The sequence below is a fragment of the Haloarcula japonica DSM 6131 genome, assembly GCF_000336635.1.
Taxonomy (GTDB): Archaea; Halobacteriota; Halobacteria; order Halobacteriales; family Haloarculaceae; genus Haloarcula; species Haloarcula japonica.
In genome coordinates this window covers 447,132-489,988 of sequence record NZ_AOLY01000039.1, presented here as the reverse complement: position 1 = coordinate 489,988, position 42,857 = coordinate 447,132, and the positions used below count along the sequence as shown (strand labels likewise).

Here is a 42,857-nt window from a genome sequence, read left to right as displayed (position 1 = left end):
TACAGACGCTGTTTGACGCGGGGATTCCGGTGCGCGGGGTAAGCCTGTGTACCAGGAGGGGAACAACCCAGAGATAGGTTAAGGTCCCCAAGTGTGGATTAAGTGTAATCCTCTGAAGGTGGTCTCGAGCCCTAGACAGCCGGGAGGTGAGCTTAGAAGCAGCTACCCTCTAAGAAAAGCGTAACAGCTTACCGGCCGAGGTTTGAGGCGCCCAAAATGATCGGGACTCAAATCCACCACCGAGACCTGTCCGTGCCCGTTACAGGGCAATCGAGTAGATTGGCGCTCTAATTGGATGGAAGCGGGGGCGAGAGCTCCTGTGGACCGATTAGTGACGAAAATCCTGGCCATAGTAGCAGCGATAGTCGGGTGAGAACCCCGACGGCCTAATGGATAAGGGTTCCTCAGCACTGCTGATCAGCTGAGGGTTAGCCGGTCCTAAGTCATACCGCAACTCGACTATGACGAAATGGGAAACGGGTTAATATTCCCGTGCCACTATGCAGTGAAAGTTGACGCCCTGGGGTCGATCACGCCGGGCATTCGCCCGGTCGAACCGTCCAACTCCGTGGAAGCCGTAATGGCAGGAAGCGGACGAACGGCGGTATAGGGAAACGTGATTCAACCTGGGGCCCATGAAAAGACGAGCATAGTGTCCGTACCGAGAACCGACACAGGTGTCCATGGCGGCGAAAGCCAAGGCCTGTCGGGAGCAACCAACGTTAGGGAATTCGGCAAGTTAGTCCCGTACCTTCGGAAGAAGGGATGCCTGCTCCGGAACGGAGCAGGTCGCAGTGACTCGGAAGCTCGGACTGTCTAGTAACAACATAGGTGACCGCAAATCCGCAAGGACTCGTACGGTCACTGAATCCTGCCCAGTGCAGGTATCTGAACACCTCGTACAAGAGGACGAAGGACCTGTCAACGGCGGGGGTAACTATGACCCTCTTAAGGTAGCGTAGTACCTTGCCGCATCAGTAGCGGCTTGCATGAATGGATTAACCAGAGCTTCACTGTCCCAACGTTGGGCCCGGTGAACTGTACATTCCAGTGCGGAGTCTGGAGACACCCAGGGGGAAGCGAAGACCCTATGGAGCTTTACTGCAGGCTGTCGCTGAGACGTGGTCGCCGATGTGCAGCATAGGTAGGAGACATTACACAGGTACCCGCGCTAGCGGGCCACCGAGTCAACAGTGAAATACTACCCGTCGGTGACTGCGACTCTCACTCCGGGAGGAGGACACCGATAGCCGGGCAGTTTGACTGGGGCGGTACGCGCTCGAAAAGATATCGAGCGCGCCCTATGGCTATCTCAGCCGGGACAGAGACCCGGCGAAGAGTGCAAGAGCAAAAGATAGCTTGACAGTGTTCTTCCCAACGAGGAACGCTGACGCGAAAGCGTGGTCTAGCGAACCAATTAGCCTGCTTGATGCGGGCAATTGATGACAGAAAAGCTACCCTAGGGATAACAGAGTCGTCACTCGCAAGAGCACATATCGACCGAGTGGCTTGCTACCTCGATGTCGGTTCCCTCCATCCTGCCCGTGCAGAAGCGGGCAAGGGTGAGGTTGTTCGCCTATTAAAGGAGGTCGTGAGCTGGGTTTAGACCGTCGTGAGACAGGTCGGCTGCTATCTACTGGGTGTGTAATGGTGTCTGACAAGAACGACCGTATAGTACGAGAGGAACTACGGTTGGTGGCCACTGGTGTACCGGTTGTTCGAGAGAGCACGTGCCGGGTAGCCACGCCACACGGGGTAAGAGCTGAACGCATCTAAGCTCGAAACCCACTTGGAAAAGAGACACCGCTGAGGTCCCGCGTACAAGACGCGGTCGATAGACTCGGGGTGTGCGCGTCGAGGTAACGAGACGTTAAGCCCACGAGCACTAACAGACCAAAGCCATCATTCATACGCACTGTGACTCATTCACCGACGATTTAACTCGTCGCTGAACGAGTCCAGGCGCAAACTGGATCGCACGTAATGACACGGTGGAGACCAATCGAGACTGGTATCCTCGTGGTTCGATTCCACGACTCGACGTTAGGCGGCCACAGCGGTGGGGTTGCCTCCCGTACCCATCCCGAACACGGAAGATAAGCCCACCAGCGTTCCGGGGAGTACTGGAGTGCGCGAGCCTCTGGGAAATCCGGTTCGCCGCCACCATTCATACCTTTCACAGCCCACTCAGGAGAGACTTCTCTCCCAAGTGGGCTTTCTCTATTTATACAAATCGAGAGCTACGCGGCTGGATCGAGAGCTCGTATGACTCGTAAAGTCGAATTGGACGCATTCACAGCACTTCTTGACGATAACGCACCTGTGTCTCTCAAGATAGTCCGAGCGGAGCTCGACGATGTAGGTTCCTGTATGCAGTTGCTTCCGAACCGTGGGTTGCACTACTTGCTAACGCGAGTCGTTTGGTTCTTCGGACGAGCACAACCGTCAACCTACAGCACTACCTCAGTCGACGGAGCGATGAACTGGACCAGTCAGAGAGTGGTGGCTAATCGAATTCGCTACGCTTAAACGACCGAGTTGACTACCTCTATTCGCGCCAAGGTGGCAGAGTCTGGCCTAACGCAGCGGCCTGCAGAGCCGCCCATCGCCGGTTCAAATCCGGCCCTTGGCTCTAACACTAAACCCTAAAGCCCAATACGACTATCCCTTGGGCGATCTGGATTTTCACCAGTACCTCTATAGTATCTGATAAACTTCATCGGTAACATCAGGACAATCGTCAACGTGCACTAAACCCGGGGTTTTGTCGGAGCGTGATCTTTAGCTAGGCTTCGTCGAGTACCTGCTCCCATAGCCCGGGCAGATTATCGATCCGCTGCCATCCGACAGTCTCGTCTACGTCTTCCTCGACGACGGTGATCTCCTCGAAGTAGTCGTCGAGTACTTCCGTGCGTTCCATTGCAAGCGGGGGAGAGCAGTAGTCCTCTTCAATCCAGACGGCTTCCCCCGTCTCTGGGTCGAATCGAGCTTTCTCAAGCGCGCGCGTCATTGCGCGACCGAACGGATTCATTGCTTCAATCTCGCCACTGTCGAGCCGTTTGCGGAGTTCTGCCAGACGATTCCCCGGACGGGCGCGCACGAACCGTTTCGCCATAGGTGGAGTTTGGCAGTCCTCACTAATCAACCCTCAGCTCTACTCTACTGTTAGTCGAGGTTAAGCAGGAGTTCGTCGTTCTAAAGGGCGGTAGTGCGGTGATTCGAGTCTTACTCTTCGAATCCAGGGCCGACAGTGAACGAGTCCGAAGCACAGGGAAGCTGATTATGCTGACACCATTGGCAGTGGTCATCAGCGATATACTGGGTGAACGAAAACTCTGTGATCTGATTCATTGCTCCTACCACCTCGTCTTCGACACCTTCCAGCTCGTCCTCACTGAACGCTCGTGACTCCACTTTCGGTCCGATACCCCCCACATACGCGTATCCAGCGCGTCTGATTGGTTCTTCATAGAGATCTCGACAGGCTAATAGATAGATGGGGAGCTGCTTGTCATCCTGTAGGTCTCGGTGCCGTTCGGTCGCCTTGTAATCGATGACCATCAGCTCGTCATCCGGCGTCCGATAGACTGCATCGATAAACCCGGTGAGTTCGTGTCCGTCGATGTTGAGTTCGAACTCTCGCTCTGCGTCAACGACCTCGTACTCGGAGAGATCTAACTCGAAGTACCGATCAATACACTCTTTCGCAACTGGAAGGGCATCTTCGTCTCGACGTTGACTGGCGAGCCGTTCGCAGATTTCGTACCACTCCTCACGGCGTTGTATTTCCTTGCTGGCTGCCTGCTCCGCAGTGTCGTGGAAGAGCAATCCGATCGCGCGCTGGGACACACCACTCCCGCTACTACTCGTCGATTCTCGATAGTCCTGGAATGCGTTGACGACGTAGTCGAGGTAGTGACTGCGTGGACATTCCTCATAGGCTGCCAAGGATGTATAGCTGTGAGTCAGCGACGGAGACGGGGTAGATGGCCCGGTCAGTGACTCGATCTGAAGCCGTGAGCGTTCTCCCTCTGTTGTAAGGTGACTGTTGAGCGATGCTGTTGCGAGTTCCAGCATCCGGCTGCGTGCGGTTTCTACTGCAAGCGTGTCACCGTCGTGGACAATGGTCCCGCCGACCTCACCGACGGTCTCCCGCGCGAGCGTGTCGGTCCAGTCCGCTGACCCATCTGGTAAGCATTCCCGTGCATCACTCCAGATGGGAAGCTGCCCACGTTGTGGTTGCCACGGGATCCGTGGTGGCAATATCTCGTCGACTACGCTCGGAATCGGGTGAATGCCGTCGTCAGTATCGTCGTCTCCCTCGTGACCACCTTGTAAGACGAGAATATCTTCAGCGCGTGTGATTCCGACGTGGAACACGCGTCTGGTTTCTCGGGCATCGCGTGCGACGTAATCTTCAGCAAACACTGTAGTCGGGCCGTCCGATAGCCCTGTTTCGAGAGCATCGTACGCGCGTGAACTCGGAGCCCACTCATCGGCGGTGACCTGCGGGATGAGAACGACTGGGAAATCGAGTCCTTTGCTCTTGTGGACGGTCATCACGTTGACCGCATCATCGGCAATGTCCGGCTGGCTTGTCGGCGTGGATCCACTCTCATCGAACAGCGAGTCATAGTGTTCGAGCGACTCGATAAACTCAGGTGTGAGTGGGGGTTGGACGGCGCTGTCGCCGTACTGTTCGATGACATTGTCGAGTTGTGCGAGGTCGCGTCGTTCTTGCTCGCTGAGGTACCATTCGATATTCGTACAGCTCTTCAGTTCACGGTACAGGTGGCTGAGGGATGCAGATTCTTTGATGTCGAGGAGCTTGTTGACGTGTTCGCGGGCTTCTGCAACGCGATCTGGCTCCTCAAACTCACCGGGCGGGGTTTCACGGAGAGCGTCGACGAGTGGCGTGTCGCCCTCGTTGAGTGTGCGGAGATCCGCATCGCAGAGTCGGTACCGCATCAGCAGGACACGATTCCAGCTCACCTCGTCTTCGGGTCGAGCGAGAGCCTTGAGGTAGGCCGTCACCGTGCCGACGCCAATTGATTCTGTGGCAAGATCACCGGCGACCTGGTATGGAATCCCAGCGTCTTCGAACTCGTCGATGACGGGGGTAGCGTGTTTGTTTTTCCGAACAAGGAGTGCAATGTCTCCTGGGTCGTATGCGTTGTCAAGGCTATCTACCGCGCCGGTTAACAGATTCTGGACGACGGTCCGAAGCTGGGTTGCTCCGTCTCTGTCGTCGTCTTCGTCAGGTAACTCAACGGTAGCAACCGTGTCGCCATCATAATTCGGTTCGTCAACGCGGGTGAGCGTCTTATGCTGTTCACGGTGGTCAAGCTTCGTGATGGCTTCATTCGCCAAATCGAGGATCGGCTGTCGTGAGCGGAAGTTCTCTTCTAGGGGTTTGTCTGTGAGTGCCGCAAACGCGTTGTCGAGTTCCTCTGTGATGTTGGCGACGTGTGCGCCCCGCCACTCGTATATCGCTTGATCGTCGTCACCGACGACGAACAGGTTGTCGTCAGTGACAAGTGACGTGACGAGATCGAACTGCAGGCGATCCGTGTCTTGGAACTCGTCGCAGAATACGTAGTCCCACCGGGCGGCAATCTCGTCACCGACTGGCGAGTCCATCAACTCCGCAGTCTTCACGACTAACCCATCGAAGTCGATGAGGTTTCGCTCGTCGAGCTCACGCTCGTACGCGGCGTAGCCTGCAGCCAGGTCACGGGCCGTGAGGCAATCTGAGACAAACGAGTCGAGATGGTCTGTGAGTTCGAGATCAAGATCGTTCGGGATGCCTTTCGGTGCGCTACTGTATCCGCCGAGTAGGTATTTCGGCAGTTTGTACGCGTTATCTGGAAGGTCTCGTTCCCCCGCCTCATATGCTTCGAACGCGTCTTCAAGCGCGTCGCAGAGCTCAATGAGACGATCAAGGAAGTCGCGTGTGCTGGCTTCGATGCCGGCCGTCCCTAACGCATCCCGTTCCTCGACGAGCTCTTCCCGTGTCTCTGGAAGCCCACCCAAGACGTTTGAGACAGAGCGACCACCAAGGTGGTCACTGGCAATGTTCTCGATTCGTTCTGGTAGGTCGGCAAGATCGTATATGCGGTCGGCCGGGCCGAGGAACGCGTCGATGTTATCGGGTGTGATGCCGCTGCGTTTCATCGATCCGATGAAGTTGAGAAGCTTCGAGGCAGCGCCCGATGCATACCCGTCGCCACCGTACACATTAGGCTTGACAGACCGGTACTCGATCTCGTCGAGGACATCCAGAACGATGGCGTACTTTTCGGCGTCCGTAGCGATGTCGAAGTCTGGGTCAAGTCCTGCAGTGTAGGCGTAATCGGAGAGAATCTCGTTACAGATCGAGTGGTACGTGTACGCGTCGATGTCGTACCCTGCTGTGCCGAGCTTCGCGTTGAGCTTCTCCCGCATCGAATCTGCCGCGTTATTGGTGAATGTCAACGCGAGAATCCGGTCCGGAGACACATCCTCTTCGTCGATGAGGTGCTCGACCTTCCGAACCATCGTGAACGTCTTTCCCGTCCCTGCCCCGGCAAGCACCCGCATCGGATACTCATCTGCGTCGATGATCTCTCCCTGCTGTGGTTCCGGAGACAACTCGTCTTCCGGAACAGGGAACCACGATGGGTACTCGGTATCGTCGCCGCTCATCGTTTCACCTCGGTGGAGAGCCGGTCAGAACACATTTCCCGATACTCGCAATCCGGGCACGCTTCCTCGCTGATGACAGAGAACGGTTCCGGGTCGTACATCTCGCTCGTGATGCCGTCGTGTGCAGCCTGGATGAGTGCCCAGATCGTCTCGTGGTACTCCTCGTAGATCTCGGTTGTTTCGCGCGGATACCCACGTACGGACACGTTGTATCCTGAAGGGGTGCTCTCGAATGATGTGCTGTTGAGTACTCCGTAGAAACTGAACCGCACTTCCATCCCGTCCTCGTAGAACGGTTCGTTCTTCACGCCCTCAATGTACGTCGCCGTCTGGAAGGCGTTCCGAACACGCTTCGGTTCGTGTGCGTCGCCGTCAAGATGGTCAGCCAAATACTCTGCTGTTCCTGAGGAAATCACCCCGCGTGTATTTCGCTTGTAATCGATGATGTGGAGACCATCATCGGTTCGAATAACGTTATCAGCCTTCCCGTGAAGCCCTCTCCCATCGCGGTCACACTCTACCCAGCACTCCGTTGCGACTGAGCGACGTGCGTGGTCTATCCCATCGCCACCATCCGGAGCGAAGAACGCATCGATAGCTGCCTGATTCTCGACTCGCTGGTACTCGCGGTGCGCAACTGATTCGTAATCGTCCGGGTTACTGTGCTCGTCCCACTTCTCGTCGAAGATACGCATTGCCCGGGCGTGAATCGCCTCTGCGTCCTCACCACGAACGGTCGCATCGCACACGGCCTCGATGGTTTCGTGGTAGATCTTTCCCTGGTTGAGATAAAGCTCGGTTCGATCTGGCGTGTTGATGTCCTGCGGGTAGCTGTACTCGTATTGTCGCGGACACGCTGCATACGTCGCCAAGCGAGACGGCGAAAGCGAATTGTCGCTCATCGCCGCACCTCTCCATTAGCGAATTCGACACGCGCCCGCAACGCTTTCCGCAGTTCTTCGCCTCGCATCCCGCTTTTGTCAAGCAACTCTTGAATCTCACCGAGTTCCGCTTCAACCTCGTCGAGTGAGATTGTCACGTCTTGGCTGTTCGCCCGGCGAACATCCGCGAGTGCGTTATCAACCCGTGACAGCAGGAACTCTTCAGCTGCTTGCTCGCTCGTGATCTGTGAATCAGCGGCGTCCGTCACCCAGGGGAGATCTGCATACGCTGCCGTCAGGAACCGCGACGCCTGAGCACGCTCTTCGAGCGCGGTATCTTCGTACTCGTAGAGACAGCAGTACAAGCGCTCTGTTGCTGCTCCAGCACCTACCGCCAAGCATCGCCGTGCGTGCTCCGCGTGGTACCGTACGAACGGCCTGCTCGACGCTGTCGAGTCCGTTGGGAAGGTCTGGTCAACATCCGTATCGCTGAGATCCGTTACGCCCGGGTAGTCCGGCATCGATGCAACGCGCTCAGTTGGAAAGAGTCGTGTGAGGAAGGGATCTCCAGGGTACTCACTGTCTGTGAGGTTAATCAGGAACACCGCCTTGAACGAGGTGTTCTTGATCGCTTGTAAGTGGTCGACTCTGACGCCGCCATCGAGATCTGTTGCGCTGGTCTGATTCTGCTGGGATGCGTACTCGTGGGCCCGTTCCAGCATCTTTTCGTATGATTTCCACGTCGCATCGAGGAACGCAGTATCATCCAGGAACGCAGCCATTCGAAACGCACGGCGAACGTTCCCGAACTGTGACCGTGCATCGAGCGGTGTCGCCCGCTCCGCGATTCGTTCTTTCAGCCCGGAATCAGTTGCCCACCACCGTACCGCGTCTTCCAATTGATCCATCTCGCCAACACGAGCTAAGCGATCCGTATCGAGTGCTGGTCCGCGATCAGGTATGTCATCGTCCTCGTCAGCGGCCAAGTGGCGAGTAACAGCAAGCAGCTCCCTAATCGCGGGATCGTCGCCAAATCCAGTAATAGTAGCCGACTCTGTTGGGATTCCACTACGTTCGAACGCTTCGATGGTGTCTGTAACGGTACTCCCGCTTTGTTTGGTAGCGACTGCGATGTCAGCGTAGTTCCAGCCCTCTTGCTCGACGAGTTCTTCAATCTCGTTCGCAATTGCAGCAAGTTGGTCGCCACCGGAGTCCGCAGCAAGTACGGAGACTGATCCGGTATCCGGGTCGTTCACGACAGTTTCTTCCGCGAAGTACGCAGCCGTGGCGGCCGGGCGAGTTGATGGCTGGACGCCGGACGCGCGCTGAGATTCACTGAACGAGACATAGTCCGTGACTGGACCTGTCTCCACCCAGGTTCTACGGACACTTGCGTCATCCTCAGCGATACAGACAAGCTCACAGTCCGCTGTGAGCGCGTCAAGATATGCTCGGTCGAGCGGGAAGAATTCCTCAAATTCGACTGCAAGCACCGCGTCAATATCGGCGATGTCGTCGTAGTCATCGCCCGTGAGGACAGCGAGAGCTTCTGATATGAGTTGCCCCCGCTCTATGTGATCGTGTTCAGCGAGCCAATTGTGGAACCCTTCAAGTGCCGTGGTAATTTCCCGGAGTTCAGGCGTCTCGTCGGGAGAAATATCCTGCCACGAAATCGTGCCCATCACTCGATCTACGTCTTCGATGAACGAGGATTGTTCCGACGCCCGCCGTAGGTATTCTGTCTCCCATTCGTAACCGGTGAGGAATCGATGCAGGAGTTCACGTCGCAACGCGTCTGAAAGGATCACTCGATCGTCCGTCTGGTTGAGAACATCCGTCGCGTGTACAACGGGCGATGTCACATACGGTGTTGCTGCACCAGGAAGGACCTCGTCTAACGTGTCACGGAACGCATCCGTACTCGTCGGGGCACCTGTGAAAACGAGTACATCCTCTGAATCGCACTTATCGAGAAGCTTCTCGTATTCGTTTCGAGTCGTTCGTCGGACGTTTCCAGCACCGAACGGCGTTGTGACAACCGTCCCGTCAAGCTCCCGGCGAGATAGATGGCCTGTCATATCTAGTATCCACGTACGAGCTATGTGACCCCGATAAGACACCGCTGCCGTTAGTGACGACATCCTTATCTCGCAGTGTCTTACTGGGATGATCACTCTATTTTTGGAATTGGTTTTCACTTCCAAACCGAAGGGCCGTAAATACTCGCCTGAACGTCACACTCTCACAAATCAGTATGAGGGTACCGTCTGGGTCGAAGACAACGACCTAACCGGCACAATATTTAGTGTCGAACTTCCACTAGATACCGACACAGCATCAGAGACGGCACAATCAGAGATCATCTCTGTGGAAATATTTAACACACATATATTCCTTTTTGTAGACTATGGCCTCGTACCAAGAGTATTCTGGATTTGACGGCAGTCTTGACGAGGGTGCTCTCCTCTCAGATGTCGATGGCGGTGTGACAATTCTCCATATCGAAGACGACGAGAGCTTTGCGAACCTAGTTTCGACGTTTTTAGAGCGCGAGCGCGAGTTCTTCGATGTCCAATCGGAAACGACGCCGGCCAAAGCTGTCGAACTTGCCTGCGAGGAAGACGTAGATTGTATCGTTTGTGATTATGATATGCCTGAAATGAACGGGTTAGATGTCTTGGAAGCTATCCGCGAAGACGCACCAGATCTACCATTTATTCTGTTTACTGGGAAAGGAAGTGAAGAGATCGCCAGCGAAGCAATTTCGGCCGGCGTCACGGAATACCTGCAGAAAGCTGGCGGAACGGAACAATACGAGGTGCTTGCAAACCGCATCGAGCAGGCAGTCGCTCGACGGCGCGCAGAAACACAGGTCACGCGAGGATTTCGTGCCATCGAGACAGCCCATGACGGGATCAGTTTCCTCGATACGAATGGCGAATTTATGTATGCTAATAAGGCATACGCCGAGATCGTCGGTTATGAGCGGACGGAACTGCTCGGACAGCACTGGGGTACACTATATCCGGAAGAGGAACTGGCCCACGTACGCGAGGTGATGTTACCCCAGGCAAAAGATGATGAATGGGTTGGAAAAACAGATTACGTCCGAAAGGATGGTGAGACAGTCACCGTCGATCATCGGTTAGCCTACACTGATGAGGAGACGTTGATCTGTACTGTTTCCGAGATTGATGATGCAGAGGTCGTCCGGAACGAATTATCTCTCAAAGAACGCGCAATGGACCAAACTCCGATCGGGATCACGATTACGGACCCACAGCAACCAGATAACCCGATCGTCTATGTGAACGACAGTTTCACCGAACTGACTGGGTATTCCAGAGAGTCTGTTCTCGGTCGTAACTGTCGATTCCTACAGGGTGAGGCGACACGTGACGAACCGATCGCTGAGCTTGCCAGTGCTATTGAGGCCGAAGAACCGGTGAGTGTAGAGCTGCGGAACTATCGAGAGGAAGGGGAGTTATTCTGGAACCGTGTCACAGTCGCGCCTCTGACTGACGATGATGGTGAGGTAGAACACTTCGTTGGGTTTCAGGAAGACGTGACGGCACGTCGAGAACTGTTAGAAGAGTTCGGATTGCTTGCGGGCGTGCTCTCACACGATATGCAGAATCCCCTACAGACCGTTCGAGGGCGGCTGCAACTAGCGATCGAAACCGACGACGTTGAACATGTTGAAGAAGCACTTCCATCGTTGGATCGGATGGGCCAGTTGATCGATGACGTTGCCGACGCACTGGAATCGGGAACGATCGTCGGCGAACAGCAAGAAATTGACATCGGTTCGTTGGCTCAGGCGACGTGGGAATCACTGGACCGACACAGTGACACGGAATCACTCGAAGTTGACGGGGAACCGACAGTATACGGGAATGAAGAAGCAGTTCGGCGGATGTTCGATAATCTTCTTGGGAACTCGTTAGAACACGGCGAGTCACCAGTGGCGGTCACTGTTGGCTCATTCGATGGTGGAATTTACTTAGAGGATAATGGCCCTGGGATTCCAGAGGAAATCCAAGAGCAAGTATTTGAACAAGGGTTCACCACGAAGGATCACAACGGTGGTACTGGGATGGGGATGGCAAGCGTGCGACAAATAGTCTTAGCCCACGACTGGCGTATCGAAATTAGCGAGAGTGAGAAACTCGGCGGTGTCCGGTTCGAGATTATGACACGAGAATAAGCATTAACAAAAATACCGTATGGAGAACGACGTAGATGACTGGTGAACTCAGCGTCTGTACTCACTGGAGTCCCTCTCCCTGTTGAAGCTAATTCTCACCGTCTGACTTAGATAGAATCGCTGTTCAGTACGAACACCTATCCAACCGGGACACACGCAACTCGCCCGGGGAAGTAACTTCTTGGCGAGAGCTCTATAACACCCACAAGGCAAGCAAATTCAGGCGAACTTTCATACCGACCCGAGGGAATTAGTTGTATAATGGTCAGTCTCTTCTCGTTTTCAAGGTGCTATGACGGATGAGTGAACAGTACGCCACTCACTCAGAACCGGGATACGTTCCCGAGCCAAGCGATCTTCAAGCAGTATTTCAGCGACATTACGATAACTCGGCCGGAATGAGTGGTGACGATGCGTACCGGGATTTGCAGGCCGAGGAATCGATTCGTCGGCAATATACTGCTCGTGTTCTTTTTGAACTCTTACAGAATGCACTCGATCGGGCTGAATCTAACGTTGCAGTCGAAATCCGCGATGTCGATTGGGGGCCGACTGAGCAGGCACTTGTCGTTGCGAACGACGGAGCACCCATCCGAGTAGATCCAGAATACGATTATTCGAATCCCCCTGATGTTCAAGGACGGCGTCGACCAGACTTCAATGCCCTCTGTACGCTACACATATCGAATAAGCGCCCTGAAGAGAGCGTCGGGAACAAAGGCGTCGGATTCCGGTCCGTCTTCTGGTTAGGGGATTTCGCCCGTGTCTGGAGTCGGTTCTCTGAAAGTCCTGGGTGGTGGGGGATGGAGATGCATCTTCCACTGGATCACGACACGTGGCAGCAGCGACTCGAATTCCCAGAGGTACAGAGTGGCCACGCCGAGTTCCTTGATTCGCCGGAGAGCCCTTTGGACAACGACGAACAACGAGCGAGCTTCCATTTCCCACTCCCGTTATGCGGCGATAAGCCACCGACACCCGACGATGTTTCCGACTTTAGCACGGTCGTGGTAGTCCCGATTACCCCTGGGAAAGAGGATGAGCTACGTGAGTCCGTTGAAACGTTTCAACAACGGCATCTCAACTTTATCGGGCTATTCGATGACCGCCGGAAACTCACCGTCTCCTTCGATGCGTGGGGGAACAGATTCCAGAAGTCTACTTGGCCATCGACGAACCCCGAGGAAGCGAAACGGTCGATCGTTTACTGGGCATCCTCAGAACTGCGATCGCTCGCTGAAGAGGCTGAACACGATGTTTCCACGCCCGGTGCAGCCATCGCTTGGCCACGGCTGGAAGCCAGCTCGGCTGACTCAATACCCGGACTGTACGGTTACCTGCCCACGCTAATCGAGACTCCCTTCGGTATCGATCTCCAGGGTGATTTCCAGTTACGAACGGATAGAACAGCCCTTCGGCTTGATGACGAGACGATTGGTCGATACAACAGAGCCCTACTTAGAGCAGCTGCGGAACTGCATCTCCACGCAATCCTCAATCATCTCGGTATTCCGGATGATGACTTTGAGTACACATGGATCGACCCTGAAGCAGTTACTACTGTCCCACAGATCACTTCGGGTGGGACGCCTCGGGATGATTTTTGGCGGTTCCTCGACCCAGGGTCACGGAGTTCAGACGCCGCCAAGATCGTCGTCGACCACATAGAGAATCTACTGTTTTCCAATGCTGGAGTAAAGGAACCGGATCGGTATCGACAGTGGGCGGCACTGGCTGATGCATTTTTCGAGCAGCAAGACCAGTGGCCACTTTCAACGTATGATGACTTCTGGAAAGCGGCAGGTAACTGGCTTGACCGGACGTGCAAATCCTCTCGCAGAACGAAAACCTGGCGGCGACGCGCGATAGCGATGTGTGACGCGATACGAGATGCGGGCACTCGTGTTGCGCCCATCACCGCGACGCGAGATGAGGACCGGACGAGCGACACACCCGCCGTACAACTCCCCGAACGAGGGACAGCTGGCGGGCAGATTCAGGCTGATCGACACACACATCGGCTTTTCATCCGTCGGTCAGAGACAACACAGCTTGATCTCCCGCTTGCGCTCCGTGAGGCCGGGCGTGCTGTGACTTCATACGAGTTCCAGTCCGGTTTCGACCGAGAGCCACCACACCCCCTTGGAGCGAATCAATTCAATCGGTGGGATGTCCTCGCAGAGCTCCGGCAACTCCCGAACGCTCTGACTGACTGGGAGTACAAGCCATTAGATGCTGATCCGGACCGTGCGGAGCGATTACAGTCTGAACTGATTCAGTTCACGATGGATCTCTTCGCACTCAACTCGCAAGGCAGTGCAGCTCCCCCGGCAGAAACGGATACGTATGGTCCCGGATGGCGAGCAATTAGAGACGATGTCTATAGCGATAATGCTCGATCTGCTGGCCGTGCGATCGCAACGCTGTTTCTCCCGACAATAGATGGACAGTGGGAACCAGCACGTCAACTCACACGAGATCGGGTTGCCGTCGAAAAACTCCCCTCACTCCCCGAAAATGCGGATCTGGATTCATTCCTCGGGTTCATTGGAGTAACGCCGGAACCGCCCGATCCAGACGATGGGGTTCGACTCACGTTAGTCGAAGGGGGTGAGGACGGAACGGTTGCGCCCCGCGACGCACCCCCGGTGTTAGTTGCAGCAGGGACGGAGTGGAACCCACTCCGTCTCGGAACAGAACCTGCGACTTCAGACTCGGTTGATCCGGCTGCGTGGCTAACATCGCTTGATGCAGCTTGGGACTCGTGGCTTGCAGACATCATTGAAGCTGAACGGAACGAATTAGACGAGGAAAAGCAAGGGCGGCGGCCAATCGAGATCCTTCCGGCACTTCGGAATCAAGCCTGGTTCCCAGTCGGTGACGCTGAAGGGGAAGCAGAACCACCGCTCCTCGTTGAAGACCCACCAGATCGGATTGCACCGGCAGAGCTCACGCTTGTCTCCCGACAACAGCGCCAGTTCCCGTCCGTACTCTGGAGTGTGTCGAAGGAAGCTCCACTCTCACAGGAGTTGTTGATCGCCCTTGATTCGGTCAGCGGGACCGATATGGATAGTCTCGGACGAGACGCTGCAGAACCAGCTTTCAGACTACTGACTCAGGTACATTCACTAACAGCGGATCGGTTAGACGAGATCGAAGAGAATCCACGTGCACGGCAAGCCTTGACTCGGTTATTTGACCGTCTTCTCAACACGATCTGCCGAGAACACGACCCTGAAGGAGACGACCGGGAGATCCCCATCCTCGGGTATCGACCCGTCGACGAACCACGAGCGCTCGCTGAACGAGGATTAGCGTGGTATGAACCGGACGAAGATGTGTGGATTCCAACGACAAACACCGCCCGAGATCAAATGCGCCGGTTCTTCCCAGCGGTGCCGCTGGCTGCAGCGACGATCGGGACTGAGACTCTTCGAGGATATGAGCCACTGGCCGCACGCGAGATTGATATTTCACGTCAGGTGTACCCAGCCCATCGGGGCAGCGAAGAAGTGGAAGTCGTTCAGAACCTCGAAGAACAACTTCGGCCAATCATCGCGCATCTGCTTGCCCTCGCCAGTACGACAAACCAAGTTGATATTGACCCGGCGACGGCGGCTGATCGATGGCGAAGCAGTACGATTCGCTACGTTGAGAACGCATGGATCGAATTCCAAGCAACTCTCGGCGGGGAAGAGTCACTGACTGCAACGCGGTACAAGAACACTCACAATCACGCGCTCTATCTGCAACCCGACCCACCAACGATTATCTTTGATACGCCAGACGAAACCACAGGTTCACCACCGCTTGACGAATTCGGTGAGCCGTTAGCTAAACTGCTGCTTGAGGACTCCGCTACTGGCGTCGGCCCACTCTTCGGTCAGGCCCTCAGCGGCTACGAGTCAGACGATGTCAGCCGTGTCGAACGACTCTTGGAGAAACGCGACGCAATCTCCTTGGTTGACGCCTACGAGCGACATCTCCGCCAACTTGATGATGAAGAACACGAGGAGCTACGTCGCCGGGTGCGGACGGCGCTATCTGAACTCGATATTCGGGTTCGTGACTCGTGGAACCGACTCTCTCATATCGACCCTGATGATGTGGATGTGACCGCGGTTTCATGGTCTCTTACCGCTGCTGACGTGAATGCTGCGTTACGATCGATAGACTTGACAGACGCTCAGGAGCCGTTCCGGCCACAGTTCTCCTGTGAACAGACACACCGAGCGGAATGGGACGCGTGGTTCACGAAGTGGGAACAACTTATTCCGTTCTTGGAGCACCTCATAGAGGAGCACATCGAGGTAGCGTTCTCTGACGATGAACTCGAAGATCGCTTGCAGGAATACATCACTGAAGATGCGTCTCGACGAGTCGCCTTCGACCCGACACGAGCCGTCATCGAATGGCTACGAGGGGACCCATTCGGCGGATCACTCCCTGAAGCGGCGATACCAGCCCCCGAAGAACTCGAAGATCGGCTAATTGAGTTCTCACCGCAGTACGAACCCGTCGAGAACGTGGCAACCACAAAGGATCTTGGCTGGGGTCGACCAAGGCTGTCCGAAGGTGATCCGAACGAAACTGAAAACGGAATCGTAGAGATCGAAGATCTCGAATCCGAATGGAAGAATACGAAATCAGTTGGTGACGAAGCTGAGCGAGCGGCCGCATCGTGGATTACCACGCAGACTGTAGAACTTCTCGAAGATGCGAAGGCACGAGGAGAGTTTGATGAGGCTCTGGAGAGCCTTCTATCAGTGATTCCATCCTCAGGCCGGACTGCAGAAAATCTGGAACGCGGCCTTCGAGAATGGAACGAAACAGGTAGCGATGAAGCTCTCGAATCGGGGCTCCACATCTCAAGCGTATGGGATGGTGCAGGGTACGATATGCTCGGGCTGGAACGCACCGGTGACGAGATCAAGCCCGTTCGATACGAAATCAAGAGTTTGGGCGATGAAGGCCCATACAAGGTACACTTGACCCAAAACCAGCTCCGGGTCTATCGCAAAGTCTTGCACTCATCTGAGACCGACGATACAGATCAAACCCTGTATCAGGGCTCGTGGCGGCTGTTAGGTGTTCAATCCGGACGACAAGCTGTGGACCTGACCAGGGAGCTTGACGGACTCCCTGAATTAGTCAATAGCTTCCGGAACCAAGGCTACGGCCACGACGGATTAGTCATCTACGTTCAGGATAGCGACGAATCAATCGACATTTGACTCATCAACGGAAGGTGATCTTCACAGGTCAGAGCCTTGTAACTCTGCAACCCGTGGTTCGACCTCATCTTGGAATATATCCATAGCATCCACTCCCCATTCAATCAACTCGGCCTGTTGTTCAGGGGTTAGATCAGTGATTTTCCCTTCGATCGGTTTCGGCCATTTGATCCGACAGGCCTGCTTTTCAGGCAACTGCTGCCACACGAGTTCAACATCCAGATTCGATTCGATCTCCTCACGGTCATCCTGCAGCGTTTCAAAGATCGCCTCATTTCGCTCCTTCTCCGAAGTCGAAATATACAGCTCGATCGAGAACTCGGGGCCTTGATGGAACACCCAGCCAAAACTGACCCCAGTAATCCCTGCACTGAACGTCATATACCCGCGCGGCCCGGGCGTCAGTTTGTACCAACTCGGCCGCCGTTCAGCATACGCCTCAACCAAGTAAGCGAAGAATTCCTTGTAGCCCTTTTCAGTCTCCGTGAGTGACTCCTCATCGCTCAACTCTCGCTCCCAGTCGTTCGGCTCGACGATCACTTCGAATTCGAACCCTCGCTTCTCTGAACCCTCAATACTCACCACACGAGGTTTGATAGCGAAGAATTTCACGTCCTTCGGCCCGCTTTCGTTGAGCCATTCCAGTACACTCCGGTGTTCTGGTCGGAATTCCTCAGCCAGCCACATCGTGAATCCCGCTCTCTTTCCGGCCGAGTACGTCAACAGCTTGCCTAGATGGTCGTGATCTGTTTTGCTATACTGGTTTTCGATGACGATCGTCTCACCAGTGTTCATCTCCCGGGCTACGATGTCTGCTGAGAAATCTCCGATCGCTTCTTCAGCACGTGCGTCCTCGATTTCAATCCCGAGTTCCGCACTTAGTAAGTCAATATTCTCCGTTAGCCATCGAGTGAAATCTCGTTCCTCGTTCTCCCAAACGGATCGGAGTTCATGTTCTTCGATCTCTGCGATACTTCTATCCATACTCTGTCTCTCGGAAACAGCGCGTATATTCTTGGTGTTCAAAAGAACGGTGAGGTAATCCTAGTTAGGAAAGCCATCTTTCGTTGCTGCGGGAGAGGCAGGAGCTTGATGGTGAGCTTCGTGTACTCGAAGCCTTAGTCCTGAGAATATTCTGAACTAATAGACGAAATTTTACATATAATAGTAATACTCCGGTCTAACGTCGTCCATCGACTCTGTAGCTGGTTCAGAAAGAACCTTGCCTACGCTATTAGCTACACCCAAAGTCGCTGGCATTCTAACTGAATACTCCGAAGTGTTCCAGTCTAGCTTGGTAAAGAACAGGATCTCTCGACACACTTGGTCGGCTGGTGTTGGGCACTGTTCAGGATCAGGCACCACCTCTATTGGCCTTGGGACGTTACTGCCCTCATACGTCATCTGTTCGGGGACAAATCCTGTTGTGTACAGGTAGTGGATGTCGTCTTCTGGAACACTAAGTACGGTTCCTCGAACTGCTGGGAAATTGCTGTCAGGATAAAGCCGGACATCAGGCCGATTACGGATTGTGACGAGATCCAGGTTCTCTATTTCAGTTGCAGCTGCCCGGCAACCATCTCGTTCACGGTCCCAGAACTCGGAAGACTTGTGGAGTACAAACCGACGTGGATACATTCCTTTGCGCTGCCGATAGTGCTCAAGGATTTGCGACACAACAGCTTCTGCTCCTTCCTCAGACAGGTGTGGCTGTCCACTATTATCTTCCTCAATATCTTTCAACGGGTCGCTTTGAAGGATGACGTGGTCTTTCCCGCGGAAAACGTGGGCTAGTGCTGCTCGGACTTCAGAGCTTTCTCCCCCCACACGGTAAAACGAGATCCCTGCGTAGCAAACTCCTTCCTCGATTTCTCGCGTCTTCCACGGGTGACCTTCCTGAGACTTGTATAGCATTCCAACTGTGAGGTTCCATGCCCGTTTCGCTCTCTCCCCTGATTTCGAGACATCAAGAGTGGACGGCTTGATGAGTTGTGTCGGAAGCCGTCTTTCCATTCCGATAAGTTTGATTCGATTATGGAGATTGCTCCCCTCTGATTGGATCTGAGAGTGCTCTTCATCGGTAGGGGTGCAGGCATCCATCACCCGTTGTGGGATACAGACGATGACGACGTTTGGAGAGATATTATCCCTGTCAAGGAGATCGATTCTGTCCTCTACAATATCGAGGAAATAGTCCATTCTTTCACGGACGGTGTCCTGCTGCTCCACTCTTTCAATGTAGTTATCCCTAATCGGAAATCGCCAGCCTCGCTTAGTATGTATAGAAATTTTCAACCTAGAGTCTTCCCCGACACCAGGGTAGGGGACTTGTTGAGGTTGGTCTTGATTTCCGGGATGAATCCCGATTTCCATATCCCGAAGCAAGGACTGTAAGTTTCGGATAGTGTCACGATCTCCAATAATCCCAAGTGTAATCGTGTGGTGCTTATCTTCCTCAAGACGAGGTCCGTATTTCACCAATCCCCTCTTCGGCGATGTTTCTAAACCACCCTCAAATTCGATTTCTGGCTCTTCCCAGTGCTGAATACGGAAGGGGGAGTCACTGTTCATTCATCTATCACTCCGTCGATGATTCGAGACTGTTCGTCTCCATCTTTAGGCGGGCGAATTCCAAGTGTGAGGCCTTGAACCTGTTCTGCCTCTATCTTCTGAATAGCCGGCAGTTGATCGCCGTCGATCCATTGGGACAGGCCAGTATTGATAGTCAGCATCAGAATCTTTGGCCATATCCGGATTTGACGTAGCTGTTTACTGTTCTGGCCTTGGAATCGGTTCGGTGAAAATTTGTCCTGAAGTTCGGACTTCCGTTCGCCAGTGACCTTCTCTTCACCGTCCCAAGTGAACTCTTGAGTGGGCGTTAGTACATAGTAGAAATCATCTGCGTATTTTTCTACCCGAATATCTACTGCTCGGTGCCGAATTTCACTTCGATCACTGAGCTCTTGTGCCAGCCATCGGTTTTGGGTGTCAGTCCGCTTTCCGTGGTGCCGATCTTTATCGTAAATCGGATAGATATGTCTCCCTCGGCTACGTTCTACTATACAGTCGTTTTTCTGTGCTGAGACAGAGATGACCCCAAGAAGGAGCTCTCGGACGATGTTTGTTCGTTCAGGGCTGTCTTCCTCGCCAATCCAGGTTTTGAAATCTACAACATCTGGCGAGTCAGATCCGATGTAGTGCCGTGTACTGCCCGGCAACCGGTCTTTCTCAACTAAGGTGTACAGTTTCCCTGCTTCTGGAACGACTGGATAATGCTTGTTATTGTAGTTGTAATACCGAGCTTCTGCGATTCCTTCAGCTGTGTCATAGATATAGAGATCGTCGGGAAATGAGGTCACATGAAACAGATTGGTAGCGTGGTCGTGCTGTTCTTTTATTGGCTCAAAGGAATGAAGGTACGGTTCGTAATTGAACCGGTCAGATTCCTGTAGCTCCATAGCCACAGTCTTGAGCTCCAGATAATCGGCCTCATGGACGTGGGTATCAATAGCAAAGGTTTCAAAATCTTCAACGTAAGTATCTGCAATCTTTTGGCTGAGCTTCTCGTCGTCTAGCTTCTTCTCCAGTTGGGAGAGGAATTCCTCGATTTTGTCGTTGTCTGTGTATGACTTTTCGAAAAGATCGCTCCACAGCTGAGGGTAACCCAGTTCCTCGGCAAATATGAAGAAATCAAACCGTTGTTCCTTGGGTCGATGAGTGTACTCAAGGTAGTATCGAGCCAGTTCGCTGCGAAAATCGTTGGGACTCAGTTTGGAGCCTTTGGCTTCAGCGATGACCCACTCACCTGAGCCTTTATGACGGAATTGGATGTCGTCGAGTGAGGGATGGATTTCTGCTTCCCGGTGCTCCATATACCCGGTTGCTTCCATGAAGTCTATCACAGCATCCTTGTAGGAACGCCCCTTCTCTTGGACTCCTTCGCGTTCCGACAAGATACGATAGATTGGCACTACAGGGCTGTTTCTCAACTACATACCAAAACTCCTTTGGACAGGTTCTAAACTCTCTCTACGCGTCAAGAACCACAGGTTCTAGCCCGTTTTCGCCCCTAAACATATATCCTAAGGAGTATAACGCCCGGCCAAATGAAAGACAGGGACCTTCGCACAGTGATTCACTTGATCCATCAAGAACGGACATACGAGACCAAACTGGTGGATAAGTCCCTCTACAAACTTCTCTATACGGTTCAAAAATCTGCAGACGAAAAGGATGTTAACATCACTATCCCCTATTTCTGGTATCAATTCGGCACGGTCTCGCCTCTTCCCACTGTCGGACCAGAACTTGATCTTCCGAACCAATCAGAATCTCTCAAAGAGGAGCTCCGACCACTGGTAAGGGAAGCTCTTGAATTGTACTACGATGACAAATTAGAGGGGATCACGGACATTATGTATCAAGATGCTCCCTATGATGTCCAGCGGGAGTTCCGCGAACTTGATAAAAAAGTACGCACTCTCCACGAAGACTACAACGATTTCTATGAGGTAGAACCCAGCCGCGATTCGATCATAGATTCAGTTTACGCCGTCCACGATACCTTTCCTACAGTCAAATTCCGTGAACAAGAACAGGACTTGAGTAAATGGTACACTATGTTCACACGCGAAGTCGACAAGACGAGTTTCGACCCAGACAAACTGATGCAGATCAATCTCACGTTTTGGCGTACCTTCGCATTACGAGTAGCAGAAAACCACAGGTATGAGATGACGAAACAGGAAGTGAAAGAAGAGATTGGTATCACGTCATTTGAAGCAGCTCGTGAATCAACCAGAAAGAAACTCCGAAGGATTGAATCCCAGACACTATCCGAAAAATTCGGGAGCAAAGATCGTCCTCAGCCTGGATCAATTGAATCGAAGGCGGCTGATGCTATGATGGAACCGATCCTTGCGCAGGAACTCGGTCTATCGTTCTCGGACTAAATGACGCGATACTTCGTTGAAACCAACGTGTTAGCCGGTTTAACGTACTCGCACGATAGGTGGCACCGGGACGTTAAACCACTCTATCAGAACAATACGCTCTACACAAGCGAGTTCGTGGTTTATGAGTATTGTAACCAGCGTCGACGAGACCCTTCCATCGTTAGCGACCCCTCACAGCTTTCCACTGATGTAGATGCTGAGGATGGTAAGTACCAGCATATAGCGAAGATCCTTGAGGATCGTGTCCCGTTTTTCGATAAGCAGATCCGACAACTTCAGCGAGAAGGAATGACTGTGGAGAAGGTTGTTGATGCATTCATAGATCACTTCGAAATCCGGAAACAGGCAGAGCCACAGATAAGGTCCTACTTCCAGGATTACTTTTCAACCCGGGAACTGACTGACCGAAACGCTCGACGAGCTGTTCAGGACCTTCGTGACCTGATACTCTGGGCAGCAGAACGCAATAAGGATATTCTTATGGAGAATGTGAAGATTCGGGAGTCCGCGTACCACGAGATGGATGAAGAGCGAGAGGTCATTGAGGCAGAAATCGGCCTGGGGGAATGGGGGATGTCAAGAGAGGACCTGCAGTGGGTATTGGATGCGATCTATACGATGCAGAGAGGAGTTCTCGATCGGTTCGTTACAGGCGATAAGAACGATGTTGCCCAGTTCAAACACACCCTGACGAAGGAGTTCGATATTGCTGTACTGTATGCGACTGAAGAGTTTTATTCGGATGACTTGGTTGAGCGTCCTGAAGAGGAGTCGATAAAGACGGTTGATGAAGCGAAGTCAGAAACCCTCGACGACTGAACGCTGCTTTGCGAGCACTCTTGCCATATGAAAACCTAATCAGGAGCTGCTTCACAATCAATCTGAATAGCGGTCAAGCCTCTCAATCTTGCATAGCGTCTCTATCGATTTGATGCCATCTGCCCGCAAAGCGAGTGTTGAAACACCACTCAGTTCTCTGCCTCTGTGGAATCATCGATCGGTGGTCGCAAATCTCGCCAGCGGAAGTCAGCTGTCTCACCATCTTCGAGAGCAACACGGTATAATTGAGAATCTCGATCGTCTCCAGTAACCGTCCCCGCATCGTCGGTGAGAACCTTCACAACCTCTCCGTGGTCGCCGTGGAACCTGCTGTGCTCTGGATCCGTCTCATCAGGAATGTCAACTCGGACACGATCCCCCTCAGCGAACCTCGCCATCATCTCCATTAGGCGGAGCCAGCTACTATAGCGTCGTGGATTCACAGGCACGCATTTATGACTCCCTCGTGTCAGTAGGCGAGTAATGAGCGAGGCTGACTCGTCGCTTGATATTGACGCTCTCGTACAGGAGTACGTCTCCAACAAAGACTGGGAACAAGACAAAGCACACGTCAGGAACACATCCGAGGCCGTACAGACACTTGTCCGTGCAATCGTTGACACCGGATCGATCGATGAGTATGCGATGCGAACGGTGTACAACCTGTGTCAGAACGACAATGCGCTGAGTCCGGAAATGAAGAAAGAACGGATCGACGATCTTGCGATTGACTCAGCCTCGAAGACAGAAATCAACGACTGCATTGAACAAGGGACAGGAATCGTTGGAAAAGGGACGTACTCGGTGCCGATAGAAGGCTACGAAGAGGAGACCTACGAATTTCTCAAAACGGTGATCGAATCCGATGACAGAGAAACAATCGACGAGGCAGTCGAAGAGTTCGCCGCATTGGATATTGGTGGAGTTCAAGCCGGTATCATTTCCCCTATTCTGTATTTTGTTCATCCAACAAAATATCCGATCAGTAACGATCGGTCTCGCACTGGTATGGAGAAATATTTCGGCTACGGGATGTCCAGACAGTTGCATCAGTATATCGAAGACGCAAACAAATTCCGAACGGTGCGTGGTACCTACCCATTCAATGAGGATTTCCGTCACTTAGATAGCTTCTTCAATTGGATCGAACAGCAGGATCTTGCCGAACTAGACGAAGCCGAGATAGAGGGAGACGAAGCCGAGCTAGAGGGTGAATCGGAAGCTGAACAGTCAGTTGATGACCTCGATATTGACGATGTTTCGTTTTACTGGGTGAACCAGAACCGCGAGGTCGAATTCAATGATGAATTTCTCCGCTCACAAGATAAGAAGTGGCAACGCGATCTGACCGTCCTCGAAACAGGCGACATCATCTTCCACTACACTAACCAGGCAGTTCGTGCGTGCTCCGTCGTCACGACCGAAGCACGACTCACCGAGATGGAAGGCGGCGAGTATTATCGCGTCGATGTCGATACAACCCGTCTTGACGAACCGCTCCCACTAGTGGAACTCCGAGAGGAACTACAGAATTCCGAAGTACGACAAGAGCAAGAGCGGTATCCACTCGACAAGAACGGGAATGTTATTCAAGCGTATCTTTGCCACCTCACGCCCGAAGCAGGCCGATACCTGCTTGAGACAGCGGGTATCAACACGTCCGACTTGGTAGCATCACCAGCCGAGGCGACGAACTACTTTTGGGCGACAGCCAATCCCTCTATCTGGTCCGTCGACGATATTGCTGATGGGAGCGAGATCTTCTATAACGCCTACAACGAGAAGGGGAACAAGAAACGACTGTTCGACGCATTCAGATCAGCTGCTCCCGGTGACCGTGTTCTGTTCTACGAGTCCACCCCGGTCAAAGCAATCGTGGCCGAAGGTACGGTAAGCGAGGTAATCCCGCCAGAGCGAGATCATCAAGGGGGCACAACGACAGATGAACAACCGGAAACGACCGATAGTGACCAAGAGTCGACATCTGATGTTGGTGTTCGAATCCAGTTTGATCGGCGTATTGAGAACATCACGTGGGGCGATTTGAATGCAATACCGGAACTCGAAGATGCGACCCCGATTACGAATGGGGCTCAGGGTAGCCTGTTCCCACTGACGAAAGATGAATACGAGACAATCCTCGCACTGGAAGAGCCTGCAGTAGATGGCGTTAGTCAAGAGGCACTGGACCGGTTCGAACAGAAGCTCACTCCACCGCAGATCAACGCGCAAATTCCAGAAACGCTCTACTTCGAAGACGACGATCGGCTACAACGCGAAATCGAAGCGTCGCTTCGTTCTGGCAAACACATCATCTTCACCGGGCCGCCAGGAACCGGGAAAACCAAACTCGCCAAAGCGGTTTCTGACGGAGCAACGGCCCACGAGCAAGTCGATGGATACCGATTCACGACAGCCACCTCAGAATGGACCGCCTTCGACACGATCGGTGGATACGTCCCGTCCACAAATGATGGCGGTCAAGAATTGTTGTTTGAGCCTCGCCTATTCTTGAAATGCTTCCGGCAGGACCGAGTCGTCAATGAGTGGCTCATCATCGACGAAATCAACCGGTCTGACATCGACAAAGCGTTCGGTCAACTGTTCTCCGTTCTCTCCGGTGACTCAACGGAACTTCCGTATGAACGCGAGCGCACCGTCGAACTGCTTTCTGTGAGTGACCACGCCAGTGATGGTGAGCTTGCTGAGATCATTGCGAACCCGGATGCGTTTCCCGTGACGCCGTCGTGGCGTCTCATCGCTACGATGAACACGTATGACAAAACCTCGCTGTATGAGATGTCCTACGCGTTTATGCGCCGCTTCAATTTCATCCATGTCGGTGTCCCGCCACTCACCACTGACGACGGCGCAGTCCGCACGTCACTCTTGGATCCAGATGCCGACGATAATTACTCGACCGCATGGCTCGCTGACAACCCCGGACTGCGTCCCGTGCTTGAGGCATCGTACCCAGTAATTACCGTGCTGTGGCAGCGCATCAACAAACACCGCGTCATCGGGCCGTCTATCGTCTACGACATCATTCGGTACCTTGACTCCTTTGAGCACGCCGGGGGGACCCAGAGTGAAGCGCTCTCATCAGCCGTTGTCTCGCTGGTGTACCCGCAGCTCGAAGGGATGCGACCTGAGGATCAAAAACAACTGATTCGCTCGCTCACAGACACCGACGTACCCACCGAAAATGGCGACATCAATCTCGACTTGGATGGAGAACGACTAAAGGAGAAAGCTGCTGACTTCTTCGGTATCAATTTCGACGATGACGCGTAGCCTGACTGCCGACGCGCTCGTCGACGCCACAACTGAAGAACTCGCCACGTATCTCCGGAGCGGTGCGATCAATCCGAGGTCGCTCACGCAGTCACTCGATTACGAAGGCCTCGACATTGACGACTGGGATCGAATCAAACGCATCCATTTCTGTCTGAGTGAGGATGTTCACAACTTCATAAGCAGGCTCTCAGAACGAGTCCGCCGGGTCAAAACCGAAAATCAACGCGAACACGTCGACACCCAAGGTGAGGTTCGTGGTTCTATCAATTGGAGTGGGACGCTACGGACGTGGTCAGACAGCGGCTACTCTGATAAGAGTCGCTTCGTTTGCGATACACCATATACGGAGTACGATATTGCAGAAAACCGTGTTCTGAAACGTCTACTCTGGCAGGTTCATCGTACCGTCACGACCGATCTCCGCGGTGTCGAGTATGACTGGCGTCGCCAATATTGGACCGACGACCAGATCGACCACTTTGACCGGCTCTACAAGCAGAACGTCCACCTGAACCGTATCGCTCCCGGACAGCAAATCTCCGTCACCGACCAAGACCTCACGGCCGCCCGCCGCTCCCGCCTCGACCTGTACACGGAAGCCTACGAACTCCTCGACCGGTACCAACGATTACAATCGAATCGATTCGATCCGGACATCACCAAGCTCCTGACCGAGACGCTCATCATTCCAGCATCCACGCCAACGCTCTTCGAACTCTTCTGCATCTTCCGGATTCTCCGGTATCTCAACGACGAAACTCCCGGTGTACGACTCCACCCAATCGCCGGTGAAAGTACCGCCTTGGCACAACTCGAAACCGATGACCGACGCATCGATATTTTCCACGACCAGAACGGCGCGATCGACTTCCACGAAACCCTTGACCCAGACGTTGTACCCGCCCACCCGACGTTCAAACGCTACCAGGACGCGCTCGTCGACTATACCAACGCACTTCGCGGGTTGACTGGGAGCGATCAAGATCCCGTTCTGTATCGAGGTCGCCCCGACATCGTTATCGAAATCTACGACACGAGTTCCCCAGATGACGACCTCGTCGCCGTGCTTCTCGGCGAAGTCAAGTACTCATCCGCAGCTCAAGCATTCCGGCAGGGACTAGAGGAGTTGGCTACCTACCGACGGTTTGCGTACCACGACGACTACCTCATTGACAATCCAGATCTACCGGTCACTAGTCTCCTCATCACGAACGGGTATTCAACAGCCGGTACTGCTGACGAGCTCATTCACCTGAACGGGAGCGAGTTACTCACCGACGATGTTGATTTGCTCCGTTCGTTCGCTGCTGCTTCATTTCCTGATAGCCCTATAATCAAGCCGTAAGTCGACCGAGGTCGAGATATAATGGGTATTGAAACATCTCATATCAGGAGAGACTCCCAACAATCACATCTCGTCGAACCTAGTTAGCTCTAGTCGCTACACGGATGGTTCCCCTTTACGACTCGTCAGAGGTTTCTAACGTCGCACCATTACCGGCTGGCACGAGTTCCTCATCAAGTTCATTGAGTATCTGTTCGAACGAGAATTCGGACTGTGGGTCCTGGGCGACTCGCATCGCCTCAAGATGTCGTTCGGTTTTGGTAAGGCGATGATAAAATATTCGGTAAAGCTCTTCTTCTTGCTTAGCATCGGCGGCCGCAGCGCGACCGTTTATTTCATACCTTATTTCTGATATCTTCTGAGCAAGATCGCTATCGTCACTCGATCGATGCGCATCAGTCGTAGTCCCGGTCGTTGAATTGTGTTCTTCTGTTGTCATAGTTTGTTGTTGTGATTCTCGATTGTTCATCTGCCGGTCTGTATGAGTATCGGCCCTTCTGATGTTCGGACGCGTATGATTGCCCGTCCGCTGGTATTGACTCCGCTTGGAAGCGGCAGCCGTACCCGGGGGTGGGGGTGGGATCCGGACTGCTCCCGAAAATTACTATGGATGCGGGGATTCTGCATCCAGGGATTAGTTGGGGTTAGGTGTCCGGTGGTGTGCTTACATTCGTGAAAAACGGAACCTCATTTATATGCCTTGTGGGGATAGGATGATCGCCGGACAGACTGATACGAATACTGTGTAATAGTACAACTTATGAGCGCCTCGCTCGGGGTCGACTGGGCCGGTGACCACTGGCTTTGCCTCGAACACCGACCCAACTCTGCTGCACCACATCCAGAGACGTACGACTCAATCAAAGACGTGTGGGAAGACTACGATGATGGACACGATATTGACCGTCTTTGTATCGACATCCCGATCGGGTTACCAACCGGCCCGAACGAACGTGCCGTCGACAAGGATTGCCGATCGCATCTTGACCGTACTTCAACCGTCTTTCGTGTCCCCGTTCGTGAAGCCCTCGAAGCTGACACTCCTGAGGAAGTAAACCAGAAAAGTCGTGCCGCTACGCAAACCGAAGAAACAGACGGTGTCGGCGTCCAACCACCTGCCTACGCCATCCGCAACCAGATCCTCGAAGTGAACAACTTCATCGACGACTGTACACAGGATACCACGGACAAACTCTACGAAGTTCACCCAGAACTGTGCTTCACCGCGTTCTCCAGATCACCACCGCAGTATAGCAAGACGACTGCCCACGGTGCCGCTGAACGTATCGAAGCCCTCGACACGGTCGTTGACAACGCAGCAGTACTCGTTGGCGCGACACTCACTGCAGTCAAAGACAATATCGACGATGCTGCCGGGATCGAGGTCGATGACGTACTTGATGCCCTCGCAGCGATGTATACTGCAACTGCACCCGAGAATGAGTTCTGGTTGCTCACCGACGACGCCGACGCGACCCCACCGCAACGAATGGCCTATCGTTCCCCCTCAGATTTAGATTAAGCTGTTGAGAGGGTCACAGAAGACTTCCCATATTAAATAGGAATCGCTCAGTACAGCCTCTGAAACTATCGATTCATCCGTAGTCCAATAGTGGTATGCGAGTCTTTGTATGACATTCACTAAGTTGTTAGAGTAGATATGGCTCTGGTATGCCAAGTGACGCGAACGATTTTGTGGAGAAGTTAGACTCGTTCAAAGAATTCAGCGACGATAAAGGCGGCCACTACCTTGTAATCCAGTTCGAGGATGACAGCGGCCGCGTATTCAAGAAACAACCAAGCGAAGACACTCGTTCAATCGCAGAGCTCGAAATCTGTGTAGGACATACGAGAAATGCGATGCGGAGAATCTCCGAAGCAACCGACTTTGAATTCAACGAGGACATGAACACTCAGCAGAATCTCCGCCATCTGATGAGGGAAGGCTAACGATCTGTGGGGGACCGCCACTAAATATACAGGTTCTTTCTAACGACTAACTCTCCTAATTACGGGTGTAAACAACACCTTGGGAATCGTTCTATGACATCCTCTGCTGTTAGCTGTCTTCAGTCAGAGTAACGTTGCCATCTTCGTCGACGGCGACTCGGTACCCATAGTAAGTGAAGCTAATCACAACGGAGTCTCCCGGGCCTTTGAAGAGATTATCTAACGCATCCGTATCAATCGCTTCTGCAAGCGGAGTCTCCAGTTCAGTCGGGTCGACATCCAATTCATCAGCGACGGCCTCAAAGACTTTCGTACTTGGTGCCGGTTCCGTAGAAGTTCCGTATTCACTCATCGTTACGCATCTGCCCGTAGATATGTACCCGTGTGGCATAAAACCTGATATTCGGCTTCTTGAGGCCTGAATCTAATTTTTGTCGATGCGCACATACAGATCTCCGGAGTGCGAGTTGCCATTCTCTGTATTGTGCAAGGCGACATTATGCCGGGAAGGACTCCAAGCACATCAACAGACGACGTATTAGCAATCTTCGAAGACAACTCCGACAAGTGCGAACCATTTACCGCTCCGCAAATCGCAAAACAACTTCAGACCGATATACACCGCAATACCGCTCGGAATTATTTACAAGACCTCGAATCCATAGGTGAACTCCGCACTAAGAAAGTCGGATCCGGACGCGTCTGGTGGAGACCCTGCAAATAATCAGCTCTTATTCGACGGTGTATGGATCGGCAGCTCAACGACGAAGACCGAACCATTGGGATCGTTGTCTTCGACCCACACCTCACCACCGAATTGATTGGTTAAGAGATGAACGAGATACAGACCAATCCCAGATCCGGGGCTATCTAACCCCTTTTCTCCCTTCCCGAAGATCGGTTTTTTCTGGTTATCGGGGATACCAGGCCCATTATCTGCAATCCGAACACGAACTGTGTCTGAATCCTCTTCGCAACTAATCGTGACTTCAGGAGTCTCTTTGTCGTTGTGTCGAACCGCATTTTCGAGGATATTCCGGAAGACCGAGGAGAGCATCTCGTTTGCCAGTACTGATACGTCGCAGAGTTCACCCGATACCTGAAAGTGAGCATCCGGGAACGAATCACGTACTGCGGCGAGTTCCGCGTCCAGAAGCGGCTGTAGTTTGACTGGTTCCAATTCAGCATCCGCATCCTCTGAGAGTGACTCAACGAAGTCACGAGCAACCTCAGTGAACTGAATCACGTGCCGGGACTTCTGTAAGACTCGCTCTAAGGCTTCTTCTCCATCTTCATCGACATGGTCTTCCAGGATTTCGGCCCATCCCAGAATCACCGCCATATCGTTCCGGATGTCATGCCGAACCACGCGATTCAAGGCTTCAAGCTGTTCGGTTTTCTCTTCGAGCCATTTCCGATACGACTCACGTTCGGTCACGTCGGTAACTGTCACCAACTGGCCCGTCGTCACCTCACCAGCTAAGAACGGCGTGCTTGACACATCATAATATCGTGTCTCGTCATTCTGCGTAATCGCCAGCACGTCTTGCTTCGTGAGATGATCCGCAAGTGCTGTATTCACAGCAGTTAGAGGTTTGCCAAACGATTCCTCAAGCCCCGGAAAGAGTCTACGGGCTGCTTGGTTGTAATCCCGGACACAGGTATCCTGATCGAGGAAGATCGCCGGTTCGTCTGATTCGCCAGTGAGGCGGATCCCCTCAAACCGCTGTCTATAGAAAAACAGCGTTCCGACGGCGAAGAGCGCGACGCCAGGCGGCTCATACATTAATGGGAGCAGCCAGTCAATCTGGCCGCCAATGATCGTTGCAACAGCTGGGAGCCCTGAAAGTCCAACGAGCACGACGAGCGGACGGCTGTCACTGCCAGTATGATAGAATCGCTCCATAAGGACAAAGAATCCGACAGTGATGGCGGCATATGACAGTCCTAAGACGATCCAGTAGAGCAGTTCATGGTGAATAACGAGATGTGGAAACGGCTCAGTGACCCATTCGGTCGTAAAATAGAGATTGTGGAGTGGATTCGTGACTTTGAGCGCGATGAAAAAGAGGAACGTCCCGAGGATAAGATTCCGGAACGGGGCGTGTCGCGGTGGGCGGCCAGTATAGGCAGCACAAAAGTAGAGCCAGGCCGCGACAGCGACGAATGCGAACACAAACCCAAGAATATAGAACGCAACTTTTCCCGACCGTGTCGGTGCGAGTAGATACCCGAGATACCCACCAGACCACAGAGCAACAGAACCGAGGAAAACAACGAACCCTTCCCGTGTCCCCGGATGCTGGATCTTCCGTGCTTGAGGAATCGCAGCCACACAGGCAATCGCAGACAGCGCGAAAATCGTGATGTGAGCAATAAGAAGGGGTTCCATCATTCCAATAAAAAAGCGGTTCGCAGGCTATCAAATAACTTTTTGGACCAGTGCTCTGACAGAGACCGATTTGACCTTCTTTCTGTTAATTGAGGCGAGTTACCACTCGCAGTTCAAGCTATAAGCAAAACATATTCGGTTAGATGACGACTACGTGTTAGTATGACTGATAAATTATCGCAGGAAGAGATTAACACACTACTTTACGAGTCGGGAGTTGGTGTACTCGCACTTACTGACGGTACAGAAGCGTATTCGATTCCAGAATCGTTCGGCTACGACGGTGAGAAAGTGTATTTTCAGTTTGTCTATACCGCTAATAGCAAGAAGATGAGATTCCTCGAAACGACAGAGACAGCGACGTTGACGGTCTACGACGAAAACCCTACAAGAAGCGTCCTTGTTCAGGGTTCGATTGAACCTGTCCCTGGAGAGGACGAAACCAAGGCCGCCACAGCAATCGCAGAAAATGCTTCTATTCCAACTCTGAATGTTTACACCGAAACGACCCCAGATGAATTCACAATGGACTACTACCGCTTAGAACCGACCGCAATATCCGGCCGTCAGTTCAGTGCTTTCACCCCTACTCCTGACGACCGATAGGCAAGCGCGTTCTGATGGGTGACCCATGTTTGCCGGTGTGAGTAGGCTCCTTTCGAATAGTTCTAGGACACTTCTATTCGTTGTAACTACGAAAAAAGACGCTTGATTCGACTAACGACACTTCCGTCATCGGATCGCTCTCCAGAATCATCAGCATCCTGGTTATCAGGCTCGACGGAAGCCCTCTTGTTATCCGTCGCTGGCGAGTCAGATGTCTCGGTAGTACCTCTGCTTGACGGCTCCTCTGTATCGTCTGTGTTCTCTGAGCCTTCCTGGGACGTTTCGCTGGTTCTGTGCGTGCTCGTCTCGCTCGTCGTTTCTGTTGGTGTACTGGAGTCGTCAGCTGCATCAGACGCAGTACGGTACTGAGCTACCTTACGGAGCAGTTCCTGGAGTTCGTCCGGTCGGTTACGGTAGACCGGGAACAGCCACCATGTCCGTTGCAGTGCATTCGGGGTGAGGGACTCATTCGTGCGGAGTAGAGTCATTGCTGTTTCCCAGTCAGATTCAACGACAGTATCGTGGTCGAAATCAACGGTGTCGAGTAGCGTTTCCACCGCTGATGACGTTAGTCCCTCGACAATCTCGTCCATCCGAACCGACCCTTGAACGGTTTCGATTTCAAGATCATCAAGCAGATCCTGTGCCCACAGTTCGTTCCCGCGGGCCTCAGCACGAGCGAGCAACGCATCGTCGACGTTCGCCTCGTCGATCGTCGGTTGTTGCCCGATCTTTTCACCGAGTTCACGCACCCAGTGCCGTTGCTGGACGTACTGCTTGTCATCTAACCCGGCGATGTGGTCATCACCTTCGGGCACAGCGACGAAGTGATGAAAGTGCGGCTCCTGATCGCCGTGGCGGCGGAGTACTCGACCCATCCGCTGTACGAGTTGCAGTTTCGTTTTCGTCCCCGAGACGTTAATCCCGACTTCTGCATCCGGAACGTCAATCCCTTCGTCGAGAAGCTTTGGCGCGATGAGGACACCGTGATCAGCCGCTGAGAACTGTTCAATCCGGCGATTAACCATCCGGTCCTTCTTATTACTAGAGGCAGCGATTTTACTGTGTACCACGAACACGTTCTCTGTCGCGTCGGCCAACTCCTCACCAAGTTGCTCTGCGGTGTCGATGTCCATGGCGAACATCACCAGCTTGACTCCGTCATCGACGCCGGTGAGGTACTCACGAGCCAGCGTTACTGCACCCTCTATTTTTGGCTGTGATCGGTGCCGGATCCAGTTACGACTCTGAATCGCCGCTTGGAGCTGCCCCCACGAGTCCGGCACGTCGTCGAGTTCGAGTTCTGCCGCCCGGTGTGCGCGGATGAAGTCACCGAGGTCCTCAAGCTGGGTGAACGGCACACTCAGCTGGCGAAGCAGTTTCGTTGTCGTGTCGTCGTGTTTGAGTGCCCGGAACTGATTCGTGATCGACTCAGTCGCCTGTTCCCACTCCTCGCGCTCATACGGATCCAACCCAATCGGATGAACAGTCCACTCGAAATCCGGGATCACTCCATCACGTTGAGCGTCCTGTAGGTCATACGTATAGACGACTGGTGCGAGGATCTCTTCAAGCCGGTCCCGCTTCGGGTCTGTCTGTTCACCGATGGTCGCAGACAGTCCCATCGCACTATCGTAGTTCGGCCGGCGTATCGCCTCGCCGTACCCACCGTCAAGATTCGAATAGTGATGCACCTCGTCGTAAATCACGAGGTCGTATTGATCGGCTAAATCACGGTCGTAGCGCGGGAGCAGGGATTGAGCGGTGTAAAACTCCACCGTCGCCGTCGAAAACGACAACCTGTCCGGGCGTCCGCTACCGCTGCCTGCCCGAGTCGTCAGCCCAAGCTTGTCTCGGATTTCTCGCTCCCACTGACTGAGGATCGCGTTCGAGTGCGCGACGATCATAATCTCCGCATCGTCTGTCTGCGGTGTCTGCTCAGGGTTCTCCGGCACGTCACCGCACAGGTTAGCGATCGCTGCGATGCCAGCAACCGTCTTCCCCGTCGCCGTCGCCATCTCAAGGATGCCCTCGCCGTCGCTCGCAAGCCAGTGGTCAAGCCCTTCCCGCTGATTCTCCCAGAGAGATACCATAAGCACAGGCCGGGTCAGTAACGCACGGGCGTCCGCTTCGTCAAGCTCCTTGAACGCAGTAGTCTGCGCCAGCAACGTTTCGAGCAGGTCCGTCTCGGTCGTCACTGACTGCTGGGCTGCCGTTGCGAACAACTCAAGCAAATACAGCCCGCTGCCACGACTAATATGAGACACGTCCAGATCAGACGGATCGTACCGCTCCTGTCGTAGCCGTTTTAGGAGCACGCGTTCCGCTGGACGTGAAATCGTCGTGCCGTCCGGAGACCTACCTGACGACAACTGCTGATTCAAACTGATGATCGCCTTCCTGAACGCGTGGAACTGATCTTCCCGGGTTTCAATCGGTCTCGTATCGATAAGCCCTGCAACACGCTCAGATACGAAGTTCCCGAAGAGTTCACCGTAGTACCCCCCGAGAAAGGACCACTCGTTCGGGCCGATCGGGCCTTGGTACCGTGACAGAAGCGCCTTATTGACAATTTCTTCATCAAGTATCGCCAGCTGCTCAATAGTAGGGCGGTCTGAAAGGAAATCCTCGCGGTACTCAGTGAATAACCAGTACTCAGGATCCCCAAATCGTCGCACTACGAATAGTCTTGGACGGTGTCATATATGTGTGATGGTGCGTCTCACTCTCACGATCGCACAGTTCGTTGAAGCCTCTAACTAGGACTGTATCACTGTAAGGGACGATTCCACACTCACACTGAGTGTTGAGTCGTAATGACTCCATCAGCAGCGAACGTCAATTCCGTCACGAATGACTCGTGATCACGGTATGGCTCACTAATCCGTATAGCTGGTCCGGTGTAGAGTACTGGCGTACCGTCTCTCGCTTGGAATGAATACCCGCTATCAAAGTCATCGTCTTTCGGTCGATGCTCATCCCCGATCAATACACAATCGAACGAGACTCCGGATCGGCTAAGCAACTGATCCAGATCAATATCAGCAGTCGATCGATCCCGGTACGGTGTGACGCCGTCATGGAGACAGAGTACGTTCGGCCCGGATGACGACGACTCGAACTGCATATCGGATGGCTCCCATCCCAGAGGCTTGAACTTCGCAACGTCGTCGATCCCTGTATTTCCCGCTGGAATCCCATACGCGTCAAGCGGCCCGCCCGCAACCGGCGTCGGACTCGTCGAGAGTTCCACGAGAGTACCCTTTCTAACCTGCTGTTGTAACCACGCGATCCCATTCTCCGAATTCGTGTGTTGCGGTGTGTATGAATCTCGGTCGTGTGAGCCAATGATACAGTAGACCGGGATCCCTACCTTGGATAATAGCTCCAACCTCGCCGCAGCGCTGTCGAGAGTTTCCCGGTCAACCTCGTGATCGACAATATCGCCCGTATGAATAACCGCATCAACATCCTGCTCAATCGCAATCGTTACGATTCGTGTGAACGCGTCGGTACTCGACACCTCACTGATCCACGACACCGTCTTGCCGCGCCCCGTCACGACCCGGTTCTCATACCCAAGGTGCGTATCACTCACAAATAGCACCGTTACCTTGTCATCTCCAATCCCTCTCCCTGCATTCTTTCGAGCACGACGAACTCGAACCGGGTCTAACAGCACGTCAACACCCTCACCTAACCGATCCGCTGTCGGCTCGGCTGGGAACTCTGCCAATAACGAGATGGCCTGATCGACTTCGTTCGTCGAGACCTGTACCGGGAGCACCTCTCCAGACTCCGGTGCAACCGGGATCACCGCACCGGACGGAACATACTGTCGATCTTGTGGCCGTGGCTCCGCCACTGTGATGGCTGAAAACTCCGTAATCCGTGACCCATCTCCATATCGGCGGACGTACTCTTTCCGCTTCTTGTGGTTCCGCTTATTCTGCTGTTCCCCATAACACGACGCTTCTTCAGCCAACAGCTCTCCACCGTACAAGACTGATTTCACCGCTCGCTTCCACTCCAACTCCGTCTCCTCAGGCAGCGAGCTATAGAGAACCGAAAGACCGTCATACAACTCCACCAACTCGTTCCCAGCACCCATCGTACTCGACAACTCCCTGCCGTACGGTGATATTTGTTCCGTACCGAGCCAGATACTACTACGTGCTCCAAGAGTTGAGGCGCTGGTTCTAAGCCATCCCAACTTGAGGATGTACATATGACTTCACACGATCTCGTCGAGGTGTTTACCTCAACACGGCAGAATCTCCGCGAGGCGGGACTGGAAGATGACTTCTTTCTAGATCTCATCGGGTCCCGGTTATTGATCGAACGCGTTGGTGAATCGAATAATCGAGGATGGTGGGACTCACGTGTCCTCTCAGAAACTGGCCGAGCAAGACTGGAAGAAGTGACTCCTAAAACCCGGCTGCAGTCTCAGGTCAACCTTGCAATGAAGGTCGGGCGGAAAGCAGAATCGGATGTACTCCCTGCTGATTCCATCTCGCTGTTTTCGTTCGGTCCAAAGCTCGAAGCACAACTCGGAGCTGCCATCGAAGATCTCAACGCTCCCGATGAACCGTTATTGACTGATCTTGAGGATCTCTCTGTCCAGTCTCTAGAGACCGGTTGGGCGGACCCGATTATTGAACAGATGGCATCGAATATCTCCGTCGCTTCCATTTCACTCTCTGATCCGGGGAGTGAGTCATATCGTATCAGCGAAGATGGATTCGACCAGTCCGAGATTGAGGCAGAGAAATGGCGACTGCTGGCCACTCTGTTGCGTGGCTACGGCCAAAATACGGAACGGCTACACGTCCCGTATTATCCACTCAACTCGGAACTTAAATCGGAAAGCGCGTGAGGACTCCATATGAGCAACGAGCACCTGGAGCCTGAAGACGAAGACAACGACGATCAAGCCACGAGTCTTGACCCAAAAATCGCCCATCACAGTACCTACATCGACGAGACCAAGCGAATCCTTCAGGCGTATACCGAATCTGAATCGTACGATGAACTGGAGCGGATGGTGGTCGAAGACAACATCCTGAACAAAAACACGGACGAGTACCGAACGAACATTCTCCGCGAAGTAACCCGGAGACACATCCCGAGTAAAGAAGACTACACCGAGACCCCGCTAATGCGGGTACTTTCAGCTGACGTTCGGAGTGATGTAGCCGATTGGTGTCTCTACTACGAGTTCGCCCAAGACCCATTCATCCGCCTCATCACGATCGAATTCCTCTATCCCGAGTTTCAGCGCGGCACTCTCTCTATCCAGGCCGAAGACATCGTCACGTTCATCAAATCAATCAAGGACGACTATGCTGACCTTCGTGACCGCTCCGACTCTACGATCAATGAGGCAGCAACGAAGTATCTCACTTCACTCAGAAACTTCGGCCTGTTAGAAGGTAGACAGCGAAAGGAATTCGCAGTCACCTACATCCCTGACGAAACGATCGCGTACGTCGTGTATCGTCTCTTCGACGAAGAAGCTACGTCCGCATCGGACGTGATCGAACACGATGACTGGAAACTATTCCTGATGGATGAATCCGAAGTCCAGCGCCGAATCCGCGACATTTCGCCACAGTACATAAACTATGAGAAACGAGGATCGACAGAACGATTGAGAATGAAACACGAGACGGTAGACAAGTTGATCGATGCTTTCTGACTTTCAAACACGACTCGAAGAAGTCGAACGACTCGTTCGTGAGGATAGAGAAGAAGTCGGAAAGCGAGCGGGAGTTCCGTTTATCGTGTTCACGTACGATCCAGCCGACGAAATCGAAGTCGATGAGGAAATTCGGAGTCTCATCGAGAAGCTGGAGTACCACGACCAAACGGTTGCCGCGATCGATATGCGTGACCTCGTCTTCAGCGTGCTTGAAGAGCGAGGCATCCTCGACAACGTAATCGACCTCGAACGTCGAGATCGTGAACAGCTGCTCAGCGGATTGAAATCCTCACTACTCGACGACGGCGAAATGGGACAACTGGCATCGGCTATTGCCACGCAGGCTGAAGACGCAGACACCGTTATCGTGTATCGAATGGGTATCCTGTACCCGTTCGCTAGTGCATCGACTCTGATGGGGCAGTTGGAAACGAACACACCGGATGAGACCCCGATCGTGTTTTGCTATCCTGCGACCGTTGATGACAAGAGTTTAAGATTCCTCGACGAATCTGAGGGAACATATTACCGCGCAAAGGTGATCGGACATGAGTGACACTACTTCTACCTACCAAATCAACGAGATCTTCTACCGGCCGATCAATCGGAAGATCGACCGGGTCGTCAAAGTCGATAACGATGACCCGAGCGTCGTCAAGAAAGAACTCGAAGAGTACATCCTCACACCGCAACTCGAACGGCACTTCTCGGACGCCCTAGAGGCCGTCATCGACACGGAACACGCCCAAACAGAGGACGTTGGGATGTGGGTTTCCGGATTCTTCGGATCCGGGAAAAGCCACTTCATGAAGATCCTCGGGCACGTCTTGGAAAACCGGGAGTTCGGGGATACGTATGCGGCGGAGATGTTCCGCGATCGGATCGAGGGCAACGAGATGCTCGACGGGGCCGTCTCGTCGGTCACGAACAAATTCGATTCCGAGGTGTTGATGTTCCAGATCGGCGCGAAGGCCGATGCATCTGGAAGCGAATCCATCACCGAGATCATTCACCGTGAATTCAACACGTCCCGCGGGTACGCTTCCATGCCCTGGGTCGCCCAGATGGAACAGGAACTCGAATCACGAGGCGTGTACGATGACTTCGTCGCTACCATCGAGTCAAACACCGGGAAAGACTGGACAGAGGCCCGTAAAGATGCGATGTTCGTGCGGTCGGATATGGAGACTGCGCTGGTAGAAGCGACAGACGAGTTCGACGACGAAGACGACGCAGCCCGTGCGATCGATGACGTTCAGGACAACGTTCTGATCAACGCTTCGACCCTCGCGGAAGACATCGTCGAATACGTCGAACAGCAGGAACGCGAAACGGGGAACAACTCCCGATACTTCGTCTTCATCGACGAAATCTCCCAGTTCATCGGAGATGATGGACAGCTCCTCTTGGAACTCCAGAGTATCGTCGAGGAGTTCGGCCAGAAAGGCAAGGGGAAGGTATATCTCGGAGTCACGTCCCAGGAACAGCTCCAGCAGCTCATCCCCGGTGTGCTCGAAAAAGAAGCCGAGGAATCGAAAGTCATCGATCGATTCCCGCACCGGTTCGACCTCACGTCCGAAAACCTCGACAAGGTCGTCCGTGACCGTGTTCTCAGCAAGAAAGGCGACGCCAGGGAAGCCATCGGGAATCTGTACGATCAGCATGAAGGCATCCTTTCCGCCAGGTACAAGCTCGATTCCGGTCAGAGTCTGAAGCCAATCACGAGAGAGAACTTTATCGACTGCTACCCGTTCCTTCCGTACCAGCTCGACATTCTCCCGGAGATGTTCAAGGCACTTGGCAAAGGCTCGGATGACCAACTCGCGGGCAGCGAGCGAACGCTCATCGATGTCACACAGAGCGTGCTGAAAGACGAGGCCCATCTCTACAACGACGAACTCGGGGCACTCGTCACGCTCGATATGATCTTCGACGAGATCAGCAACGACATCCCGAGCAACGATGTCAAATCCATCCGGGAAGCCACACCAAAGAACGCCGATCCAGAAATCGCCAGCCGCGTTCTCAAGTCACTCTATCTACTCCAACAACTCCCCTGGATCCCGAACACCGCCGACAACATTGCAACCTCACTCCAGACGGAGCTCGGCCCCACGAAGCAGTTAGAAAACGACGTACAAGATACGCTTGATGCACTCGTCGAAGCCGGGCTCGTCGGGCGAAGCGAAGAGGGCTACCGGTTCCTTCGAGAGACCGAGCGTGAACTCGAAAACGAAATCAAAAGCATCGAGGTCGGCCCCGGCGACATCCGTCGCTCCTCGAAGCGCTTCCTGAACGACATCCTTGACGAAACATCCCGCGTCAATTACCAAGGGAAAACGTTCCAGTTGAATCTGAGTATCGACGGAGAAACCATCACGTCGAACGGACACGTCGATCTCAAAACCTACTCACCGATCCACCAGCGGTACGAAGACCTTGACCCGGATGGGCTGAAGACACAGAGTTTCAGTGAAGACGATACGCTGTACTGGATTGCAGACGGCGAGAAGCAACACAGCATCTACGAGAAGCTAAAATCGATCTACCAGATCAATACCGTCGTCAAGTCAAAACGAGGGAACGAACTCAGCCAAGAGGAGCAGGAAGCCCTCGGGCAGAAGCAAGAAGATCTCCAGCGTCTCCGGAACGAGGTCGAACGCGAGTTCAAACGGAGCTTCCAGCGCGGCACACTCATCTACAACGGTGACACCGAAGAATTCGACACGACAAGCACCTCACTTAGCTCGCTCGTGTCCCGGAAGACGGACAACGCCATTCCCAAAGTCTTCTCCAGTTTCAAACACGGGTCAGCCACGGTCAAAGATCGTCACATCGAGCAGATATTCGAAGATCTCCAAGGCTCGTCGAACCCATCTGTGTTCTCGGACCTCGGCGTCGTCCAAGACGGCGATCTCATCGCAGAGGCCCGCATCGCTTCCGAGGTCGAAGACGAAATTCAGCGACGCGAGAAAGCCGGAGAGTCCCGCTCTGGAAGCGATCTGATCGACCACTTCGCTGAACCACCGTACGGGTGGAGCCGGGAAGTCGTTCGCCTGGCCGCTGCCGTGCTCTTTAGAAACGGATCCGTCATTCCGACACACAAGGAGCGAACGTACGAGACGTATTCCGAGGACGGCGCACAGGAGCTGTTCACGCAAGTCACGAAATTCAAGTCCACGTCGTTCGATGAGCGGGAGACCGTCGATGTCGAAACACGAACCGATGCGAAGCAACTCCTCGACCGACTCTTCGACCGGAAGGTCAAATCGACCGACCAGGCCGTCGACGAGGGAATCAGAGAGGCAGCAAACGAGTGGGTTTCAACCACGAGCACACTCCTCTCGCAACTCCAGCGGGTCGACTTCCCGCTGGCAGACGACGTAGAGCAATTCCAGACGCGATTAAACAATCTGCTGCAACAACCCACGTCGGCCAAGCGTATCAAACAGTTCGTCGACTTCGAAGACGAACTCGAAGGCCTCACGAAAACCGCGAAGGATGTCGCCGAATTCTGCGGTGAGACCGGCGGCCAAAACCGGTTGGAGACCTACGAAACCATTCAGCGGTTCATCACGACCGAGTGGGAGTCTCTCGTCGACGAGGCCGATGACCACGCTGGGCTTGTCGACATCAGCGATGAAGCGCGTGAGGCGGCCCGCCGCGTTGCTGATACGTTAGACACGGAAGGTGTCATCAGCCAGTGGAACAATGTCAAGACTGACTACCGAACTACCGCCGAAGCCTTCACGACCACGTACGAATCCCTGTACGAGAAACGCCACGAGACGTACACAGAGTCCATCGAATTGGTTCGGGCGTATGCTGGATCCGACATCGATGAAACCGATCTTGACACTGCTCTGTCCGATCTGACGGAACGACAGGGGGATGGGTCGGTCGATCTGAATATCTCCAATGAGGAGCACATCAATCCGACACCGTCGCTTCCACGGCTCATCGAGCATATCCAGACCGTTGATTCGTACGAAGACGCTGCGAAGGCCGAGATTGATGACCTGGAAGATGATGAGGACGACGGCACTGTTCGAGAAAGCGTGGACATCGACTCCATCTTCGGATCCATCGTCGTCACCGATCCGGACGACATCGATCAACCGATCTCAGAACTTCGCGCAGAGACCGAAGAACTTCTTGATCAGGATGGAGACATAGAGATCCGATTTAGATAATTGACATAGATCGTCAGATTTCTCTCTAATCCGATCCTGTGGTTGGATTCATTTATTTTAACTATTAGAAAACAAGCGATCTATTTCGGCTTGTAAATAACTGAAAGCCCGTTCCGCCTCTTTTTTCTCCTCTACTCCAGTAATAACTACTTTGCCGTTATTAGCTATCGTAATCACACAGTTAGTATTGTCTGGGCGATAATAAACAAATGGTGATTGCTCGGGCTCATATTCTGTATGTTCTGTACCAAGACCAATCGATACTGCTGCAAGATCTAACTCTCTCTCCAACGCAGCTTTACAGGCAAGATTGTTAACCGTAGGATATTCTGGCTTCACACTTTCTGACAATATCTCATTAATGGCGGAGACAACCTCGGTGAATATAGATCTCAACTCTGATTCACTTTGTACTCCAGTGATAGTATAACTACCCGTCGAAAAGATGGTCATAACGGCACCTTTGGGTGATAGCCGAAGTTGAACACCGGGAAATATTTCGGGCTCGTACTGAATATGAGGTAGATCTAGATCTTCGGAAAGGGAAACCAAATCGAATTCTTGACCAAGATCTCCTGAAGCAACTATATTTA

At 53.3% G+C, this 42,857-nt stretch carries 27 protein-coding genes, 1 tRNA gene and 2 rRNA genes (1 of these 30 only partly in view); 16 read left to right on the top strand and 14 right to left on the bottom strand.

The window, feature by feature from the left end:
- The 3 genes from C444_RS22575 to C444_RS16755 form a co-directional block, all read left to right on the top strand.
- A 23S ribosomal RNA gene (locus C444_RS22575) occupies window positions 1-1,909 on the top strand; the annotation flags it as partial.
- A 134-nt stretch (window positions 1,910-2,043) separates the two neighbouring features.
- A 5S ribosomal RNA gene (rrf, locus tag C444_RS16760) occupies window positions 2,044-2,166 on the top strand.
- A gap of 390 nt (window positions 2,167-2,556) precedes the next feature.
- Window positions 2,557-2,632: transfer RNA gene (locus tag C444_RS16755), tRNA-Cys, on the top strand.
- 153 nt (window positions 2,633-2,785) lie between these two features.
- Here C444_RS16755 and C444_RS16750 read toward each other — a convergent pair.
- The 4 genes from C444_RS16750 to C444_RS16735 all read right to left on the bottom strand — a co-directional run bounded on the left by C444_RS16750 (window position 2,786) and on the right by C444_RS16735 (window position 9,643).
- A complete protein-coding gene (locus C444_RS16750) occupies window positions 2,786-3,115 on the bottom strand; it encodes a hypothetical protein (RefSeq protein ID WP_004594208.1) in 330 nt (109 codons plus the stop codon).
- 110 nt (window positions 3,116-3,225) lie between these two features.
- Window positions 3,226-6,684, bottom strand: a complete 3,459-nt coding sequence (locus C444_RS16745) for an ATP-dependent helicase (RefSeq protein WP_004594207.1) — start codon at window positions 6,682-6,684, stop codon at window positions 3,226-3,228.
- Window positions 6,681-7,586, bottom strand: a complete 906-nt coding sequence (locus tag C444_RS16740; RefSeq protein ID WP_004594206.1) for a RecB family exonuclease — start codon at window positions 7,584-7,586, stop codon at window positions 6,681-6,683. The genes C444_RS16745 and C444_RS16740 overlap by 4 nt, the downstream gene beginning before the upstream one ends.
- The gene (locus C444_RS16735) at window positions 7,583-9,643 is read right to left on the bottom strand and encodes a PD-(D/E)XK nuclease family protein (protein ID WP_004594205.1); all 2,061 of its coding nucleotides are present in this window, start codon (window positions 9,641-9,643) and stop codon (window positions 7,583-7,585) included. Before C444_RS16735 ends, C444_RS16740 begins: the two co-directional genes overlap by 4 nt.
- Before the next feature lie 329 nt (window positions 9,644-9,972).
- Here C444_RS16735 and C444_RS16730 point away from each other — a divergent pair, with 329 nt between their 5' ends.
- Window positions 9,973-11,772 carry a PAS domain S-box protein gene (locus tag C444_RS16730; RefSeq protein WP_004594204.1) on the top strand — a complete coding sequence of 600 codons (1,800 nt, stop codon included), beginning with the start codon at window positions 9,973-9,975 and terminating at the stop codon, window positions 11,770-11,772.
- 809 nt (window positions 11,773-12,581) lie between these two features.
- Window positions 12,582-17,006 carry a hypothetical protein gene (locus C444_RS16725; protein WP_152420819.1) on the top strand — a complete coding sequence of 1,475 codons (4,425 nt, stop codon included), beginning with the start codon at window positions 12,582-12,584 and terminating at the stop codon, window positions 17,004-17,006.
- A gap of 21 nt (window positions 17,007-17,027) precedes the next feature.
- Here the strand turns inward: C444_RS16725 and C444_RS16720 are convergent, their stop codons facing one another.
- From C444_RS16720 to C444_RS16705, 3 genes are all read right to left on the bottom strand, one after another.
- Window positions 17,028-17,990 (bottom strand): DUF4268 domain-containing protein, encoded by a 963-nt coding sequence (locus tag C444_RS16720; protein ID WP_004594202.1) that lies wholly within the window; start codon window positions 17,988-17,990, stop codon window positions 17,028-17,030.
- A gap of 171 nt (window positions 17,991-18,161) precedes the next feature.
- Window positions 18,162-19,577 (bottom strand): argonaute/piwi family protein, encoded by a 1,416-nt coding sequence (locus tag C444_RS21360; RefSeq protein ID WP_239641320.1) that lies wholly within the window; start codon window positions 19,575-19,577, stop codon window positions 18,162-18,164.
- Window positions 19,574-20,977 carry a hypothetical protein gene (locus tag C444_RS16705; RefSeq protein WP_004594199.1) on the bottom strand — a complete coding sequence of 468 codons (1,404 nt, stop codon included), beginning with the start codon at window positions 20,975-20,977 and terminating at the stop codon, window positions 19,574-19,576. The genes C444_RS21360 and C444_RS16705 overlap by 4 nt, the downstream gene beginning before the upstream one ends.
- A gap of 135 nt (window positions 20,978-21,112) precedes the next feature.
- Between C444_RS16705 and C444_RS16700 the strand changes: the two genes are divergently transcribed.
- Both C444_RS16700 and C444_RS16695 read left to right on the top strand, forming a co-directional pair.
- Complete coding sequence (locus tag C444_RS16700) at window positions 21,113-21,958, top strand: hypothetical protein (protein ID WP_004594198.1); 846 nt, start codon at window positions 21,113-21,115, stop codon at window positions 21,956-21,958.
- Window positions 21,959-22,780, top strand: coding sequence for a hypothetical protein (locus tag C444_RS16695; protein WP_004594197.1), 822 nt, complete (start codon window positions 21,959-21,961; stop codon window positions 22,778-22,780).
- Between the two features lie 149 nt (window positions 22,781-22,929).
- Here the strand turns inward: C444_RS16695 and C444_RS16690 are convergent, their stop codons facing one another.
- On the bottom strand, window positions 22,930-23,178 hold the full coding sequence (locus tag C444_RS16690; protein WP_049909574.1) for a hypothetical protein: 249 nt from the start codon (window positions 23,176-23,178) through the stop codon (window positions 22,930-22,932).
- A gap of 85 nt (window positions 23,179-23,263) precedes the next feature.
- Between C444_RS16690 and C444_RS16685 the strand changes: the two genes are divergently transcribed.
- Complete coding sequence (locus C444_RS16685) at window positions 23,264-26,074, top strand: EVE domain-containing protein (RefSeq protein WP_004594195.1); 2,811 nt, start codon at window positions 23,264-23,266, stop codon at window positions 26,072-26,074.
- Window positions 26,064-27,422 (top strand): hypothetical protein, encoded by a 1,359-nt coding sequence (locus C444_RS16680; RefSeq protein WP_004594194.1) that lies wholly within the window; start codon window positions 26,064-26,066, stop codon window positions 27,420-27,422. Before C444_RS16685 ends, C444_RS16680 begins: the two co-directional genes overlap by 11 nt.
- Before the next feature lie 115 nt (window positions 27,423-27,537).
- On the opposite strand, the gene C444_RS21855 is transcribed toward C444_RS16680, so the two are convergent.
- Complete coding sequence (locus C444_RS21855) at window positions 27,538-27,861, bottom strand: hypothetical protein (RefSeq protein WP_152420818.1); 324 nt, start codon at window positions 27,859-27,861, stop codon at window positions 27,538-27,540.
- 321 nt (window positions 27,862-28,182) lie between these two features.
- Between C444_RS21855 and C444_RS16675 the strand changes: the two genes are divergently transcribed.
- Together C444_RS16675 and C444_RS16670 are read left to right on the top strand one after the other, a co-directional pair.
- Entirely contained in the window at window positions 28,183-28,944 is a 762-nt protein-coding gene (locus C444_RS16675) for a DUF429 domain-containing protein (RefSeq protein WP_004594193.1), read from the top strand.
- Window positions 28,945-29,093: 149 nt separating this feature from the next.
- A complete protein-coding gene (locus C444_RS16670; protein ID WP_004594192.1) occupies window positions 29,094-29,372 on the top strand; it encodes a hypothetical protein in 279 nt (92 codons plus the stop codon).
- A 109-nt stretch (window positions 29,373-29,481) separates the two neighbouring features.
- Here the strand turns inward: C444_RS16670 and C444_RS16665 are convergent, their stop codons facing one another.
- The gene (locus C444_RS16665; protein ID WP_004594191.1) at window positions 29,482-29,724 is read right to left on the bottom strand and encodes a HalOD1 output domain-containing protein; all 243 of its coding nucleotides are present in this window, start codon (window positions 29,722-29,724) and stop codon (window positions 29,482-29,484) included.
- A 372-nt stretch (window positions 29,725-30,096) separates the two neighbouring features.
- Window positions 30,097-31,767, bottom strand: coding sequence for a sensor histidine kinase (locus C444_RS16660; protein ID WP_004594189.1), 1,671 nt, complete (start codon window positions 31,765-31,767; stop codon window positions 30,097-30,099).
- Window positions 31,768-31,926: 159 nt separating this feature from the next.
- Between C444_RS16660 and C444_RS16655 the strand changes: the two genes are divergently transcribed.
- The gene (locus C444_RS16655) at window positions 31,927-32,370 is read left to right on the top strand and encodes a pyridoxamine 5'-phosphate oxidase family protein (protein WP_004594188.1); all 444 of its coding nucleotides are present in this window, start codon (window positions 31,927-31,929) and stop codon (window positions 32,368-32,370) included.
- Between the two features lie 86 nt (window positions 32,371-32,456).
- On the opposite strand, the gene C444_RS16650 is transcribed toward C444_RS16655, so the two are convergent.
- Window positions 32,457-34,637, bottom strand: coding sequence for a DEAD/DEAH box helicase (locus tag C444_RS16650; protein ID WP_239641319.1), 2,181 nt, complete (start codon window positions 34,635-34,637; stop codon window positions 32,457-32,459).
- A gap of 527 nt (window positions 34,638-35,164) precedes the next feature.
- Window positions 35,165-36,598 (bottom strand): metallophosphoesterase family protein, encoded by a 1,434-nt coding sequence (locus C444_RS22600; protein ID WP_004594186.1) that lies wholly within the window; start codon window positions 36,596-36,598, stop codon window positions 35,165-35,167.
- On the opposite strand from C444_RS22600, the gene C444_RS21850 reads away from it, so the two are divergent.
- The 4 genes from C444_RS21850 to brxC are packed head-to-tail and all read left to right on the top strand — an operon-like array spanning window position 36,599 to window position 42,264.
- Window positions 36,599-37,246 carry a BrxE family protein gene (locus C444_RS21850; RefSeq protein ID WP_152420817.1) on the top strand — a complete coding sequence of 216 codons (648 nt, stop codon included), beginning with the start codon at window positions 36,599-36,601 and terminating at the stop codon, window positions 37,244-37,246.
- 9 nt (window positions 37,247-37,255) lie between these two features.
- Window positions 37,256-38,068 carry a BrxA family protein gene (locus C444_RS16635; protein WP_004594184.1) on the top strand — a complete coding sequence of 271 codons (813 nt, stop codon included), beginning with the start codon at window positions 37,256-37,258 and terminating at the stop codon, window positions 38,066-38,068.
- The gene (locus C444_RS16630; protein ID WP_004594183.1) at window positions 38,058-38,627 is read left to right on the top strand and encodes a BREX protein BrxB domain-containing protein; all 570 of its coding nucleotides are present in this window, start codon (window positions 38,058-38,060) and stop codon (window positions 38,625-38,627) included. Before C444_RS16635 ends, C444_RS16630 begins: the two co-directional genes overlap by 11 nt.
- Window positions 38,620-42,264 carry a BREX system P-loop protein BrxC gene (gene brxC / locus C444_RS16625; RefSeq protein WP_004594182.1) on the top strand — a complete coding sequence of 1,215 codons (3,645 nt, stop codon included), beginning with the start codon at window positions 38,620-38,622 and terminating at the stop codon, window positions 42,262-42,264. Before C444_RS16630 ends, brxC begins: the two co-directional genes overlap by 8 nt.
- A 57-nt stretch (window positions 42,265-42,321) precedes the next feature.
- Here the strand turns inward: brxC and C444_RS21350 are convergent, their stop codons facing one another.
- Window positions 42,322-42,857, bottom strand: partial view of a TATA-box-binding protein gene (locus C444_RS21350; RefSeq protein WP_004594181.1) — the 3' portion only. The gene runs 13 nt beyond the window's last position; only the last 536 of its 549 coding nucleotides appear in the window; the start codon falls outside the window, past its right edge; its stop codon occupies window positions 42,322-42,324.

Excerpts from the sequence above, each read along its gene's own strand:
- C444_RS16750 (WP_004594208.1), bottom strand. The coding sequence starts at position 3,115 with ATGGCGAAACGGTTCGTGCGCGCCCGTCCGGGGAATCGTCTGGCAGAA.
- C444_RS16745 (WP_004594207.1), bottom strand. The coding sequence starts at position 6,684 with ATGAGCGGCGACGATACCGAGTACCCATCGTGGTTCCCTGTTCCGGAA.
- C444_RS16740 (WP_004594206.1), bottom strand. The coding sequence starts at position 7,586 with ATGAGCGACAATTCGCTTTCGCCGTCTCGCTTGGCGACGTATGCAGCG.
- C444_RS16735 (WP_004594205.1), bottom strand. The coding sequence starts at position 9,643 with ATGACAGGCCATCTATCTCGCCGGGAGCTTGACGGGACGGTTGTCACA.
- C444_RS16730 (WP_004594204.1), top strand. The coding sequence starts at position 9,973 with ATGGCCTCGTACCAAGAGTATTCTGGATTTGACGGCAGTCTTGACGAG.
- C444_RS16725 (WP_152420819.1), top strand. The coding sequence starts at position 12,582 with ATGCATCTTCCACTGGATCACGACACGTGGCAGCAGCGACTCGAATTC.
- C444_RS16720 (WP_004594202.1), bottom strand. The coding sequence starts at position 17,990 with ATGGATAGAAGTATCGCAGAGATCGAAGAACATGAACTCCGATCCGTT.
- C444_RS21360 (WP_239641320.1), bottom strand. The coding sequence starts at position 19,577 with ATGAACAGTGACTCCCCCTTCCGTATTCAGCACTGGGAAGAGCCAGAA.
- C444_RS16700 (WP_004594198.1), top strand. The coding sequence starts at position 21,113 with ATGAAAGACAGGGACCTTCGCACAGTGATTCACTTGATCCATCAAGAA.
- C444_RS16695 (WP_004594197.1), top strand. The coding sequence starts at position 21,959 with ATGACGCGATACTTCGTTGAAACCAACGTGTTAGCCGGTTTAACGTAC.
- C444_RS16690 (WP_049909574.1), bottom strand. The coding sequence starts at position 23,178 with ATGGCGAGGTTCGCTGAGGGGGATCGTGTCCGAGTTGACATTCCTGAT.
- C444_RS16685 (WP_004594195.1), top strand. The coding sequence starts at position 23,264 with ATGAGCGAGGCTGACTCGTCGCTTGATATTGACGCTCTCGTACAGGAG.
- C444_RS16680 (WP_004594194.1), top strand. The coding sequence starts at position 26,064 with ATGACGCGTAGCCTGACTGCCGACGCGCTCGTCGACGCCACAACTGAA.
- C444_RS21855 (WP_152420818.1), bottom strand. The coding sequence starts at position 27,861 with ATGACAACAGAAGAACACAATTCAACGACCGGGACTACGACTGATGCG.
- C444_RS16675 (WP_004594193.1), top strand. The coding sequence starts at position 28,183 with ATGAGCGCCTCGCTCGGGGTCGACTGGGCCGGTGACCACTGGCTTTGC.
- C444_RS16670 (WP_004594192.1), top strand. The coding sequence starts at position 29,094 with ATGCCAAGTGACGCGAACGATTTTGTGGAGAAGTTAGACTCGTTCAAA.
- C444_RS16665 (WP_004594191.1), bottom strand. The coding sequence starts at position 29,724 with ATGAGTGAATACGGAACTTCTACGGAACCGGCACCAAGTACGAAAGTC.
- C444_RS16660 (WP_004594189.1), bottom strand. The coding sequence starts at position 31,767 with ATGATGGAACCCCTTCTTATTGCTCACATCACGATTTTCGCGCTGTCT.
- C444_RS16655 (WP_004594188.1), top strand. The coding sequence starts at position 31,927 with ATGACTGATAAATTATCGCAGGAAGAGATTAACACACTACTTTACGAG.
- C444_RS22600 (WP_004594186.1), bottom strand. The coding sequence starts at position 36,598 with ATGTACATCCTCAAGTTGGGATGGCTTAGAACCAGCGCCTCAACTCTT.
- C444_RS21850 (WP_152420817.1), top strand. The coding sequence starts at position 36,599 with ATGACTTCACACGATCTCGTCGAGGTGTTTACCTCAACACGGCAGAAT.
- C444_RS16635 (WP_004594184.1), top strand. The coding sequence starts at position 37,256 with ATGAGCAACGAGCACCTGGAGCCTGAAGACGAAGACAACGACGATCAA.
- C444_RS16630 (WP_004594183.1), top strand. The coding sequence starts at position 38,058 with ATGCTTTCTGACTTTCAAACACGACTCGAAGAAGTCGAACGACTCGTT.
- brxC (WP_004594182.1), top strand. The coding sequence starts at position 38,620 with ATGAGTGACACTACTTCTACCTACCAAATCAACGAGATCTTCTACCGG.